45 protein-coding genes and 2 pseudogenes (2 of these 47 cut by a window edge) are annotated in these 57671 nt (G+C 72.3%); 21 read left to right on the forward strand and 26 right to left on the reverse strand.

Annotation, left to right across the window (positions count from 1 at the left end):
• A protein-coding gene (locus ACQP17_RS33240; RefSeq protein WP_433859635.1) for a cellulase family glycosylhydrolase crosses the window boundary here: on the forward strand, window positions 1–790 show its 3' portion. Its footprint begins 1100 nt before the window's first position; 790 of the gene's 1890 nt are visible here — the last part of the coding sequence; the start codon falls outside the window, past its left edge; the stop codon is at window positions 788–790.
• A 22-nt stretch (window positions 791–812) separates the two neighbouring features.
• Here ACQP17_RS33240 and ACQP17_RS33245 read toward each other — a convergent pair whose 3' ends face one another.
• Window positions 813–1154, reverse strand: a complete 342-nt coding sequence (locus tag ACQP17_RS33245; protein ID WP_433859636.1) for an aminoglycoside phosphotransferase — start codon at window positions 1152–1154, stop codon at window positions 813–815.
• Window positions 1155–1631, reverse strand: coding sequence for a hypothetical protein (locus tag ACQP17_RS33250; RefSeq protein WP_433859637.1), 477 nt, complete (start codon window positions 1629–1631; stop codon window positions 1155–1157). It lies immediately after the preceding gene.
• A gap of 62 nt (window positions 1632–1693) precedes the next feature.
• Here ACQP17_RS33250 and ACQP17_RS33255 point away from each other — a divergent pair, with 62 nt between their 5' ends.
• Both ACQP17_RS33255 and ACQP17_RS33260 read left to right on the forward strand, forming a co-directional pair.
• Window positions 1694–2626: an aminoglycoside phosphotransferase family protein gene (locus tag ACQP17_RS33255; protein ID WP_433859638.1), complete on the forward strand. Its 933-nt coding sequence runs from the start codon at window positions 1694–1696 to the stop codon at window positions 2624–2626.
• A gap of 21 nt (window positions 2627–2647) precedes the next feature.
• Window positions 2648–2983: a PASTA domain-containing protein gene (locus ACQP17_RS33260; RefSeq protein ID WP_433859639.1), complete on the forward strand. Its 336-nt coding sequence runs from the start codon at window positions 2648–2650 to the stop codon at window positions 2981–2983.
• Window positions 2984–3022: 39 nt separating this feature from the next.
• Here ACQP17_RS33260 and ACQP17_RS33265 read toward each other — a convergent pair whose 3' ends face one another.
• Complete coding sequence (locus tag ACQP17_RS33265) at window positions 3023–3832, reverse strand: NAD-glutamate dehydrogenase domain-containing protein (RefSeq protein WP_433859640.1); 810 nt, start codon at window positions 3830–3832, stop codon at window positions 3023–3025.
• On the opposite strand from ACQP17_RS33265, the gene ACQP17_RS33270 reads away from it, so the two are divergent.
• Window positions 3831–4706 (forward strand): LysR substrate-binding domain-containing protein, encoded by an 876-nt coding sequence (locus ACQP17_RS33270; protein WP_433859641.1) that lies wholly within the window; start codon window positions 3831–3833, stop codon window positions 4704–4706. The genes ACQP17_RS33265 and ACQP17_RS33270 overlap by 2 nt on opposite strands.
• A 40-nt stretch (window positions 4707–4746) precedes the next feature.
• Here the strand turns inward: ACQP17_RS33270 and ACQP17_RS33275 are convergent.
• Together ACQP17_RS33275 and ACQP17_RS33280 are read right to left on the reverse strand one after the other, a co-directional pair.
• Window positions 4747–5721, reverse strand: a pseudogene (locus ACQP17_RS33275) (APC family permease); the annotation flags it as partial.
• Window positions 5722–6150: 429 nt separating this feature from the next.
• Window positions 6151–7065: a LysR substrate-binding domain-containing protein gene (locus ACQP17_RS33280; protein WP_433859642.1), complete on the reverse strand. Its 915-nt coding sequence runs from the start codon at window positions 7063–7065 to the stop codon at window positions 6151–6153.
• A gap of 177 nt (window positions 7066–7242) precedes the next feature.
• Between ACQP17_RS33280 and ACQP17_RS33285 the strand changes: the two genes are divergently transcribed.
• Genes ACQP17_RS33285 through amaB form a run of 3 tightly spaced genes read left to right on the forward strand, consistent with a single transcriptional unit; the run spans window position 7243 to window position 11413 of the window.
• Complete coding sequence (locus ACQP17_RS33285) at window positions 7243–8421, forward strand: NAD(P)/FAD-dependent oxidoreductase (protein ID WP_433859643.1); 1179 nt, start codon at window positions 7243–7245, stop codon at window positions 8419–8421.
• Between the two features lie 25 nt (window positions 8422–8446).
• Window positions 8447–9838 (forward strand): 2-oxoadipate dioxygenase/decarboxylase, encoded by a 1392-nt coding sequence (gene hglS / locus ACQP17_RS33290; RefSeq protein WP_433859644.1) that lies wholly within the window; start codon window positions 8447–8449, stop codon window positions 9836–9838.
• Between the two features lie 45 nt (window positions 9839–9883).
• Window positions 9884–11413, forward strand: coding sequence for an L-piperidine-6-carboxylate dehydrogenase (gene amaB / locus ACQP17_RS33295; protein ID WP_433859645.1), 1530 nt, complete (start codon window positions 9884–9886; stop codon window positions 11411–11413).
• A 175-nt stretch (window positions 11414–11588) separates the two neighbouring features.
• Here the strand turns inward: amaB and ACQP17_RS33300 are convergent, their stop codons facing one another.
• Window positions 11589–14132 carry an Ig-like domain repeat protein gene (locus ACQP17_RS33300; protein WP_433859646.1) on the reverse strand — a complete coding sequence of 848 codons (2544 nt, stop codon included), beginning with the start codon at window positions 14130–14132 and terminating at the stop codon, window positions 11589–11591.
• Between the two features lie 611 nt (window positions 14133–14743).
• Here ACQP17_RS33300 and ACQP17_RS33305 point away from each other — a divergent pair.
• Complete coding sequence (locus ACQP17_RS33305) at window positions 14744–15442, forward strand: DUF4097 family beta strand repeat-containing protein (protein WP_433860071.1); 699 nt, start codon at window positions 14744–14746, stop codon at window positions 15440–15442.
• Between the two features lie 40 nt (window positions 15443–15482).
• On the opposite strand, the gene ACQP17_RS33310 is transcribed toward ACQP17_RS33305, so the two are convergent.
• On the reverse strand, window positions 15483–16175 hold the full coding sequence (locus ACQP17_RS33310) for a TetR/AcrR family transcriptional regulator C-terminal domain-containing protein (RefSeq protein WP_433859647.1): 693 nt from the start codon (window positions 16173–16175) through the stop codon (window positions 15483–15485).
• Window positions 16176–16292: 117 nt separating this feature from the next.
• On the opposite strand from ACQP17_RS33310, the gene ACQP17_RS33315 reads away from it, so the two are divergent.
• From ACQP17_RS33315 to ACQP17_RS33330, 4 genes are all read left to right on the forward strand, one after another.
• Complete coding sequence (locus ACQP17_RS33315; protein ID WP_433859648.1) at window positions 16293–17243, forward strand: alpha/beta fold hydrolase; 951 nt, start codon at window positions 16293–16295, stop codon at window positions 17241–17243.
• A gap of 10 nt (window positions 17244–17253) precedes the next feature.
• The gene (locus ACQP17_RS33320) at window positions 17254–17598 is read left to right on the forward strand and encodes a hypothetical protein (protein ID WP_433859649.1); all 345 of its coding nucleotides are present in this window, start codon (window positions 17254–17256) and stop codon (window positions 17596–17598) included.
• A 226-nt stretch (window positions 17599–17824) separates the two neighbouring features.
• Window positions 17825–18226: a PPOX class F420-dependent oxidoreductase gene (locus ACQP17_RS33325; RefSeq protein ID WP_433859650.1), complete on the forward strand. Its 402-nt coding sequence runs from the start codon at window positions 17825–17827 to the stop codon at window positions 18224–18226.
• A 384-nt stretch (window positions 18227–18610) separates the two neighbouring features.
• Window positions 18611–20425 (forward strand): M28 family peptidase, encoded by a 1815-nt coding sequence (locus ACQP17_RS33330; RefSeq protein WP_433859651.1) that lies wholly within the window; start codon window positions 18611–18613, stop codon window positions 20423–20425.
• A gap of 106 nt (window positions 20426–20531) precedes the next feature.
• Here ACQP17_RS33330 and ACQP17_RS33335 read toward each other — a convergent pair whose 3' ends face one another.
• The 3 genes from ACQP17_RS33335 to ACQP17_RS33345 form a co-directional block, all read right to left on the reverse strand.
• Window positions 20532–20858, reverse strand: a complete 327-nt coding sequence (locus tag ACQP17_RS33335; protein WP_433859652.1) for a hypothetical protein — start codon at window positions 20856–20858, stop codon at window positions 20532–20534.
• A 176-nt stretch (window positions 20859–21034) separates the two neighbouring features.
• Window positions 21035–22324 carry a PP2C family protein-serine/threonine phosphatase gene (locus ACQP17_RS33340; RefSeq protein ID WP_433860072.1) on the reverse strand — a complete coding sequence of 430 codons (1290 nt, stop codon included), beginning with the start codon at window positions 22322–22324 and terminating at the stop codon, window positions 21035–21037.
• A 240-nt stretch (window positions 22325–22564) separates the two neighbouring features.
• A complete protein-coding gene (locus ACQP17_RS33345) occupies window positions 22565–23458 on the reverse strand; it encodes a virginiamycin B lyase family protein (protein WP_433859654.1) in 894 nt (297 codons plus the stop codon).
• Window positions 23459–23795: 337 nt separating this feature from the next.
• Here ACQP17_RS33345 and ACQP17_RS33350 point away from each other — a divergent pair, with 337 nt between their 5' ends.
• A complete protein-coding gene (locus ACQP17_RS33350; protein WP_433859655.1) occupies window positions 23796–24677 on the forward strand; it encodes a SigB/SigF/SigG family RNA polymerase sigma factor in 882 nt (293 codons plus the stop codon).
• Window positions 24678–24764: 87 nt separating this feature from the next.
• Here the strand turns inward: ACQP17_RS33350 and galE are convergent, their stop codons facing one another.
• The 4 genes from galE to ACQP17_RS33370 form a co-directional block, all read right to left on the reverse strand.
• Complete coding sequence (gene galE / locus ACQP17_RS33355) at window positions 24765–25760, reverse strand: UDP-glucose 4-epimerase GalE (protein WP_433859656.1); 996 nt, start codon at window positions 25758–25760, stop codon at window positions 24765–24767.
• A gap of 265 nt (window positions 25761–26025) precedes the next feature.
• Window positions 26026–26445, reverse strand: coding sequence for a PPOX class F420-dependent oxidoreductase (locus ACQP17_RS33360; protein ID WP_433859657.1), 420 nt, complete (start codon window positions 26443–26445; stop codon window positions 26026–26028).
• A 62-nt stretch (window positions 26446–26507) separates the two neighbouring features.
• Complete coding sequence (locus ACQP17_RS33365) at window positions 26508–27758, reverse strand: PP2C family protein-serine/threonine phosphatase (protein ID WP_433859658.1); 1251 nt, start codon at window positions 27756–27758, stop codon at window positions 26508–26510.
• 103 nt (window positions 27759–27861) lie between these two features.
• Window positions 27862–28620, reverse strand: a complete 759-nt coding sequence (locus tag ACQP17_RS33370; protein ID WP_433859659.1) for an IclR family transcriptional regulator — start codon at window positions 28618–28620, stop codon at window positions 27862–27864.
• 89 nt (window positions 28621–28709) lie between these two features.
• Here ACQP17_RS33370 and ACQP17_RS33375 point away from each other — a divergent pair, with 89 nt between their 5' ends.
• A complete protein-coding gene (locus ACQP17_RS33375) occupies window positions 28710–29336 on the forward strand; it encodes an alpha-ketoglutarate-dependent dioxygenase AlkB (protein ID WP_433859660.1) in 627 nt (208 codons plus the stop codon).
• Window positions 29337–29451: 115 nt separating this feature from the next.
• Here ACQP17_RS33375 and ACQP17_RS33380 read toward each other — a convergent pair whose 3' ends face one another.
• A complete protein-coding gene (locus tag ACQP17_RS33380; protein WP_364873866.1) occupies window positions 29452–29718 on the reverse strand; it encodes a hypothetical protein in 267 nt (88 codons plus the stop codon).
• A gap of 996 nt (window positions 29719–30714) precedes the next feature.
• On the opposite strand from ACQP17_RS33380, the gene ACQP17_RS33385 reads away from it, so the two are divergent.
• A complete protein-coding gene (locus tag ACQP17_RS33385) occupies window positions 30715–31791 on the forward strand; it encodes a S1 family peptidase (RefSeq protein WP_433859661.1) in 1077 nt (358 codons plus the stop codon).
• Window positions 31792–31875: 84 nt separating this feature from the next.
• Here the strand turns inward: ACQP17_RS33385 and ACQP17_RS33390 are convergent, their stop codons facing one another.
• On the reverse strand, window positions 31876–32409 hold the full coding sequence (locus ACQP17_RS33390; RefSeq protein WP_433860073.1) for a putative immunity protein: 534 nt from the start codon (window positions 32407–32409) through the stop codon (window positions 31876–31878).
• Between the two features lie 81 nt (window positions 32410–32490).
• A pseudogene (locus ACQP17_RS33395) lies at window positions 32491–32802 on the reverse strand (protein-tyrosine phosphatase family protein); the annotation flags it as partial.
• 175 nt (window positions 32803–32977) lie between these two features.
• Here ACQP17_RS33395 and ACQP17_RS33400 point away from each other — a divergent pair.
• Window positions 32978–33709 (forward strand): class I SAM-dependent methyltransferase, encoded by a 732-nt coding sequence (locus ACQP17_RS33400; protein WP_433859662.1) that lies wholly within the window; start codon window positions 32978–32980, stop codon window positions 33707–33709.
• Window positions 33710–33771: 62 nt separating this feature from the next.
• Here ACQP17_RS33400 and ACQP17_RS33405 read toward each other — a convergent pair whose 3' ends face one another.
• The 4 genes from ACQP17_RS33405 to ACQP17_RS33420 all read right to left on the reverse strand — a co-directional run bounded on the left by ACQP17_RS33405 (window position 33772) and on the right by ACQP17_RS33420 (window position 39334).
• Window positions 33772–34794, reverse strand: a complete 1023-nt coding sequence (locus ACQP17_RS33405; protein WP_433859663.1) for a TolB-like translocation protein — start codon at window positions 34792–34794, stop codon at window positions 33772–33774.
• Between the two features lie 263 nt (window positions 34795–35057).
• The gene (locus ACQP17_RS33410; protein ID WP_433859664.1) at window positions 35058–37142 is read right to left on the reverse strand and encodes a SpoIIE family protein phosphatase; all 2085 of its coding nucleotides are present in this window, start codon (window positions 37140–37142) and stop codon (window positions 35058–35060) included.
• Between the two features lie 198 nt (window positions 37143–37340).
• On the reverse strand, window positions 37341–38621 hold the full coding sequence (locus ACQP17_RS33415) for an ATP-binding protein (RefSeq protein ID WP_433859665.1): 1281 nt from the start codon (window positions 38619–38621) through the stop codon (window positions 37341–37343).
• Window positions 38618–39334, reverse strand: a complete 717-nt coding sequence (locus ACQP17_RS33420; RefSeq protein WP_433859666.1) for a hypothetical protein — start codon at window positions 39332–39334, stop codon at window positions 38618–38620. The genes ACQP17_RS33415 and ACQP17_RS33420 overlap by 4 nt, the downstream gene beginning before the upstream one ends.
• Before the next feature lie 333 nt (window positions 39335–39667).
• On the opposite strand from ACQP17_RS33420, the gene ACQP17_RS33425 reads away from it, so the two are divergent.
• Window positions 39668–40375: a DUF6215 domain-containing protein gene (locus tag ACQP17_RS33425; RefSeq protein ID WP_433859667.1), complete on the forward strand. Its 708-nt coding sequence runs from the start codon at window positions 39668–39670 to the stop codon at window positions 40373–40375.
• A 131-nt stretch (window positions 40376–40506) separates the two neighbouring features.
• Here ACQP17_RS33425 and ACQP17_RS33430 read toward each other — a convergent pair whose 3' ends face one another.
• A complete protein-coding gene (locus ACQP17_RS33430; protein ID WP_433859668.1) occupies window positions 40507–40710 on the reverse strand; it encodes a DUF5988 family protein in 204 nt (67 codons plus the stop codon).
• 366 nt (window positions 40711–41076) lie between these two features.
• On the opposite strand from ACQP17_RS33430, the gene ACQP17_RS33435 reads away from it, so the two are divergent.
• On the forward strand, window positions 41077–41796 hold the full coding sequence (locus ACQP17_RS33435) for a 4'-phosphopantetheinyl transferase family protein (protein WP_433859669.1): 720 nt from the start codon (window positions 41077–41079) through the stop codon (window positions 41794–41796).
• A gap of 101 nt (window positions 41797–41897) precedes the next feature.
• Here ACQP17_RS33435 and ACQP17_RS33440 read toward each other — a convergent pair whose 3' ends face one another.
• From ACQP17_RS33440 to ACQP17_RS33450, 3 genes are all read right to left on the reverse strand, one after another.
• On the reverse strand, window positions 41898–44774 hold the full coding sequence (locus ACQP17_RS33440; RefSeq protein WP_433859670.1) for an ATP-binding protein: 2877 nt from the start codon (window positions 44772–44774) through the stop codon (window positions 41898–41900).
• A gap of 1030 nt (window positions 44775–45804) precedes the next feature.
• A complete protein-coding gene (locus ACQP17_RS33445; RefSeq protein WP_433860074.1) occupies window positions 45805–46650 on the reverse strand; it encodes a LuxR C-terminal-related transcriptional regulator in 846 nt (281 codons plus the stop codon).
• A 346-nt stretch (window positions 46651–46996) separates the two neighbouring features.
• Complete coding sequence (locus tag ACQP17_RS33450; RefSeq protein WP_433859671.1) at window positions 46997–49807, reverse strand: AAA family ATPase; 2811 nt, start codon at window positions 49805–49807, stop codon at window positions 46997–46999.
• A 1041-nt stretch (window positions 49808–50848) separates the two neighbouring features.
• Here ACQP17_RS33450 and ACQP17_RS33455 point away from each other — a divergent pair.
• Window positions 50849–51631: a FadR/GntR family transcriptional regulator gene (locus ACQP17_RS33455; protein ID WP_433859672.1), complete on the forward strand. Its 783-nt coding sequence runs from the start codon at window positions 50849–50851 to the stop codon at window positions 51629–51631.
• Window positions 51632–51725: 94 nt separating this feature from the next.
• Window positions 51726–52352: a TetR family transcriptional regulator gene (locus tag ACQP17_RS33460; protein WP_433859673.1), complete on the forward strand. Its 627-nt coding sequence runs from the start codon at window positions 51726–51728 to the stop codon at window positions 52350–52352.
• 132 nt (window positions 52353–52484) lie between these two features.
• On the opposite strand, the gene ACQP17_RS33465 is transcribed toward ACQP17_RS33460, so the two are convergent.
• Window positions 52485–53891 (reverse strand): NDP-hexose 2,3-dehydratase family protein, encoded by a 1407-nt coding sequence (locus tag ACQP17_RS33465; protein ID WP_433860075.1) that lies wholly within the window; start codon window positions 53889–53891, stop codon window positions 52485–52487.
• A 368-nt stretch (window positions 53892–54259) separates the two neighbouring features.
• Here ACQP17_RS33465 and ACQP17_RS33470 point away from each other — a divergent pair, with 368 nt between their 5' ends.
• On the forward strand, window positions 54260–57671 hold the 5' portion of the coding sequence (locus ACQP17_RS33470) for a type I polyketide synthase (RefSeq protein ID WP_433859674.1). 9236 nt of this gene lie beyond the right edge of the window; 3412 of the gene's 12648 nt are visible here — the first part of the coding sequence; it begins with the start codon at window positions 54260–54262; its stop codon lies beyond the right edge, outside the window.

A 57671-nucleotide genomic window follows, 5' to 3' on the forward strand; every position in this document is an offset into this window, starting at 1 on the left:
CACCTGGTTCGGGAATCTGACCGACTACCTCTCCGACACCGACACCGACTTCGCCTCCTGGCCGCTCGTCGGCTGGAGCACCGACGGCCAGGGCCGGCCGGGCGGCGACAGCTGGGCCCTGCTGCGATACGACAACACCGGGAAGCGCACCGGGATCCTGGACGGCGGCGACTGGCGCGCCGCCGCGTGGAACCGGCTGACGACGGCCCCGCAGAAGACGGGCCCGGTGCCCCGCACCCCGGCCTGGCACATGCTCACCCTCGACCACCGGGACTTCGTCCAGTCCCTGAGCGCCCGGGCCCTGGGCGACTGGGACAACGGCGCCCGCAAGGCGGCCTGCCCCGACGGCGAACGGCTGATCGGCATCAGCCACACCCAGGGCCGTGGCCTGTGCACCGACGCGCCCACGGCCCGCGACCTGCGGCGGCCCGACGGCGTTCCCCAGGTCGTCCGCGACGAGCGTTACGTCCCGGCGGGCGGCGACTGGGCTCCCGGCTACAGCAAACTCCAGTGCCCCGACGGCCACTTCCTCACCGGCTACAGCCTGCGCGGCGAGCGGGTCTCCGCCGCCCTGTGCATGCCCGCCCGGGGACCGCTCGGCACCGGCGGCAACACCGTCCGGTTCGACCGCGGCGACCACCGCCCGTCCGGCGACCCCGGCGGCGAATTCGCCTACGGCCGCTTCAAGGGCCAGTGCGCCTCCGACACCTACGCGGCCGGCATCGCCTACACCAACCGCCTCGGCCACCAGGGCACCCCCGACGCCCTGCTGTGCCGTCCGCTCTCCTGACGAGGCACCCGACGAGGACGCCTCACCCGAGGAGATCCCGCAGCCGCCGGGCCTGGCGCTCCACCGCGCCGAGGGGGTTTCGCCGGTTGCCGCTGCTCTCGTCGCACAGCAACAGGAACAGCCAGACGAGGACGAGCAGCCGGCGATACTCCCGCAACCGCCCCTGCTCCGCCCGGGTGAGCGCGAAGTGGCCGAGGAACGAGGAGACATCGAGCGGGTGCTCCGCCCAGCTCGCCACGTGCTCGGTGATCTCGGCCAGCTCGAAGGCCCGGTCGCTGCGGCCCGAGTCCTCGAAGTCGACGATCCGGACGGTGCGGCCGTCCCACAGGAAGTTCGCGAGATTGCCGTCTCCGGCACCGAACACCTACGAACCCGCCGGCGGGCCGGGCACATCGAGGTGCGCCGACGCCGGCCAGGCGAGCCCGGCGTCCATGGCCTGCGCCACCGGCCCGCCGAGCCCCGGTCGCGTGCGGGGTGTCCAACGGTGGATCCTGGCGACGAGTTCCCCGGCGAGGTCCGGCCGGGGCGGGACCCGCTCCAGCAACCCGGGCGGCACCGCGGTGTACAGCCGGTGCAGTGCTGCGGCCAGCGCGCCGACCTGTGCGTCCGACCGGGCCCGCCCCCGCATCGGTACGCCGGCCAGCCGCGACATCACCACCACGGGCTCGCCGGCGGCCGGGTCGCACTCCCACGGCTCGGCCGCCAGCCCGGGAGCGTGCACGGCCAGCAGGGTCAGCGCCCGCCACTCGCGCGCAGCACCCGCCCGATCCGTCCCCCGGAACCGCTTGATGACCCGGTCGGGCAACAACTCGACCGTATGCGTGCAGTGTTCGGGCGTCATGACGGCGATCCTGACAGACGGTGCCTGCCCCGCGTGTCCACGGCGGGCTCTAGGCTCGCGGTATGACATCCGACAGGCGCGCGACCGCACACGGAGCGGGCGCCCGCGCGCTGCACGCCGACGAGGCGCAGATCGACCTGCCCCTGGTGCGCCGGCTTCTCGGTGCGCGGTTTCCGCAGTGGGCGGACCGTCCGCTGACGGCGGTGGAGTCCGTCGGCACCTCGAACGCCATGTACCGGCTGGGCACGGACTTGGTCGTCCGGCTGCCGCGCATCGCCGGTGCGGCCCGCGATGTGGAGAAGGAACACCACTGGCTGCCGCGGCTCGCCCCCACCCTCCCGGTGGCCGTCCCGACCCCCCTGGCGAAGGGGAGCCCCGCCGAGGGCTATCCGTGGCCCTGGTCCGTCTACCGCTGGCTCGACGGCGGCACTCCGGCCCCCGGCAGCCGCGCCGCACCCGGCCGGCTCGCGGCGGACCTCGCGGAGTTCGTCGCCGCGCTGCGGCGCATCGCCCCCATGGACGGACCGCCCGCCTACCGCAGCGAGCCCCTCTCTGCGCGGGACGACGCCACGCGGGCGGCGCTGGCCGCACTCGACGCCGTGGTGGACACCCAATCCGCGACCGCCGTGTGGGAGGCGGCCCTGCGGGCGCCGTCCTGGCCGGGTCCGGCCGTCTGGATCCATGCCGATCTGCAACCGGGGAATGTGCTGCTCGCCCGTGGACGGCTCAGCGCCGTCATCGACTTCGGTTGCGTCGGGCTGGGCGATCCCGCCGTCGACGTGATCGCGGCGTGGTATCTGCTGCCCGCCCACGCACGCGGCACCTTCCGTACGGCGCTGGGGGTGGACGAGGCGACCTGGGCGCGGGGCCGCGGCTGGGCGCTGTCCATCGCGCTCATGGAACTCAGCTACTACCGGGAAACCCATCCGGCCATGGCGGACATCGCCCGGACGGTGATCCGGGAGGTCCTGCTCGGCCACCCGGGTGGCGGCTGATGTGCCGTCACACGTCGTACGGTGACCCCCGCCGGTGACGGTCGTTCCCAGGTCGTGAAGCGCATCGTCACCGCCTCGGTCCTCGCCCTGATCGCCCTCGTCCCTTCCGGCCCGGCCCGTGCCGACGACGGCCCGGCCTTGATGCCGCAGGTCGCGGGCCGGGACCTGGTCTCCGCCTACCAGGCCCTCCACTACGACCCCTCGCTCCGGCTCACGGACGGACGCGGCGCGGGGCGCCATGTCCTGTGGCCGGCGAGCTGGAAGGTCTGCGCGCAGAGCCCGCAGGCCGGGACCCCGCTGAAGGACCGGAAGGTCACGCTCGTCGTCGTCAAGAACCGCGAGTCCTGCCGGACGTGATCCACCACCGCGGCCGCACCAGGCACCCCCGCAGCCCGGTCAGCCGCGCGGGATGCGTCCCTTGCTCTCCATGGCGGCGCGCACCCGTGCCTCGGCCAGCCGGCGGCCGGCGGTGTGCGGCGTGACCTCTCGCTCCCGGGCCTCGTCCAGGACGGTCACCGTATTGGCGCGCAGCTTCGCCGAGACCGTCTCGAAGATGCCGGCGGTCTCCGGGCGGAATCCGGAGTAGCGGGCGTCCATGGCGAAGGCGGCCGCGACCACGCCGCCGGCGTTCGCCACGAAGTCGGGGACCACCGTGATCCCGCGCTCCGCCAGTACGGTCCGGGCCTGCGCGGAGGTCGGCAGATTGGCGCCCTCCACCACGAGCTTCGCCTTGATCTCATGGGCCGTGCGGTGGGTGATCACGTCCTGCAGCGCGGCCGGCACCACGAGGTCGCAGTCCACGGTGAGTTCGCCGCCCGCGGCGAGTGCGCTGCCGCTCGGCCGGTGGGTGACGAAGTGGTCCCCGTGTTCCGCCCGCGCGCTCAGCAGCGCGTCGATGTCCAGGCCGCCGGGGTCGTGCAGCGCGCCGTGGGCGGTGGACACCGCCACGACGGTGGCGCCGAGTTCGACGAAGCGGCGGGCGGCGGCGCTGCCCACCGCCCCGAAGCCCTGAAGGGCGACCCGGGCCCCGGCCAGGGGCAGCCCCTGGTGCCGTGCCGCGGCGTCGGCCGCCTCGGCGACTCCGTAGCCGGTGACCCCGAGCCGGTCATAGGCCACCCCGCCGAGATGCCCGGGGGTGCCGACGGCGGCTCCACGGTCGCCCAACTCGTCCTGGATGAGGGCGGCGTCGTCCTCCGTCAGGCCCATGTCGAGCCCCATCATCGCCCTCGCGGCCCGCGACCTCGGGTACACCGCCTCCGCCATCTCGCAGCAGATCTCCGCCCTGGAGAAGGACACCGGTCTGTCACTGTTCGAGCGGGAGGCGCACGGGATCCGCCCCACCGCCGCGGCCCACCGTCTGGTCGACCTCAGCACCCACGTGCTGGCCGCCATGGACGAACTGGACCACCAGGTCCACGAGCTGGCCACCGGCGCCACCGGCCGGCTGCGGCTGGGCAGCTTCCCCACGGCCGACGTCCGGCTCGTGCCCCCGGCCCTCTCCGCGCTCGTCGCCACCCATCCACGGGCGCAGATCCAGCTGGAGGAGGGCGAACCCGAGGAGCTGATCACCGCCCTGGGCCACGGCGATCTGGACGTGGCGCTGGTGCACGAGTACGGGCTCAGCCCCCGGCAGTGGCCGGACGGCCTGACCTGCCATCAGCTGCTGCGCGAGGACCTGGTCCTGCTCCGGGCCCGCGGCAGCGGGCTGAGCGCCCGGCTGCCGCGGCTGTCCACGGCCCGCTGGATCACCAGCCGCGAGAGCACCGCCGGGGCCAGGTCCTTCGTCCGGCTGTGCGCGGCCGCCGGTTTCGAGGCCGCCGTCGCCTTCCGCAGCAACAACTACGACGTGGTGCGGGAGCTGGTGTCCGCCGGCCTCGGGGTGGCCGTGGTCCCGGCGCTCGGGCACGTCCCGGACGACGGCATCGAGGCCACCCGGCTCACCCAGCCCGCCGCCCACCGCGCGGTGCTGGCCCTGCACCGCGCCGAGAACAGCAATCCGCTGCTCACGACCATGATCGAGGCCCTGCGGCGCGCGGTCCCCACCGGGGAGCCGTACCTCCACCCGGCACCGGCCGGCTGACCGGCCCGGCGCCCCGGCGGGCGAGGCGCGGGCACGGCCGTCAGCCGGTGGCCACGGGCGGGGAGTCGCCGGAGCCGGGCACGTCGTCGGAGCCGGGCATCTCGTTCAGGGCGTCGAGGTCCACCGATCCGCCCGGCATGACCCGGCGGGTGCGGCGATAGCCGTACGTGGCGTAGAGGACCAGCCCCACCACCAGCCAGCCGCCGAGCCGCACCCAGGTCTCCCACTGGAGGAACGACATCAGCCACACCGAGAACGCCATGCCCAGGACGGGCACCACCGGTATGCCCGGACAGCGGAAACCACGCTTCAGACCGGGCTTGCGGTAGCGCAGCACCAGCACCGAGGCGGACACCACCACGAACGCCAACAGCACGCCGATATTGGTGAGTTCGGCCACCGCGTTGATGGGCAGCAGCCCCGCCGGCGCGGCGGCGACCCCGCCGATCAGCCAGGTGGCGCGGTGCGGGACCTTGCGCTCGGGGTGGACGGCACCGAACCAGGCCGGCATCAGGCCGTCCCGGCTCAGCGCGTACCACAGGCGGGCGGCGGCCATCATGAAGGAGAACGTCACGGTGACGATGCCGATGACCGCGCCGACGGCGATCACATTGGCCAGCCCGCTCAGCCCCACGCTCCGGAAGGCACTGGAGATCCCGTTCTCCGGGTCGATCTCGGTGTAGTGCTGCATTCCGGTGAGCACGATGCAGACCAGCACATAGAGCACCATGGAGACCGCCAGCGACAGCATCATCGGCCTCGGCAGCTTGCGGCGGGCCTCCAGCGACTCCTCCGCGGCGGTGCTCAGCGCGTCGTAGCCGAACACGGCGAAGAAGACCGTGGCCGCCCCGGTGAACGCCCTGCCGAGCCCGAACGGTGCGAAGGGGTGCAGATTGCCGGTGTCGACCTTGGTGAATCCCACCACGATCACCAGCAGCACGATGGCGATCTTGACGACGGTCAGCGCCGTCTCCACCCGTGCCGAGGTGCGGGTGTCGCGGGTCAGCAGCCAGGCTGAAGATGCCGGCCCCGATGATGGCGCCGATGCCGATCATCGTGAGCTGGGTGAGGCCCAGGGTGCGCACCATGCGTTGCCCGCCGGTCCGTTCATGGGGCAGCGTGCGCCGGAAGATTCCCTGTGGGCCTCTGCCCAGCAGGGCGGGAAGCGGAGGTTTCGGGGTGTGATGGGGGGACGGCGTTCGCTCCCTGTCGGCCAACGGCAACACGACGGGCTGCCGTCGTGGCGTGGGTCACCACTGGCCTGAAACCCTCACTCACGATCCGCCCCGGCAAAAGGGACCGCAGCGCGACAACTTCCGGGGCTGAGACCAAGGCGGGCTGGCGAACCCGCCCCGCAGGGCGAGGGGACGACCCCCTTGCACGGCGAAGGCGCCGACCGGAGAGCGACGTCAACCCGCCCTGGAACAAAGGCTGTCGGGGGAGGCTACCCTTCGGCGTCGCGGCGGCTTCCGGACACCGCACGCAGCACCTCCACCAGTGCCGCCACCGTCGGCCGGTGCTCGGCGGAGGACCGGAACAGCACGACGATGTGCCGCTCGATCCGCTCCCGCAGACGCACCACATCGAGTCGGGACGCCCGCAGGCCCAGCATCAGACCGGTCACCGTGCTCACCCCGATCCCCGCCTCGACGAGCGCCAGGGTGGCCGCGGTGTCCGTCACCTCGTGCCGCACCCGGGGCTCGACGCCGGCGCGCCGGCAGGCGGTGCGCACCGCACGGCCGTAGTAGCTGTCGGGCGACGGCAGGATCCAGCCCAGCTCCTGGGTGTCCGCCAGGGCGATCACCTCGCGGCCGGCCAGCGATCCGGCCGGCGCCGCCAGCGAGAACCGCTCGCGGTAGAGCTGCCGCACCCGCACGGCCGGCTCGCGCGGAATGGGCACGTCCGGGTAGTCCAGGCCGAGCGCCAGATCCACCGCACCGGAAGCCACGGCGTCCTGCACCTCGTCCACGTTCATGTCGCGGCTGTGCACCGTCAGCCCGGGATGCACCCGCCGCACCTCCTGGAGGGCCGGCGGCAGGATCTCGGCGGCCGCCGTGGCGAACAGTCCTACCTGCAGCACCCCGGAGACCTCCCGCCGTGTGCGCTCCAGCGCCTCGACGGCCTCCGCCTCCGTCGACAGGATCCGCTCGGCGTGACACGCCAGCGTCCGCCCGGCGTCGGTCAGCTCCACCCGCCGCCCGACCCGCCGCAACAGTTCCATCCCGGCGGCCTTCTCCAGCGCGGCGATCTGCTGGGACACTCCGCCGGGCGTGTATCCAAGGGCCTGGGCCGCCGCGGTGATCGTGCCGCGCCGGGTCAGCTCCACCAGGGACCGCAGCTGGGCACTCGTCCAATCCATATAGAGACCCTAATAGATCAGACGCACTAACTGTTCGTAGACGTCAACGGTTGAATTGCTGCACGATGGCCGGCAGCTAGCTGATCAGCGCTTCTTGCCAGCACCGACAGCCGAGCCGCGCGCCGACCTCCGCCCGGCGCGGGGCCCCGGCCTCCGGAAGGGATCGGCCTCTTGTCCATGTCGTCCAGGTCCTCCATCTCCCGCACCGTGCCGGCCACCGCCGATGTCGTGATCATCGGCGGCGGCGTGATGGGCACCAGCATCGCCTTCCACCTCGCCGAGGCCGGGGTGCGGCGCATCGTCGTCATCGAACGCGACGAGCTGGGCAGCGGCAGCTCGGGCAAGCCGATCGGCGGCGTCCGGGCCCAGTTCTCCGACCCCCTCAACATCGCCCTGGGCAGCAGGAGTCTGCGCGCCTGGCGGGACTTCGGGCAGCGGCCCGGCGCCGACGTCGGACTGGCCGAGGTCGGCTACCTCTTCCTGCTCACCGGCGCCGAGCAGGCCGCGGACTTCGAGACCAGCGTCCGCATCCAGAACGAGCTGGGCGTCCCCAGCCGCCTCATCGACCCCCACGAGGCACAGCGGCTCTGCCCCTACGTCAGCACCGACGGACTGGTGGCCGCCGCCTACTCCCCGGCCGACGGCCACGCCCGGCCCCGGCCGGCCGTCCAGGGGTACGCCCGTGCCGCCGCCGGCGCCGGGGTCGTCTTCGCCACCCGCACCGCCGTCACCGGCCTCGACACCAGCGGCGACCGGGTCACCGCCGTCCACACCGACCACGGCCGGATCTCCTGCGCCACGGTCATCTGCGCCGCCGGCGCCTGGTCCGCGGCGATCGGCGACATGGCCGGCGTCCCCCTGCCGGTGCGCCCGGTCCGCCGCCAGCTCGCCTTCACCGCCCCCCTCACCCCGCCCGCCCCCCGCATCCCCTTCACCATCGACTTCGCCTCGACCGCGTATTTCCACAACAGCGACGACGGGCTGCTGTTCGGCCTCGCCGACCCCGGCCAGACCGAGGGCTTCGACACCACCTGGACTCCGGACTGGCTCACCCTGTTCCGTGCCGCCGTACGGCACCGGGCCCCCGCCCTCGCGGACCTGGAGACCACCGGCGGCTGGGCCGGGCTCTACGAGGTCACCCCCGACCGCAACGCGCTGATCGGACGCTCCGGCACGCTGCCCAACTTCCTCTACGCCACCGGGTTCTCCGGCCACGGGTTCCTCCAGGCCCCCGCGGTCGGCGAGATCATGCGCGACCTCCACCTGGAGCGTGCACCGTTCCTCGATGTGACGCCGTTCAGCGCCGACCGCTTCACGACCGGCGCCCCGATCCGCCCCGAAAACCACGTGGTGTGAACCCCGACGGAAGGACGACCTCCCGATGATCAGCCAGTGGCAACTGCGCGCCGCCTTCGCCCGGCGGCTCTCGGACATGTACGGGCGCGAAGTCCCTGCCTACACCACGCTCGTGGACGTCTCCCGCGAGGTCAACGAGGACGTGCTGCGGGCTCGGGGAGCCGACGCCGAGCGCCTGGGGTCCATCGGCCGGGTCACCGCGGAACGCCACGGCGCCATCCGCGTCGGCACCCCCGCCGAACTCCAGCAGGTCGCCCGGATCTTCGGCGCCCTGGGCATGCACCCGGTCGGCTTCTACGACCTGCGGGAAGCCGCCGCCAGCGCGGTCCCCGTCGTCTCGACCGCCTTCCGCCCCGTCGACGGCGAGGAACTCGCCCGCAACCCCTTCCGCGTGTTCACCTCCCTGCTCACGCCCGCCGACCCCCGGTTCTTCGACGGTGACCTGCGCGCCCGCCTGGAGAACTTCCTCGCCGGGCGCCGGCTCTTCCCTCCGGAGCTGCTGGCCCTCGCCGACCGCGCGGAGGCCGCCGGGGAACTGCCCGAGGCGGACGCCGAACGCTTCCTCCAACTGGCCGTGCAGGCCTTCGAGTTGTCGCCGGAGCCGGTGGACCGGGCGTGGTACGAGACCCTGGAGCGAGTCTCCGCCGTCGCCGCGGACATCGGGGGCGTGCGCAGCACCCACATCAACCACCTCACCCCCCGCGTTCTGGACATCGACGAGCTGTACCGGCGGATGACCGCACGCGGCATCGAGATGATCGACACCATCCAGGGCCCGCCGCACGGGCAGGGCCCCGACGTCCTGCTGCGCCAGACCTCCTTCCGTGCCCTCGCCGAGCCCCGCGCCCTGCGCACCCCGGACGGTTCGGTGGTCAGCGGTGCCCTGCGGGTGCGCTTCGGCGAGGTCGAGGCCCGCGGCATCGCGCTCAGCCGGCGGGGCCGGGCCCGCTATGACGCGCTGCTCGCCCGTGTCGACGAGGAGGCGGCCCGCCGCCCCGGGGACGACCGGGCCGAGATCGCCCGCACCCTGTGGGCCGGGGAACTCCCCGACACCGAACAGGAACTGGCCGCGCAGGGCCTGGCGCACTTCACCTACCACGCCGCGTCCGGCCGGCCCCACGACGGATCCCGGCCGCCGGCCGCCCTCCGAGACCTGGTGGCCCAGGGCTGGGTACGTGCCGAACCCGTCGTCTACGAGGACTTCCTGCCCCGCTCCGCGGCCGGCATCTTCCAGTCCAACCTCAGCGACGAAGGCTCCAGGAACAACGACCGGCAGGGCGCCGCCTACGACAGCGACTGGCTCTCCGGAGTCCTGGGACGCGAGGTCCTGGACCCCTTCGACCTCTACGAGGAACAGCAGAACCACTCCCTCGCCCAGGTCGCCCGCGACCTCGGACTGGAGCGGACACCCCGCTGAACCGCCCGCCCGCCACCCGCACCCGCCACACCCCGAAGGAGCACCATGTCCCGCACGCACCTCCCCACCACCGAGGACCTGCGCACCCGTGCCCGCACCGGCCTCACCCGCCTCGGCGTCACCGTCCCCGAAGGCGGCGACTTCTCCGCCCGCAGCCCCCTCACCGGCGAGGACCTCTTCGGCCTGCGGGCCGCCACCGCCACCGACACCGAACAGGCCGTCGCCGACGCCCGTGCGGCGTTCCTGACCTGGCGCACCACGCCCGCGCCGCGCCGCGGGGAACTCGTACGGCGGCTGGGCGAGCTGCTGCGTGAGCACCGGAGCGACCTGGCCGACCTCATCACCATCGAAGCGGGCAAGATCCGCTCCGAGGCGCTCGGCGAGGTCCAGGAAATGATCGACATCTGCGAGTTCGCCGTCGGCCTGTCCCGCCAGCTCTACGGCCGCACGATCGCCTCCGAACGCCCCGGCCACCGTCTCGCCGAGACCTGGCACCCGCTCGGCGTGGTCGGCGTCATCTCCGCGTTCAACTTCCCCGCCGCGGTCTGGTCGTGGAACACCGCCGTCGCCCTGGTCTGCGGTGACACCGTGGTCTGGAAGCCCTCCGAGCTGACCTCGCTGATCTCGCTCGCCTGCGACCGGCTGCTGGCCCGGGCCGCCGAGGAGGTCGGCGCCCCGGCCGGGGTCCACCGGCTGCTGCTCGGCGACCGCGCCATCGGCGAGAAGCTCGTGGACGATCCCCGCGTCGCCCTCGTCAGCGCCACCGGCTCGACCCGCATGGGACGCGAGGTCGGCCCCCGCGTCGCGGCCCGCTTCGGCCGCAGCCTGCTCGAACTCGGCGGCAACAACGCGGCCGTCGTCACCCCCTCCGCGGACCTCGATCTCGCCGTGCAGGGCATCGTCTTCGCCGCGGCCGGCACCGCGGGCCAGCGCTGCACCACCCTGCGCCGGCTCATCGTGCACCGCGACATCGCCGATACCCTCCTCGCCCGGCTCACCGCCGCCTACCAGAAGCTCCCCATCGGCGACCCGCTCGACGAGTCCACCCTCGTCGGCCCCCTGATCTCCCCGCAGGCCCTGGAGACCATGCAGGGCGCCCTGACCCGGGTGCAGGCGGAGGGCGGCAAGGTCCTGGCCGGCGGCAACCGGCGCCTCACCGACGCCGCCCCGCGGGCCGCCTACGCCGAACCGGCCCTGGTGCGCGTCGACGAACAGAGCGAGGTCGTCCGCGAGGAGACCTTCGCGCCCATCCTGTACGTGCTGACCTACGACACCCTCGACGAGGCCATCGCCCTGCACAACGACGTCCCCCAGGGCCTTTCGTCCAGCATCTTCACCCGCGACCAGCAGGAAGCCGAACTCTTCCTGTCCGCCGAGGGCTCCGACTGCGGAATCGCCAACGTCAACATCGGCACCTCCGGGGCCGAGATCGGCGGCGCCTTCGGCGGCGAGAAGGAAACCGGCGGCGGCCGCGAGTCCGGCTCCGACGCCTGGCGCGCCTACATGCGCTCCGCGACCAACACCATCAACTACTCCAACCGGCTGGCCCTCGCACAGAACGTGAGCTTCCTTTAGGCAGCAGCGGGTGGCGCCCCGGCCGGTGCCGCGAAGCCCCTACCGGCAGCAAGGGCCGCCGGTAGGGGCTTCGTCGCGGATTCCGGACAGTCTGCCTGGAGCCTCCAGGCCGGTCTGAGAGACCCGTGCCGTCCCGCAGTTGCGTTGCGGGAGCGGCTCTGCTGTCGCGCGGGTGTCAGAGGCAGAGCATGAGGATGTTGCTTGCGGTGAGGAAGCCGCCGGGGACGGGGGTGGTTGCGGTGTAGCCGAGGCCGCTCTCGACGGGGGTGATGACGCCCTTGCAGGTGGCGTTGCCGTACATGTCGGCGACGGCGGTGCACAGCACGCGTCCGCCTGCTCCGGCGGAGTGGAAGGTGATCACCGCTCCGGGGGTTGCGCCGGTGGCGGTGAGGGTTGCGGTGGCGTAGGACCAGGGCAGCGGGGGGAAGTTGAGCCGGTAGCAGGCCGGCAGCGCCTTGAGGCTGCCGGAGCCGGACGGTTGGACGGTGACGGTGGCTGGCGCGGAAACCACGTTCGTGCAGGCGCAGGTGCTGCCGGTCGCGGTGACCGTGGCGGTGAGGGTGTTGGCGCCGGGGGTGGTGAAGGTGACCGTGCCGGTGGCCACCCCGGAGACGTTGGTGGTGGCGGAGCCGATGGGGGTGCCGTTGCTGGTGAAGGTCACCGCGGCGTTCGGCACGGGTGCCCCGTTGCAGGTGACGGTGGCGAACACCGTGGTGGGCTGGCCGACGGTGACCGTCCCCGACGGCGGGACGAGCGTGACGACACAGGTGGAGGCCTGCTGGACGGTCACGGCCACGGTGCCGGAGGACCCGGTGAAGCACGCCTGGCCGCCGTAGGTGGCAGTGATGGTTCCCGACACCAGGGTGGTGGAGGTGAAGCACGCCTGGCCCGTGGCGTTGACCGGGACGGTCTGGTTGAGGCCGCCGGGACCGGTGAACACCACGTTCCCGGTCGGGATACCCGCGCCGAAGGCGGAGGCGGTGACCTGCGCGCAGACCGTCACGGACTGCCCCGTCGTGGAGGGGTTCGGGGTCGCCGTCACCGTCGTGGTGGTCGCAGAGGCGGTGGCGGTCAGTGGTGCGAGGGGGGAGCCGGAGCCCTGATAGTTTCCGTCACCGCTGTAGACCGCCACCACCTGATGCAGCCCGGCGGGGAGCGCGGAGTTGAGCACGACGGTGGCCTGGCCCGCAGCGTTGAGGGTGCCGGTCAGCGCCGGGCCGTCATCACTGACGACGAACGTCACCGTCCCCGTCGGAGCGGGAAGCGCGCCCGGCGGAACCGTGGCCACCTGCGCGGTCAGCGTCACCGGCTGGCCACACGCCACTGGATTCGGACTCACCGACACCACCGTCGTCGACGTCGACGGCAACACATAGGTGTAGCTCAGCGCGTTGCTCGGCCCACCGGGAGTGGTCACGGTCACCTGCACGGTGCCCGTGCCCGGAGGGGCTGCGACCGTCAGCGACATGCCGTCCGGGGCCACCACGATGTTCGTGCCCGGTGTCGAACCGAACAGCACCTGCGTCGCACCCGTCAGGTTGGTGCCGGTGATCGTCACCGTCGTGCCTCCTGCGGACGCCCCCTGTGCCGGGGTGAGGGAGGTCAGCCGAGGTACCGGAGGGAACACACTCACATTGTTCGAGGTGACGTTGGGGACGTAGATGTTGCCGTTGGGCGCCACCGCCACCGCAAACGGGCCGGCTCCGGCGGGGAGGGTGGCGATGACCGTGTTGGTGGCACTGTCGATCACCGTCACATTGCCCGAGCCGCCGTTGGGGATGTAGACGATGCCGTTGGGCGCCACCGCCACCCCATTCGGGCCGGTGCCGGTGGGGAGGGTGGCGATGACGGTGTTGGTGGCACTGTCGATCACTGTCACATTGCCCGAGCTTTGACTGGTGATGTAGACGCGGCCGTTGGGCGCCACCGCCACCGCATTCGGCTGGTTGCCGGTGGGGAGGGTGGCGATGACCGTGTTGGTGGCACTGTCGATCACCGTCACATTGGCCGAGCCGTTGTTGGCGACGTAGACGTTGCCGTTGGGTGCCACCGCCACGGCTTGCGGACTGGTGCCGGTGGGGACGGTGGCGATGACCACGTTGGTGGCACTGTCGATCACCGTCACATTGCCCGAGCCGCGGTTGGCGACGTAGACGTTGCCGTTGGGCGCCACCGCCACCCCCCGCGGGGTGCTGCCGACGGGGAGGGTGGCGATGACGGTGTTGGTGGAACTGTCGATCACCGTCACATCCGTTGTGGCGTTGTTGACGACGTAGACGTGTCCATTGGGCGCCACCGCAACCGTGGTCGGCTGGGTACCAGTGGTGACGGTGGCGATGACCATGTTGGTGGCACTGTCGATCACCGTCACATTGCCCGAGGCGTTGTTGGTGATGTAGACGTTGCCGTTGGGCGCCACCGCCACCGCATTCGGCTGGGTGCCGGTGGGGAGGGTGGCGATGACGGTGTTGGTGGCGCTGTCGATCACCGTCACATTCGCCGAGTTCACGTTGGGGACGTAGACGTTGCCGTTAGGCGCCACTGCCACCGCGACCGGGGTGGTGCCGGCGGGGAGCGTGACGGCGGCCAGCAGCGCCAAGTGCTGCTGCACCCCGGCCGTGAGGCCGGAGCCGAGCGCGGCGAGGCCCGCAACTGCCTGCCCGCCGGCGAGAAGAGCGGAGATCTGCGGCGGCAGCCAGGCCTGAGTGTGTGTGGTCATGCTGAGGGAGCCTCTCGATCGCTCTGAGGGGGCTCCCCATGCGGCTCTCGTGGTACGGACGACGCCAGATCACGCCGACACCACAACGCCTTGCTCCCGGAGGACCGCAACACACAGCACAAACAAACCGAATGACCGCATGGTGGGCTGCCCATCCAGGAGGGATGGGCAGCCCACCGGTTCACCACCATTAGGAGCCCGAAGCGACAGTCATCCAACCCTTCAGACGCACTTTCACCCGGTCGGCCCACCGCCCCCACCACACCCACCCTCAGCTCCGAATTCACACCCCCACGCTCCGCCGACCGCAGGCCATCGCTGCGCCGAACCCCGCCCCCAGAGCTCTGCCGAGCACCACGCGAACGATCTCAAGGGCTGGATGGCGAGAGAGCCCCCAGTTGCACCTGAGAATCGTTTTCATGTAGCTTTTCAGTGACCGCTACACCTGTGACCCTGCGGCGGAGGGGCACTCACGGCACTCATTGGGTGTGTCCGCCGCAGTTCCCTCAACGCGGTTCAGGACGGGGCTGAAATTGAAGCGACAGAAATGGAAAATATCGGAACCAGGGTCGGTGGAAATCCCTGTAGGGATCACGCAGATCCACATCCGAATGGTGGGCGGTAGCGTCGAGATAACCCGCTCCCGAGACTCAACTTGCACCCTGGAGATCGCCGGGTTCTGCGGCGCCCCGCTAAGAGCGTCCAGGAACAATGGATCACTGGTACTTGCGCACGACAAGGGTTCGCTGCTCGGAATCCTGGATAAACGGACCCGTCAGCGCCGGGCCGACATCTCGCTCAGCGTCCCCCGGCATGTAGAGCTCAAGGTGGACTCGGTAAGCGCGAAGGCTTCCCTCACTGACATGCCGGCCACCGCTCAGCTGCGCAGTATGAGCGGGAGTATTCTCGTGGCGGGAACGGAAGGAAACCTGAACGCGTGGACCAGTTCCGGAGACATGGCGATTTCCGGTATCGGGGGCGGGCGGACGGTGGCGCAATCCACCCGGGGCCGTATAGAAATCGGAGTGCACCGATCCGGGCCGGGAACCGTCATCGACCTTGCTTCGAAGCATGGAGACGTGGAGGTGGAGTTCTCCGCGGCGTGCGATATGTCCGTCAGCGCCTCCACACTGGACGGAGACCTCGCGTGTGACATCGAAGAATTCTCGGTTGACGGGGGCTGCCGCAGAGGTAAGTGGGCATCGGGCCACCTTGGTTCCGGGCAAGGAATGCTCAAAGCGTTCACCGCATCTGGCCGAATCACGTTGACCGAAGCCGGCCCGAGCGCCTCCTCATCCGAACCTGGATAACGCGCATCCTCTCGCCGATGCGTCGGGGCGCGATGCTCTGCTAGGCGAGCAGCCCCGTAAGGACGCGGCCCACCAGGCGGGCGAACACGGCGTCCCCGTCGGCGGGGTCGTCCGACGGCGCCGGCCCGGCGTCGGCCAGTGCGGCGCTCAGATGCGGATGGCGTCCCTCGGCGGCGACGGCGGCGAGGTGGGCCGCCTGCGCGGGCGGCGGGCCCGCGGCGGAGAGTTCCTGGCGGGCGAAGAGGGTGACGAGGCCGCCGAGGATGCCGATCGCCTCCAGCTTCTGCCGGCCGGAGCCGGGCGCCGGGGCCATGACGGCGAGGCAGTGGTCGAGGTAGTCGATCGCCTGCGGTCCGACCGGGCTGCCCTGCTGGGCGTAGAGGTCGAGCAGCCAAGGATGGCGCGTGCAGGCGGCCTTGGACTGGAGGGCGAGGCCGACGAGGTCGCCGATCCAGTCGCCGCTGGGCGCGGTCGTGAGGTCGATCTCTCCCACCACCGCGTCCGCCATCAGCTCCAGCAGGTCGTGCCGGCCGGCCACGTACCGGTAGAGCGAAGCGGGCCCGGTGCCCAGACTCTGTGCGAGCGCGCGCATCGACACGGCGGCCAGACCCTCGGCGTCGGCCAACGCGAGGGCGGCGGCGGTGATCTGACGTCGATCCCGCTCGGGTGCGGGCCCACGCGCGCCCCGCTCGGGGCGTGACCACACGGTGTGCCGGGACTTCGGATCACTCACAACTCCCCGCCGCCTTCCCGCCCTTGCTGCTTCGCCGCCCGGCCCCGGACCGGCCGACCTGTAGTCTAATACTGCGAACGGTGATCGCAGTATTGGGGACTCATCGAGGGGGCCGACATGACCTGGACCGCACGCCGCTTTGCCCGCAACGGGACGGTTGAACTCGCCTACGACCGGTTCCAGGAGGGCGCCCAGGGTGAGCCGCTGCTCCTGGTGATGGGCCTGGCGGTGTCCCGGCACTGGTGGCCGCGGCAGCTGTGCGCGGCCTTCGCCGCCGCCGGATTCTCCGTCGCGCGCTACGACCAGCGTGATGTGGGGGAGTCCACGCGCCTGACGGGAAGCGCCACTTCGGGCAACCCCTTCATGGCGCTGGCGGGCCGCCGCCGCGCGGCGTATACGGCCGAGGATCTGGCCGACGACACCCTGGCGGTCATGGACGAGCTCGGCTGGAAGTCCGCCCACCTCTTCGGGCACTCGCTCGGCGGCCTCGTGGCGCAGCGCGTCGCACTCCGCCACCCGGACCGGGTCCGCACCCTCACCTCGTCCGCGGCGCTGCCCAGCGACGTCGGCGGGCTGGGCGCGTTCCGGCACCTCCGCCTGGGCACCCTCGCCAAGTTCGCCCGGCTCAAGCCCCCGCGCGACCGCGACGAAAGGATCGCGACCGGGCTCGCGGTCGCCCGCCTGTGCGCGTCACCGGGTTACCCCTTCGACGAGACGGAGGCACGGGAGCGGATCACCGCCGACGTGGACACTGCCCTCGCCGACGCCAAGGCCCAGTCCCGCCAGATCGGCGCCACGTGGCACGGCCCGCCCCTGTCGGAGCTGCGCGTCCCGGCGCTGGTGCTGCACGGCACCGACGACCCCCTGCTCCGACCCTCAGCGGCCCGCGCCACCGCCGCGGCCATCCCCGACGCACGCTTGGTCCTCCAGCCGGGCGTGGGCCACGACATCCCACGGGAGCGGCACCTCGCCGTGGCCGCCGAAGTGCGGGCACTGGCGGACCGGGCAGCACGGGCGGCCGCACCCACCGGCCAGGGCGGTGACCGCGGCGGCCCTGACCGGTCATAGGCTCCCGGTCATGCACAGCACTCTGGCGGAGCACGCCCGCTGTCGCTACGGAGACGAGTACGGGCCCGCGCCGGAGTGCGGGCTCGACCACGGGGAGCACTCCTTCGTCGAGGAGTTGACGTTCGCCGACGCGGATTCGGTCCTTGCCGTGCTGTGTGAACTCTGCCCGCACGTGGTCGACGGCTACCTGCCGGTCTGGATCCGGAATCCGGCCTACCGGCTGGTGCTCCTGCAGCGGCCCGACGAGCCGGCGCTGCTGCGTGCGGCTGCCGAGAATCTGTGGATGCACGGCCCGGACCGGGATCACATCGCAGCGGACCTCAAGAGGCGGGCCGACGCGCTGGAAGTCGGCTGATCATCGCAACCGGCGCCGGGTCCGGGCGACTTGGGCGCAGGGGTACGACGCGGACGGGGCACCTGGTGGACCCCGTCCGGGTCCGGGGCCTGCGGGGATGCCGCGGACTGCGCTCGTCCGCCGGCAGCGGTAGTACGGGAATCGCGGAGCCCGGGGCCGCCGGGCGCGGCACTCCCGCCCTGGATACCGTGGCCCGGCACCACCGGAACGAACCTGGAGAATCCCCGTGCCCGTACCCCTCGGCGAGGACCTGGTGGCGCTGCTGCGCCGCCCCGTCACCTGCTACCTCGCGACCACGATGCCCGACGGCTCGCCGCAGCTCACCCAGACATGGGTCGACACCGACGGTGAGCACGTACTGATCAACAGCGTCGAGTCGCATCAGAAGACCCGCAACATCGCCCGTGACCCGCGGGTGGCCGTCGCGGTCGCCGACCCCTCGGATCCCACGTCGTACGTGCAGATCCGCGGCCGTGTGGTGCGGGTGACCACCGAGGGAGCGGTCGAGCACATCGAGGCGCTCGCGCAGAAGTATCTCGGCGGGCCCTACCCGTGGTTCGGCGGCCGTGACCAGGTGCGGGTGCTCTATGTGATCCAGCCGGAGCGGATCAGCAGCCCCCGCGGCTAGAGCCGCCACCACACGGGAGGTACCGGGAGCGCCGGCAGCCCCTGCGCCGGCCGCGCGCCGGTGCGGGGGCGGTCGGCGCTCCGGTCCGTCGTCATGCCGCCGGCCGGGGGTCGGGATCGGGAGCGGCGCGGGAGGCGAAGGGCCGATGCGTGCCCGGATATCGGGCGCCATCTGACATTTTTCGACAAAGGGCGCTCTGTTCAGGGACATCCATTGACGCCGCAGGCGTCCCGGTGTGATGGTACGGCCGCCTGGGTCATGGACATGTCGCCTTTCTGCCCGCAGTGCACCACGTCGTCGGAGCCGGCAGGACGGTACGGCGTACGCGGCCCGGCGTTCCACCAGAACCTCCGTCGGTAGAACTGCCTACCCCCTCAAGGAGTCATGGTGATACGAAGACTCGCGGTGGCCGGAATATCCCTGGCCGTCACCCTCGGGGCCGCCGTCCTCCCCGCAGCCGCCGCGCCTTCGGCGGACCCGCCCGCTGCTCCGCCGTCCCGCACGCTCTCCGCCGCCGACCGGGCCGGGCACGCTCCCGCCGCGCCGCGGCCACCCGCCGACGCCGACCGCGCCGCGCTCCTCGCGGCGCCGGACGTCGACGTGGCCAAGGTGCAGGCCCACCTCACCGAGCTGAACGCCATAGCGACCCGCAACGGCGGCACCCGCAAATCCAGCGGGCAGGGCTACCGGGACTCCGTCGCCTACGTCAAGGGCAAGCTCCAGGCGGCCGGTTACACCGTCACCGAGCAGCCCTGCACCTCCGGCTGCGCCTCGGGGGCCGGTCCCAATCTGATCGCCGAATGGCCGCAGGGCGACGCGTCCAAGGTGTACATGTTCGGCTCCCACCTCGACAGCGTCTCGGCAGGTCCGGGCATCAACGACAACGGCTCCGGCTCGGCCGCGCTGCTGGAGACGGCACTGACCCTCGCCGAGCAGCACCCCGCCATGGCCGCCCGCGTCCGGTTCGGCTGGTGGACGGACGAGGAGCAGGGCCTCAACGGCTCCGACTTCTACGTCAATTCCCTCTCCTCCGCCGAGCGGGCGAAGATCAAGGCCTACTACAACTTCGACATGATCGCCTCGCCCAACGGCGGCTATTTCATCAACCACATCAACTCCGCCGCCGCCCAGCCCATGAAGGCCTACTGGGACTCGCTGAACCTCCAGCCGGAGGAGAACACCGAGGGCGCGGGCCGCTCCGACGACTACTCCTTCGAGCAGGCCGGCATCGCGACCTCCGGCTATGCGATGGGCGCCAGCGCCAGGAAGACCACGGCGCAGGCGGCCAAGTGGGGCGGCACCGCCAGCCGCGCCTATGACTCCTGCTACCACCAGTCCTGCGACACCACAGGCAACATCAACGCCACCGGACTCGACCGCAGCGTCGACGGCATCGCCGCCACCCTGTGGCAGCTCGCCGTCACGCCGTCCACCCCGGCGAACGACTTCTCGCTGGCCGTCAGCCCCACGGCCGGCACCGTCGACCCGGGTGCGTCGGCCACCGGCACCGTCTCCACGGCGACCACCGCCGGTTCCGCCCAGACGGTGCAGCTGTCGGCGTCCGGCGCGCCGGCAGGGGTGAACGTCTCCTTCAGCCCCTCCTCGGTGACCTCCGGCGCCGGCTCCACCATGACCGTCACCACGACCGCGGCCACGGCGCCGGGCACCTACCCCCTGACCGTCACCGGCACCGGGTCCGTCACCCACACCGCGACCTACACCCTCACCGTCAAGGGAACGGGCGGCTGCACCGGCCAACAGCTCCTGGGCAACGGTGGTTTCGAGAACGGCACCACGCCCTGGACGGGCGACACCGGAGCGATCGGGGCCCACTCCGGCCAGTCCGCCCACGGCGGCAGCAGATTCGCTTGGCTCGCCGGATACGGCTACTCGGCCACCGACACCATCAGCCAGCCGGTGACCGTGCCCGCCGGCTGCCGCAAGGCCACCCTGACCTACTGGTTGCACATCGACACCGACGAGAGCGGCGGCGTCGCCTACGACACCTTCAAGGTCAAGGTGGGCAGCACCACCCTGACGACCCTCTCCAACACCGACGCGGCCGCCGGCTACACCCAGCGGACCCTGGACCTGAGCTCCTACATCGGACAGCGGATCACCCTCACCTTCACCGCCACCGAGGACTCCGGCCTCCAGACCAGCTTCGTCATCGACGACGCGGCCCTGCAGACCGGCTGACCCTGCGCACGAGCCCGGAGGGGCAGACGCGCGAGCCGGAGGGGCAGGCGCACACCGGAGCCGCCCCTCCGGCACATTCCCCGCGTCCCGTGAGGCGCGCGGTGGCTCAGGCCGTCGCCTCGTCCTTCTGGTAACAGGCGGTGGTGAAGCGGTCCCGGTCGCCGGTGGGCGTCCAGCCGCCGGTGCCGTGGCCGGGGTCGGCCAGGTCGAAGCCGTTCTCGCGCAGCTGGTCGCGGAGCGCCTCGGCCGGGAAGCCGCTGCCCTCGGGGGTCTCCCCGACCGGCCACAGGGTGACGAGCAGCGCTTCGGTGTCGCCGGCATCGGGCTCGCGGTCGAGGCTGGCGATCTCGAGATGCCAGTGGCCATGACGCGTGAAGGCCTCCGCGCGGAAGGCGGCCGGCGCTGCCGGGGCGTTCTGTTCGGTCTCGGTCATGGGGGCTCCTGTCATGGGGCGCGAAGCGCGGGTGCCTGCGGGAGGACTGTGCTGACGTCGGGTGTTGCGCTCACGGAGAGTGTGTCGTGATGCCTGGCGGCGTATGGTGCGTATGCCCCGGCTGGCCAGAGCATGCCTGCGCCCGCCGCCTCCCTGCCCTCCTGACCCCGGGCACCTCACGGCTCCTCGGCGTCGGGCCGCGTCCAGCGGGTGGGCAGGGCGGTGGCGGGGGTGGTGTATTCCGGCAGGCCGGCGAGGGCCTCGACGTGGGCCGGGCGGTAGGGGGTGGGGCCGCTCCACTCCAGCAGCAGGACGGTGGCGTCGTCGTTGAGCCGTCCGCCGTGGTAAGCGAGATGACGTCGCATCAGGCGGCGCAGGGTCTCGGGCACGGGCAGCCCGTCGGCGTGGTGCTGGATCAGGAAGTCGGTGAATCTCGGCAGGCCGAACTCCTGGCCCTCGCTGTTGCGGGCCTCGGTGATGCCGTCGCTGTAGAGGAGCAGCCGATCGCCGGGCTCCAGCTGGTCCCGGCAGAGCAACGGCGATACGCCCAGGTCGGTGCCCATGGGCGGGGCGGGCGAGCAGGGCAGCACCAGCGCGGTGCGTCCCTTGCGGATGACGACCGGTGCCGGGTGTCCCAGGCTGGTCCAGATGAGTACCCCGGTGGCGGTGTTCAGCTCGGCCAGGATGCCCGTGGCGAAGCGGTTGCCGTCGAACTCGTCGGCGAGCACCCGTCCCATGGCTTCGGCGGTCGGCAGGATCCCGGAGCCCTGCCGGCGGTGGTTGCGGCTGGCGGCCACCGCGAGGCTCGCGGTCAGCCCGGCGGCGGTGTCGTGGCCCATCGCGTCGAAGAGCGCGAGGTGCACGATCTCGTCGGCGACGGCGTAGTCGAAGACATCGCCACTGACCTCGTAGGCGGGCTCCATCACCGCGCTGATCAGCAAGCGGCCGGTGGCGAACGTCCGCGGTGGCATCACGCGCCACTCCATCTCCGCGGCGATGTTCATCCGGCGACGCCGTACGAGGCGGGCGTACGTATCGCTCGTCCCGCGCTTGCTGACCACCATCAGGGCGATCAGCCCGGCGAGATTGCGCAGGTCCTGGGCCGATTGGGCGTCCCATTCCGTCCCGGGTGCGGCCGAGGCCCGCAGGACCCCCAGACGCTCGGTCCCGTCGAGCAACGGCACCCACCACAGGCCGCCCTCGGAGGCGGTGCTCGCGACGATGCCCCCGGTCTGGAAGGCCCGCCCCGCGAGCGTGCCCTCGATCCGCATCTCCTCGGGAACGGCCTCCGCCCCGCCGCCGGCTCCGGAGCCCTGGCCGGCGAGCAGGCACAGCACGTCCTGCTGGAGGTCGGCCAGGTAGATCAGCACCTCCAGCCAGCCGACCCGGGCCGAGTGCTTGGCGACCATGTCCGGTACCTGGTCCAGTGTGACCACGTGGCTGGCGGCGATCAGATCACCCAGCATCTGCCCGCGGGCCGCTGGACTGCTCATTCGGGCACCTTTCCTCGGACGCCGGCCCGCCGAGCCGTCCGCCCCGTGGGCTGTCCCGCCGTGGCACCGCCGCTGGCCGGCGCCCCCGCTGCGGGGCATGTGCTGTCGCTGTGCTGCTGATGGTGACACTGCGACTGATGGTGACACTGCGACGCACGTTGCCCGTAGCGACACCGCGGGGAGGCACGAGAGCGACACCTCGGGACGGCGTTCTCACGGCATCATCCGGACCACCTCTCCGCTCTCCAGCGCCACATAGAGGGCGCCGTCCGGCCCGAAGGCCAGACCGTGCGGTTCCGACGAGGAGTCCGGCAGGTCGAATTCCTCGATACGTCCGTCCGGGGTAATGGAGCCGATGCGGTGGGCTCCCCACTCGGTGAACCAGCAGTCTCCGTCCGGGCCCGCGACGATCGCATGCGGCCGGCACGCGGGGTCCGGGAGGGGGAACTCCTCGATCCGGCCGTCCGTGGCGATCCGGCCTATCCGTCCGGCGCCGATCTCGACGAACCACAGGGCGCCGTCCGCGCCGCAGGTGATGCCGACCGGCGCGGCGTCCGCGGTGGGCAGCGGGTAGACCGTCACCTCTCCCTGGAGGCTGATCCGGCCGATCGCATGCGCCTGATTGAGGGTGTACCACAGGGCGCCATCGGGACCGGTGGTGAGGGCCGAGGCGAAAGCTCCGCTGACCGGCAGCGGAAACTCCGTCACCGCGCCGTCCGTGGTCATCCGTCCGATGCGGTCGGCGTGCATCTGCGTGAACCACAGGGCTCCGTCGGGGCCGGACGCGAGGCCGAACGGACCGCCGCCCGGACTCGGCAGGGGGAACGAGGTCGCCTCCCCGGTCACGGTGATCCGTCCGATCCGGTGGTCCTGGGTCCGGGCGAACCACAGCGCGCCGTCGGGCCCCGGGGTGATGGTGGTCGGCCCGCAGGACGCGGAGTCGAGCCGATGGCACACGAGTTGACCGTCCGGCGTCAGACAGGCGATCTGCCCGGCGTGGACCAGGGTGCACCACAGTGCCTGGTCGGGTCCGGTGGTGAGGGCGTACGGGCCCGCGCCGGGGTCGGGGACGGGAAATCGCTGAAACGAGGCGACACGGCGCGACATGGCTGGGCTGCTTCCTTACCTGGGGCATGCGGGTACGTGCTGATGCGTGGTCATGTGTGGTCATGCGTGCTGAGGGGGCGGCGGTAATCGCTATCACTACTCCAGTTGCATTAAGAGATGGTGTCACGGTGTCGGCGCGCAGGCAAGCGGATTTGGCGACGACCTGAGCCGGAGCCCCAGCCGTACCCGGAGCGGACCCGGAGCGGACCGGTGCGGAGCCCGTGCGGAGCCGCTGCGTCCGCGCCCGGAGCGACGTGCAGATGTCGGGACATACCGTCGGCAGCGGCGGGTAGGGGAGCGACCGACGGGGGCTCAGCAACAGGCGGGAGCCAAGCGCATGACGAGCAACAGCACGTTGGCGGCGGGAAGGGACCCGAAGACCACATCCGAGGAGCGCGCCGTTCCGGCTCCGACGGTGCTGCCGCAGGTCCCGGCCCCGCAACGTGTCGCCCCCGCCGACGCAAGGGAGTTGTCCAAGCGGTTCCTGCTGCGGCTGGAAGAGCTCGACGAGGGGACGAGCGAGTACCAGTACGTGCGGAACACCCTGATCGAGATGAACCTCTCCCTGGTGCGCTACGTCGCGCGCCGGTTCTCCAGCCGCAGAGAATCCATGGAGGACGTCCTACAGGTCGGCACGATCGGCCTGATCAAGGCGATCGACCGCTACGACGCCTCCCGCGACGTGGAGTTCACCACCCTGGCCGTCCCCTACATCCAGGGCGAGATCAAGCGGTTCTTCCGCGACACGACCTGGTCGGTACGGGTGCCCCGGCGGCTCCAGGAACTCCGTATCGACCTGGCCCGCGCCCGCGAGGAGCTGGCGTGCGAGGGCGTCCACGAACCGTCCGCCGCCGACCTCGCCACCCACCTCGATCTGACGGAGGAGGAGGTCGCCGAGGGACTCGTGGCCTCCAACGGCTATGACAGCGACTCCATCGACCGCCCCATCCAGGCCGCCGGCGGAAAGCAGCAGGCCGGACTGGTCGCCGACCTCATCGGCACCGACGACCCCGCCCTCGCCCTGGCCGAAGACGTCCAGGCCCTCAAGCCACACCTGGCCGATCTGGACGAACGTGACCGCACCCTCCTCCAGCTCCGCTTCGGCGCGGAAATGACACAAGCGGAAATCGGCGAGGAACTGGGCCTCTCCCAGATGCACGTCTCCCGCCTCCTCAGCCGCGCCTGCGCCACCTTGCGCAAGGGACTCCTGGAGAGCTGAGACGCTTCATGAGCCCTGCGTGCAACGTAGGGAAGGCGGAACCCGCCCGATCGATGGACGTGGGACGTGGTTCGCACACCGGCCGGGTCAGCCCTTCAGCATCTCGTCGCGTACCGGGATCCAGTCCAGGGCGGAACGGATGCCCTCCTCCAGGGGCAGCTTCGGCGTCCACCCCAGCAGTTTCGCGGCCCGGTCGCTCAGGGTGTATCCGCCGGCGACGTCACCCGGCCTGGGGGCGGTGTCGACCGTGGTCAGGGGCGTGCTCACGACATTGTTGAACGCTGTGCACAGCTCCCGGACGGTGGTGCCCGAGCCGGTGCCCAGGTTGATCGCGATCGACGATTCCGACTCCGTCAGGATCGAGTCGAAGCGGTCCACCGCCGCGATGTGGGCCTCGGCGAGGTCCCAGACGTGCACGTAGTCGCGGATACCCGTCCCGTCGCGGGTCGGGTAGTTCACGCCGGTGACCGGGAACGGCGTGCCCTCCTGGTGGGCCTGGATCAGCTTGCCCAGGGCGTGGCTGGGCCTCTTGAGCTGAAGACCGGTGCGCAACAGGGGGTCTGAGCCGACCGGGTTGAAGTAGCGCAGCGACAGCACCCGCATCTGTCCGGCCGCGGCGATGTCGGCGAACATCTCCTCGCAGACCGCCTTGGTCCGCGCGTAGGGGCTCTGCGGCGCCAGCGGCGAGTCCTCGGTGACGGGGGAGCCGTCCTCGGCCAGGTAGATGGAGGCCGAGCTGCTGAAGATCAGGCGGTCGCAGTCGTTGCGGTGAAGGTGGCTGACGAACGCCAGACTCTTGGTGACGTTCGCCTCGTAGTAGCCGACCGGGTCGGCGACGGACTCCGGCACCACGATCAGTGCCGCACAGTGGACCACGGCAGAGATGCCAGGGTGCTCCGAGAAGATCCGGTCGATGAGCGCCCCATCGGAGATATCGCCCTCGTAGAAGATGCGCCCAGCGGTGAACTCGGCCCGTCCTCGGACGAGGTTGTCGAGGATCACCGGGGTGAGGCCCGCGTCCAAGCAGGCCGAGGCGACGGTGCTTCCGATGTACCCGGCTCCGCCGGCGATGAGGACAGACACGACGATTCTCTTCCCGGCCTCGTTGCAGCCTCGGTAGACGACCGGCAGGAGGCTAGCCGAGTTGGGCACGCGGCGTGGCGATGATGACCGGTCGGGGACAGGCCACCCCGGCTTCGGTGAAGAGTCGTTCGTCGAGTGCATCATCGTCGAGGTGAGCGACCCATCGACTCCAGCTCGGGTACGCCTTCATACCGCTGCGCACGTCGTGGCCGGCGCAGCCTCCCGATGCGAGCCGCCGGGTGCCGCGCGCCACCGCCCCGCGACGTCAGCCCGCCTGGTCGCTGTCCTTCAGGGTGCCCCAGCCGTGCCAGCGGTCGATGGCGATCCAGGCGGTGATGCGGCGGCGGTCGCGTTGGGGGTAGGGCCTGCCCAGGTAGTGCTGGGCGAGGCGGTCGATGTCGGTGAGGTTGTCGTCCGTGGTGGTCTCGGTGACGTGGCCGATGAGGCTGAGGTGGGTGTACCAGTTGCCCTCGTCGAGCACGGTGAGGCTGACGCGCGGGTCGTGGCGGAGGTGTGCCAGCCGTTTGCGGCCCTCGTCCATGTTGACCAGGACTCGGCCGTTGTCCCAGAGGTACCAGGTGGCGGTGGAGACCGGCTGGCCGTCGGGGCGCAGCGTCGTGATGACCGCCGGGTTCGCCTTGGCCAGTACGGCGATCGCCGCATCGGGAAGCGGTGGTTTCGACATCGGAGGCGCTCCTTCCGGGTTTCTTGGTCCGGTCCGGGCCATCTTGCACGGCTCCCCGCGGGTTATTCGGCAGCACCGACCGCGGGAGTGGCGCAGCGGTCGGCGGGGCGTGCCGGCCGTGCCGGTGCCACCGGGGCGGTGTCGGTCTGCTCGCGGGGGGCGTCGGCCGGCTTTCGCAGCAGCAGCATGGCGGCGTCGTCGTGCAGTTCACCGCCCACGTGGGCGAGCAGGTCCTCGTGCAGCGCGGCCAGGGTGCGGGAGGGGTCCTCCGAGAGGTGCTGGGCCAGTCGTTCCCCGAGCGGGTAGAACGCCCGCTCGTGGTCGCGGGCCTCGGTGACCCCGTCGGTGTAGAAGAGGACCTGATGGCCGTCGACCAGCGTGAGGTGCTGGAGACTTGGCGACTCGTCGGCCAGGGACCGCAGTCCGAGCGGCGGGGCCGGACGGGCGGGTTCGACCGGCAGGATTCCGGATTCGTGGACCAGCAGGGGAGCGGCGTGCCCGCAGTTGACCAGCTCCATGCGGCCGTCCTCCGGGTAGCCCGCGAGCACCGCGGTGACGAAGTCGTCGGGGCCGAGGTTGCGCGCCAGGCTCCGTTCGATGCGGTGCACCACATCGAGGAGATCCGGCTCGTCGTAGGCCGCTTCCCGGAACACGCCCAGCACGAGGGCGGCGACCCCCACGGCCGGCAGTCCCTTGCCGCGCACGTCGCCCACGATGAGCCGTACCCCGTACGGCGTGGGCACCAGCGCGTAAAGGTCGCCGCCGATCCGTGCCTCGGCAGCGGCGGCGCTGTAGTGGACCGCGGCCTGGAAGGGGCCGACGGTCGACGGCACCGGCTTGAGGAAGGCGTGCTGGGCGGCTTCGGCCACCGAACGGACGGCGGCCAGTACGTGTTCGCGGCGCCGGCGCAGCGCGCCGGCCAGGCCGCCGGCCAAGGTCACGGCGGTCAGCGCGGACAGGATGATCGCCTGCTCGGTGCCCGGCGCGCCGCCGCGTACGCCGAGCGCCGCGGCCAGCGCCACCGCGAGGGCGCCGATGCGGAGCACCCCCCACGGCCCGCTGGTGGCGGCGGCCAGTGCGGGGCCGACGGCGAGCAGCGGCAGCCAGTTCATGCCGGTGCCGTCGGCGAGGGCGAGGCATGCGACGACGGCGATGATCAGTACCGGCGCGTTGTGGGTGTAGTGGCGGAAGACGCCCGTGGTGGCGGAGGGTTCCTCCATCGCGCGGCGCGCCGCTGCCCACAGAGCGGAGAGCGGTGCGGTGAGCTGCCGTCGCGGCCGGTGGTCGTGGGGGTGGATTCGGGCCTGGTGCATGTCCTCGTCCGCAGCTCACTTCCCTGCTCATGGCGCATACGCGCCGAAATGTCTGTTTCATCCAGGAAACGGGACTCGCGCGGCTGCCGCAAGGACCCGGATTTCAGATAGTGAGCGACAAACCCCTGGTCACGCGGCTCGCTGCCGGGAGGAGTCGGTCCTGCACCTGGTCGAAGCGGGAGATCCGGTCCGCCCGGAGCGAGACGCCGAGGGAGCCCAGGATCTGCCCGCTGTATACCGGCACCGCGACGCAGAACGTGCCGAGGGCGTACTCCTCCATGTCCGTGACCACCGGCGATTCCGGTGTCGTGTCGAGCCTGCGGAGGAGTTCGGCGCGGGCGGTGATGGTGCGCGGGGTGAGGTCGGCCAGGGGGTGGCGGGAGAGGTAGTCCTCGCGGGCGCCGGCGTCCAGCTCGCGCAGGACGCACTTGCCCAGTGCCGTGGCGTGGCCGGCGTCCTCGAATCCCACCCACAGGTCGACCCGCGGCGCCCTGGGGCCGTCGACGATCTCGGCGACCCGGATCTCGCCGTCCTCGAAGAAGGTGAGGTAGGCGGCGGCCGACAGGTCGTCGCGCAGCGCCGCGAGCGTGGGTCGGATGCGGTTGAGCAGGGCCTGGGCGCGCCCGCCGGTCTGGAGGGTGTCGAGCTTGTCGCCGAGGACGTAGCCGCCGTCCTCCAGCTTCCGGATGTACCCGTCGTGAGTGAGGGTGCGCAGCAGGTGATAGGCGGTGGCCAGGGGAAGTTCCGTCTCCCGTGCCAGCTGCTTGGCGGGGGCGCCGCCCTCGTGCGCACCCACGGCCTCCATCAGGCGGAAGGCGCGCTGGACGGAAGTGATGAGTGTCGGGCCTTCTGCGGTGCCCATACGTTCAGCGTGCGCCCGGCGTCCCGCTCAGGCAAGGGTGGTTCTCCACAGCCCAGAACATACATTCGAATATTGGGTACGCTGAAGGCATGGCCACGCACCTTCAGGGCTCACTGTTCGACCAGACCGACGAGGTCCGGCTCGGGTCGCTGTGCGGGATACGCCGGACCGTGCTCGGCGACGGGGCCTGGCTCGATCTGCTGCCCGGCTGGCTGAGCGGCGCCGACTCCCTGTTCGCGCGGCTCGCCGCCGAGGTGCCCTGGCAGGCCGAGCGCCGGCGGATGTACGAGCAGGTGGTGGACGTGCCGCGGCTGCTCGCCTTCTACGGGGCCGGCGACCCGCTGCCCCACCCCGTGCTGGACGAGGCACGCGAGGTGCTCACCGCCCACTACTCCGGCGAGCTCGGCGAACCGTTCACCACGGTCGGGCTCTGCTACTACCGCGACGGCCGCGACAGCGTGGCCTGGCACGGCGACCGAATAGGCCGCGGGCGGCGTGAGGACACCATGGTCGCCATCCTGTCCGTGGGGGAACCGCGCGATCTGCTGCTGCGCCCGCGGCGCGGCGGCGACAGCGTCCGGCACCCGCTCGGACACGGCGACCTGATCGTGATGGGCGGCTCCTGCCAGCGGACCTGGGAACACGCGATCCCCAAGACGGCGCGGGCGGCGGGCCCGCGGGTCAGCATCCAGTTCCGGCCGCACGGCGTGCGCTGACGGCCGGGGTCCGCCGGTGATCGCGCGCCCGGGTGCGCGCCTCGCGGGCGCGGCGCACGGAAGACCCCCGAGCCGAAACGGCTCGGGGGTCCGGGTTACTGCCTAGGCGTGAAGGTCATCGGCGGTGCCGGCACACCAGCTGCTCCCGGTGCCAGACCCTGACCCAGTGGCCGTGACGCGGGCCGCGCCCCTCGCGCCAGACGCGGGTCCAGTGGCCGCGGACCATGTGGCAGCGGCCGCGGTCGAGGTGCCTGGTCGCGGTGTGGTCGCCGTGGTGGGTGGGTGCGGCCGAGGCGGTTCCCACCGTCGTGAGGACGGCGCCTCCGGCGAGGGCAACGGTGGCGGCGCCCAGAGCGAGGGCGCGCTTGAATCCGTCAATCATGAGGATCGTGCCTTTCTGCATTGCCATGGTGCGAGATGCCCTGCCGACGGCCGGGCATGAATGACCATGCACCGGCGGCGCCCGCCAAATCAGGTCAACACCAATGGCTTTACACAATGCATACAGAACGCGGAAGAAAGCGACATCTCACGTATCTGGTGTCACATCTGTCCCAACTTGAGGCGAAATTCTTCAGGAGTGCCACGACGCGGCGTGGCGTGTTTCCTTCGTCGGCGGCGGAGTGGGGCGAGGGTCAACGACCGGGTCGTGTGCGGTCCTTTCGCGTCGCTACGGAGGGACGCGCCTCGGGGGGAGGGGCGTTGGCCTGGGGGAGGGGCGGAGCGGCGGAGGGGCGGAGGGCGGCACGGGAACCACCGCTTCCGCGGTGCCGGTGTGGGGCCCTGGTGGCTGCCGGTCAAGTCCGGCTGGGGTGCGCCCGGTTCGCGAGAGCCGTCCCGAGGCGCAGATGGCAGATGGCAGATCACGGGGCACGGGAAGCCGCGCCGCCCGGGCCCGCATCGCCCGCACGCACCCGCGGTCCTTGGCCGGCCCAAGCCCGGGGCACCCCCGCGGGCCCCGCGAACTCCGTAGGCCCCGTGGACCCCGCAGCCCCCAGAGGCCGGGCAGGCCCCGCAGGTCCCACCCGACACCCAGGCCCGCGCCTCATCACACCCCCCCCGCGAAGTCTCACGGCAGCCACGGCATCTGATCCGCCGTCCGGGTTCCCGTCCCAAGGGAGGCGCCGCCCCGTGGACCGTCCCACCGGCCACAGCAGGCGCGCGGGAGGCAGCGGTCGCCGACCGGGGCGTGGACGGTGCGGGCCCGGGGCCGTACAGGTGATTCCTGCGGACCCGTGGCCGGGCGGGCGCAGTGCGGCGCGACGGCGGTCCAGAATGGCTCCGCGCCGCCGTGCCACGCCCTCACCGGCCGCTTGTGGCGCCGACACCTTCCGAGGGCGGGGCGCCCCGATGGCCCACCCCCACCAGAGGTGTTGAGTTGAAGCACACAAGCGCACCTGCGCCCCGCACGTTCCTCGCCGGAGCCGGTGCGGTGGCCCTGATCGCCGCCGCACTCACCCTGCCGAGCGCCGAGGCCGCCCCCGTCCAGGGGCCCGATCCCCAATCGTCGTCCGCCGCCGTACAGCGCGCCAAGGCCCTCAGTGCCGCCCTCGGCCCGCGTGCGGCCGGCGCCTATTACGACGCCAGGAACCACCGTCTCGTCGTCAACGTCACCGACCGGGCCGCCGCGGGCACCGTCCGGGTGGCCGGTGCCGAGCCCAGGGTCGTGCGGCATTCCCTCGCCTCCCTGGACGCCGCCCGCGCCACCCTCCGGGAGAAGGCCACGATCCCCGGCACGGCCTGGGCCATGGATCCCAAGGCCAACCGGGTGATCGTCATCGCGGACCGCACCGTCCAGGGCGCGAAGCTGCAACAGCTGACCACGGTCGTCACCTCGCTCGGTGACCGCGCCGCCCTCCAGCGGTCGGCGGGTGCACTCCGGCCGATGATCGCCGGGGGCGACGCCATCTGGGGGCCCGGCGCCCGCTGCTCGCTCGGCTTCAACGTCACCAAGGGCGGCAAGCCCTACTTCCTGACCGCCGGGCACTGCACCGCCGCCATGCGGACCTGGTCCGACACCCAGGGCGGACCCGAGATCGCGAAGACGGCTTCCAGCAACTTCCCGGGTAACGACTTCGGCCTCGCGCGGTACACCGACGACGACATCGAGCATCCCAGCGCCGTCGACCTCTACGACGGTGACACCCAGGAGATCACCGAGGCCGACGACCCGATCGTGGGCCAGCGCGTGGCGCGCAGCGGCAGCACCACCCACCTGCGTGAGGGGGATGTCCTCGCGGTCGACGCGACGGCCAACTACCAGGAGGGGACGGTCAACGGGCTGATCCAGACCAGCATCTGCGCGGAGGCCGGCGACAGCGGTGGCGCGCTCTTCGAGGACGAGGCCGCGCTCGGCCTGACCTCGGGCGGCCGGGGCGACTGCGCCACGGCCGGCCAGAGCTACTACCAGCCGGTGCGCGAGGCCTTGGAGGAGACCGGAACGCACCTCGGCTGACCTCGGCGAACGTGCCGGAGAAGCGCAACGCCCTGCGGTGCCACGGGAGGTGGTGCGGCAGGGCGGCGTTGTGCTCGGGCGTTCTCAGCCGCGGAGGGCGGCGTCCAGATCGCGAAGGAGCTCTCCCACCCGCCCGCCGCCGGGAGGCGCGGCCGGCAGTCGGCCGAGCACCGCGGTGACCGCGCCGGGCGCATGCAGACGCGCCCACTCAAGGGTCCCCGCAGTGACGCGCTGGTCCTGCCCGCAGGCCAACTCCTCCGCTCGTGCCGCGTGCGCGGCCGCGCCGAGAATGTGCTTCACCTGGTGGGCGCTCGCCTTGGGGTGGAGGTACGCGGCGGCGGCCGCGGCGCTCGCCGCCCGGGCCGCGTCGACCGCGGCGGGTGAAGCGGCTTCCTGAGCGGATCGGTACGCCGCCCACGCGCGTTGCCGCAGGGCATTCGTGCGGCGGCCGCCGGCGGCGAAGGCCTCGGCCGCCTCAAGGGCGTCGCGGGGGCGCGGGTCGGCGGGATGCGCCTCCTCGAAGAGCGGCAGCACCCTGCGCGCACCCTCGGCCGCGTAGCCCGCGATGTCGCGGAGCTCGTGTTCCGTCAGTTCGATCTCGTCCGATGCAGTGGGCACGGACCCATCGTGCCGCAGGCCCTCGCCGGTCCGGGACGGCGGACCCGGTCCGTCGGCCTGTCGGGCCCGGCCCGCGAGTCGGAAACGGCGGACGTAGCGCCTCTGCCAAGGGGTTTCTACGGCGTGGGCATCGTGGTTCCGCCGTACGAACTGCACGGCCAGGGCTGCCGGTACGCCGTCCAGGACGGCGAGGCAGGCCAGGGCGGTGCCGGTGCGGCCGCGCCCGCCCTCGCAGGCGACCTCCACGCGTTCGGCCTCGGCGCGTTCCCCCACCTCGCGGAGCGTCCGCCGTGCCTCTCCCGGCAGCGGTCGGCGCAGGGCGCGCCACCGAATCAGGCGTCCGGAGGGAAGCGTCCGTACCCCCGGGGCGGTGGCTGTCCGGGTCGCGGTCACCGGATCAGGGTAGTGCCGAGGCAGGCGCGCGAGGCTGCCCCGTCCGGATCCGGTGTGGCGACCGCCGGTCCCTGTCGTGGCCGGTGACGAGGTGTCGGGACAGGGGGAAGGAACCTCAAGTCGCCTGTGGTGCCGTGCGGTTGGTGGCTGACGACAGCCCGTGGATACTGTCGTGATGTTCTCGGACGCCGATGCCGCCGCGCTGTATGACCTGCTGAATCCGTGGGAACCCGGCAGCCGGTCCAGTGACCGTTTCTACGACGAGCTGGTGGGGGCCGCCGACTCGGTGCTGGACGTCGGCTGCGGGACCGGAGCGATGCTGCACGGGGCGCGCGGGCACGGTCACACCGGACGCCTCGTCGGCCTCGATCCGGACCGGGCCGCACTGGCCCGGGCCCGGCGGCGCAGCGACATCGAGTGGGTGGAGGGCACCGCGGCGGACTCCGCGCCGGAGGGCGCGTTCGCACTCGCGACGATGACCGGCCACGCCTTCCAGTGTCTGGTCACCGACGACGAACTGCGGGCCTCGCTCGCCGCGATCCGTGCGGCGCTGCGCCCGGGCGGCCGCTTCACCTTCGAGACCCGGCATCCGCAGGCGCGTGCCTGGCAGGACTGGACGCCCTCGCTCGCCCGCGACCTGACCGGACCGGCCGGACGCGCCCTGCGGGTCTGGCACCACGTCGAGTCCGTCACCGGTGACCTGGTCACCTTCACCGGCACGACGGCGGAGCCCGACGGCCGGGTGCTCCGGGTCGACCGCACGACCCTGCGCTTCCTCGATGTGGCGGCGCTCGACGCGTTCCTCGCCGCGGCGGGCTTCGCCCTGGAGGGCCGCTACGGTGACTGGGGCCGCGGCCCGGTCACGGGAGTGAGCCGGGAGATCATCACCATCGCGCGCCGGAAGTGACCGGAACGGCCCCCGGCGGCAAGGTGGTTGACGGTCGGGGGCCCCGCGGCGCGGCCGCCTCCTCACCCGAGGTAGGCCGGGGCCAGCGCGGAGGTCATCAGGTGGCGCGGGGAGCCCTTGCCGTCGGCGGGGACGGTCCACAGGTCGGAGCCGTAGTCGCCGGGGAGGGCGTAGACCAGGGTGGAGTCGTCGGACCACAGCGCCTGGTCGTCGACGGTGCGGTGCTCGGCGGTGGCGGTTTCGGTCATGCTGCGCAGGTCGAGGACGTACAGCCGCCAGGGGGCGTCGGGGGAGGCGTGGGCCACCCGCTTCTTGTAGGCGAGGCGGGTGCCGTCGGGGGAGAGGGACGGGCATTCGACGTTGCGGTGCAGGGTGGTCAGGGTGCGGGCGGTGACATCGCCGCGGACGAGATAGGTGCGGCCGCCGGTCGCCAGGGTGGCGTAGAAGCGGTGGTCGTCGGCGAAGGTCACGCCCCAGACGTTGATGTCGGCGGCGTGGTACGGCCGGCCGTCCTTGGTGACGGCGAAGGACTCCAGGTTGCTGTCGATCGCCCAGGTGCGGGTGTCGACGAGGGCGGTGCGGGTGGAGAAGTTCGTGCCCGCGTAGGAGTCGCCGCTGACGAAGACGGTCCAGGCGACCAGACGGCCGGAGGGCGAGACCCGGGCGCGGGTGGGGATGCCGGCGGCCGGGAAGTGGCGGCGCTCGTGCAGCCGGGAGTCGAGGACGACGGCCCGGTAGGTGTCCCGCAGCGCGCCGTGCTCGGCCTGGAGGCAGATCGCGGTGCCCGCGGCCGCGTGGAAGCGCAGGCACGTGACGCCGGATGCGGTCCGCGGTGCCGAGGGCCGGCCGGCGGGCACGGCGGCGATCTCGTCACGGTGCGGACCCCAGGCCATGTTGCGCACCAGCAGTTGGCGGCCGGCGGACGACCGGAGCGCGACGGCACCCGTCCGTACCTGCGGGCCACCCGCCCGGTCCCGCTCGCGCGCACCGGACCGGTCGGCCGCGCGCAGCACCGCCACCGTGCCCACGGTTGCGAGCAGCACGACGGCGGTCAGCAGGATGACCAGGCGGGTGGTGCGGTTCATGCGGGCACCTCGTCGTCGGTTCGGGCGGTCAGGATGCTGGTGTCCGCCACAGTGGTCAACAGCGTTGACGGCAAAAGGAGTTCACCGGGTCGAGCCGTATCGCCACCACAGTGGGTGCCCTGGCGGGGCGGCGGCCGCACCGGTACCGGGGCGGCAGGGCGCCGTCACCCTAGAGGCCGCGGCGGTCCCCGGCCGACGCCGGCGGGTGAAGACCGGACGAACGCTTGCCGCGCGAGCGGGCGCCGTCGGAGGCGGGAGGTCCGCTATCCGACGGCCCGGGCGATGAGCAGGGCGACGTCGTCGTAGTCGTCGGGGTGCCGCAGGGTGCTCAGGAGGTGGTCGCAGGTTTCCTCCAGGCCCGGCCGGGGGGTCTCCAGCAGGTCGAGGAGGACCTGGAGGCGGGTGTCGATGTCCTGGTCGCGGGTTTCGACCAGGCCGTCGGTGTAGAGGACGAGTTGGTCGCCGGGTGCCAGGCGGATGGTGGTCGCGTGGAAGGTGACGTCACCGACGCCGAGCGGGGCACCGGTGGGCAGCTCCAGCAGGGCGGGCGGGCGGTCGGGCCGTAGGAGAACGGGCGGCAGATGGCCGGCGGTCGCGATGCGGCACTCGCCGTGGTGCGGATCGTGGACGGCGTACACACAGGTGGCGATGGCCTGTTCCAGGCCGGTGCTGCTGCGGTCGACGTGCTGGAGGACCTGCGCGGGATCGAGGCCCAGGTCGGCCAGTGCGCGGGTGGTGTTGCGCAGCTGACCCATGGTGGCCGCCGCGTTGATGCCGCTGCCCATCACGTCCCCGACGACCAGCGCGGTCCGGTCGCCGGCCAGCGGGATGACGTCGAACCAGTCGCCGCCGACCTCGCTGGCCGCCCCCGCGGGCTGGTAGCGGGAGGCGATCTCCAGCCCCGGCCGGGGCGCCGGATGTCGGGGCAGCAGGGTGCGCTGCAGGGTGAGGGCGGTGGCACGCTCGCGCTGGTACCAGCGGGCGTTGTCGATGGACACCGCGGCCCGGTTGGCCAACTCGCCGGCCAGGACGAGGTCGTCCTCGTCGAACGGCAGCGGATTGCGCAGCCGCTTGAGGTCGAGGGCGCCCAGCACGGTGCCGCGGGCGATCAGCGGCACCGCCAGGTAGGAGTGCAGTCCGGCCCGGGACAGCCGGGCCGCGGACTCCCCGTCCCGGGCGATCCGCGGCAGATCCTCCGCACCGACGTGCGGCACCAGGACCGGGGTGCCGGTGGTGACGGACCGGGTGACCAGCCGGTCCGCCGCGTAGCGCGCGGGTTCGCCGACGGGATCGGCGGCGGCGACCGCTTCCGTCTCGTAGGCCGCCGCCACCGCCAGGGCGCGGAAGACCGACTGCCCCGCCGCGGAGCCCCCGGGGCCGGGGGCGTGGTGCAGGGTGGTGTCGAGGATGTCGACGGCGGCCACGTCCGCGAGGTCGGGCACGACGGTGTCGGCCAGCTCCCGGGCGGTCTGCTCCAGATCGAGGGTGGTGCCGATGCGCACCGAGGCGTCCGCGATGAGTGCCAGCCGCTGACGGGCGTGGTACGCCTCGGTGGCCGCCCGGTGCCGGTCGGTGACGTCGATCACCGAGGCGGCCACGCCCAGCACGGTGCCGCCCGGGGCCTCCAGACGGTAGTAGGACACCGACCAGGCGTGATCATGGTCGGGGTCGGCGGGGGTCCGGCCCACGATCGACCGGTCGACCTGCGGAACGCCGGTGGCCAGCACCTCGCGCATCACCGCCTCGACCGCCTCCGCGCCGAGGAAGGGCAACGCCTGGCGGACCCGCCGGCCGAGGTGCGCATGCGCGGGCATGCCGTTGATGCGCTCCAGCGCCGGATTGACGGCCACGTAGCGCAGTGCGGTGTCCAGTACGGCCAGACCGATCGGGGACTGCGCGACCAGTCGGGTGGAGAGCGCCACATCCCGCTCCACCTGGCGCAGGACCGCCTGGTCGGTGGCGAGCCCCAGGGCGTAGACGCCCCCGCTGTCGTCGGTGAGCCGCATGTTGCGGAACTCCAGCAGCCGGGTGCTGCCGCCCTTGTGCCGGACGGGGAAGACCCCGGCCCAGGGCTCCCCGCTCTCCATCACCCGGGCGAACAGCTCCAGCACGCGGTCGAAGTCCTCCTCGGCCACCAGCAGCCGGGCCGCGTACTGTCCCAGCGCCTCCTGGGCGGGGTAGCCGAGCAGCTGCTCGGCCTGCGGGCTCCACAGCACGATCCGTCCGGACGCGTCGAGCACGACCGCCGCGACGGCCAGGACGTCCAGCAGGCCGCGGGACGGCGACGGCCCGTCCGAGGCGCGGGCCTCGGACGGGCCGAGATCGGCCTGGAACCCCTCGGTGTCCATACCAGCCGCTCCTGATACCGCCTGCCGCAAGGGCGGACGGTCCCTCTGGTGCACTCACCCGACCCCCCTGAAGACCAGGGGTGTCTTCATCCTCTCTCGACACCGGTGACTCCCGCAGCTTCACGGGGCGGTGCCCGGTCGGGGCCGGGGCGGAGGCCGTCCCGCTGGTGACGCGTCCCCGGCCGGGAGCGGCCCCGGTCAGTGCCCGGACGGCTCGTCCGGGGCGACGGTGAGTTCGGCGACGGCCCCGCCGTCGGGCGCGTTCGAGAACCGCAGGGTGGTGCCCAGCACCCGGGCCTGCCCCAGGGCGATGGTCAGCCCCAGACCGTGCCCGGCCTTCGTCCCGCTGCCCGGCCGGCTCCGGAACCGCTGGGGGCCGTGGGCCAGCAGCTCCTCGGGGTAGCCGTCGCCGTGGTCCCGCACGGTGATCACCGGACCGTCCACGGTCACCGTCACCGGCGGCCGACCGTGCTTGTGGGCATTGCCGACGAGGTTCCCCAGCACCCGCTCCAGCCTGCGCCGATCGGTCTCCACCCGGGCGTCCCGCACCACCCGCACCCCGGCCGCAAGCCCCGTCGCCCGCACCGCGCGCTCGGCCAGCGGCCCCAGCGGATGCACATCCAGCTCGGCGCGCTCCACCTCGGCGTCGAGCCGGGAGATCTCCAGCAGGTCCTCGGTCAGCCGGCGCATGGCCCGCACCCGCTCCTGCACCATTTCGGTGGGCCGGCCGGGCGGCAGCAGCTCCGCGGCCGCGTGCAGACCGGTGAGCGGAGTGCGCAGCTCATGGGCCACGTCGGCGGTGAAGCGCTGCTCGCTGTGCAGCTTGGCCTGCAGACTCGCGGCCATCGCGTCGAGCGCCGCGGCCACGGCGGCCGGCTCGTCCCTCGCGTACCCGGGGCGCAGGCCGCGGGGGTCGTCCACCCGGGCGTCCAGATCTCCGTCGCTGATCCGGCGCGCCACTTGCGCGGTGCGGTGCAGACGCCGGGTGACACCCGAGGCGGCGTACAGACCGACGAGCAGCGTCAGGAAGATCGCGACGGCCGCGGAGCCGATGATGGCCCGGTCCAGGCCCTGCAGGACCGCGGCCCGCTGGGTGAAGTCCTGCCGGACGGCCAGCGCCGTGCCGTCGGCCGGGGCGACCGCCCACATGACCTGATGGCCGGCGTGCCGGCCGAGCTGGGTGCCGCGCTCGCCCCGCCGCGCCAGGTCGCGCAGCGCCGGCGGCAGGTCCGAGGGGTCCACCCCCGCGTCACGGCCGAGGGGCTCACCGTCGACGTACGCCTCGACCGCCGAGTCCAGCTCGACCAGGGCCGCTTCGCGCGCCTGGTCCTCGGTCTGCCGGCCGACCAGGACATGGACCAGCACTCCGAGCACCGTGGCGAGGAAACAGCACATCACGACGGTGAAGAAGGCTGCCTTCCACCGCAGCGTCGCCGTCCATCCGAAGAGGCGGCGGGGCGCGGGCCGGCCGGCGCTCATGAGGTGCTCTTACGGGGTGTGGTCCGGTAGACCTCGTCGAACTCCATGACCCGCAGGAGCATGGACTGGGTGCGCTTGTCCCAGGAGTAGACCGTGCGCATGTCGAAGCCGGGCGTGCCCGTCGGCTCCCGGATGATCACGTCCCCGCCGGTCACCTCCACCGCCAGCGGTGTCCCGGCGGCGTCCATGATCCGGGTCAGCGCTCCGTTCTTGAGCATGAAGACCCACAGGGCCAGGTTGTGATCCGTGCCCTCGATGCCGACGAGCAGTTCGTCCTTGCCGTCGTTGTTCAGATCCCGGTACTGCGGTGTCCGTACGGGGCAGTGCTTCCGGTCGGTGGCACAGTGGTGGATCTTCCTGGTGGTGGCCCGGTCGAACTCCGGTGTGCCCTTGAGTTCGGAGCCCGCCCGGACCTGTGCCTCGACGATGGTGAGCAGCGGCACCTTGCGGATGTCGCCGGACGGGACGGGGGGAACCCCGCTCAGCCGCGCCGGCCGCTCGTGGGAGCCCACCTCGTCGGAGGAGGGCTGCGGTGCCGGCGAGCGCTCGGGCCACAGCCGTGCCGGCGCGGACGCGCCCGCGGTGTGCCCCGCGCTCTTGGGCTCCCCGGTCGCCGTGCAGCCGGCCAGCAGCAGCACCCCGACCGCCACGCCGAGCACCGGCGGCAGGGCCCGTATGCGACCGGGAGCCGGCCGGGGGCGGGGAAGGGACACGGCGATTTCCAGTCGGGGAAGCGGGAATGTCGGAGGACATGAGGGCGGCTGCTCGCTGGTGCGGCAATCCCGCGGAAGTGTAACGAAAGGATATGCAGCGGCAAAAGGCACGCTTCCCCGGCAAATTCCGCGACCGGACGAATGCGTTCCGAAAGTCTCCCAGGTGGGGGAGGGGTGCGGCACACCGCAGGCTCGGTCCGGCGTACGGGCGGGATGCCGCGGAGCGAAATACCCGCGCAGCGGCCGGTGTTACGGAAATTTCCCCTTGTCGGCCCGGTGATCACGGGTTACAGTCCCCCAGCACATATCGGGGGATCACTGCAAGCGGGGGACATGGCAGACGAAATCGGCGTGCCCGTGAAGGGCGCGTGGGGGCAGGCCGTCGCGGCCGTGGCACTGGTGGCGGGGCTCGGCGTGGGCCTGTGGGCGTTCGGGGAGCAATCGTCCGCGGACAGCGCTCGCCCGTCGCCCGCCGCCTGCTCGGGCGGGGAGCCCGGTAAGACGCACACCACGTCCCGGAAGGCGTCGGGGCACGTTTCAGGGGCGCAGCTGTGCACCGCGCTGAACCGCCGCGAACTGGCCGAACTGCTGGGTACGCCGGGAGAGATCGCAAAGGAGGCCGGCGGCAGCGGCGGCTCCGTGAAGTACGCCGGCGGCAAGGAGTTCGACACCCCCTCGGCCCGGGTCGAGTTCACGACCTACACGGTGTCGCTGACGGTCACCTACGACCATCGTCCGGTGACCCGGTTCTCCGCACTTCTGGGGGACGATCAGCCGCACCGGAAGGTACTGGGCCGCCCGGCGATCCTGTACTCGGACCGCACCATCGGCGTCAGCTTCCGCCTCGACGGGAGCGACACGAAGAGCGGACCGGGGGTTCCGGCCCGCACCGTCATCGTGGCCCGCGACGCGCGGGACAGCGGCGACTCCTACGAGCTGACCCTGTGGCGCGCGGACGGCGGGGTACCGGACGACGCGACGCTGCTCGGCGTCGCAGAGAAGGTGCTGCCGGCCATCCCGGGGTGGACTGCCGGCGGGTGACGCCGCTGAGACGGACGGCGCCGGGTGCCCGTACGTCCTTCGGGCACCCGGCACGACTGCGGCCGACCGTACGACCGGACCGAGGCCGGGGTAACGCCCCGGGCCGACGGCACGGCTGCGGACGTCCGGCGCTACTCGGCCACGTAGGTGCAGCCCGTCCAGACGAACACCTGGAGCGTATGACCGTCCTGCCGGACCCGCTCCGCGGTCGGCTCGAAATGCTCATAGCGGTTGCCGCAGAGCAGCTTGAGCGGCGACGCCATGTCCGGCACATAGCGGACCCGCTCCTCCTCTGCCACGTACGTGGTGGGGCCCCCACGCAGCACTGCGTTCATTTCGTTCATCAGCATGGTCAACTGCCCTTCTCCGAGCCCGTTCGACTGCGTAACTGATCGGCTTTCGTGGTGAGGAAGCGGTCCCCGCCATTGGAGCAGGGCCGGTGTTCGGGAAACCCCTAAAGCGGCCGCCTCCGGGAACACCGCCGACGTGATCCGCCCGGGGCCGGTCCCGTCCGATCCGGAAAGACTGGGCGTTTCCCCGGGACTTGGTGCGCGGCCGCCCCGTGCGGTGGTCCCGTACGGGCCGCCGCTCTAGTCTCGGCCGAACGGCGACGTGAGGTACCGCTCCGCGCCGACACCCCACGAGGCGCGCCCGCAACGTCGTAAGGGTGCCCGCACCGCCGCAAGGATTCAGGAGACGCGATGATCGATGAGCTGCTGCCGGAGACCGTCTCCGCGGCCGAGCTCGTCGGCGGCGAACCGCCGGCCGCGGCGCTCCTGCCCGAGGAGGAGCCGCACGTCGCCCGCGCGGTCGACAAGCGCGTCCGCGAGTTCTCCGCGGGCCGCTGGTGCGCCCGCCGGGCGATGGCCGGGCTCGGCCTGCCGCCCGTACCGGTCCTGCCGGGCCCGCGCGGGGAGCCGGGCTGGCCCGACGGGATCGTCGGCGCCCTCACCCACTGCGAGGGCTACGCCGCCGCGGTCGTCGCGCGGTCCTCTGAGGTGCTCGCCCTGGGCATCGACGCCGAGCCGGCCCAGCCGCTGCCGGACGGCGTCCTCGCGGCCGTGGCGCTGCCCGGGGAGCGCGCCGCCCTTCCCCACCACCACGACGGGGCACCGCCGTTGCCCTGGGACCGGATGCTGTTCAGCGCCAAGGAGTCCTTGTACAAGGCCTGGTTCCCGATGACCGGGCGCCCGCTGGAATTCGAGGACGCCTTTCTCGCCTTCGACCCGGACAACGGGACCTTCACCGCACGGCTGCTGGTGCCCGGATGGCCACTCGGCGACGAGCTGCTGACCGGCTTCCAGGGGCGCTGGGCCGTGCGCGAGGGCCTGGTCCTGACCGCGGTCACCGTGCCCGCCGTCCGCAACGGCCACACGCCTGCCGCGCACGGCTCCGGAGCCGCGGCGGGAGCCGCGCGATGACCGGCCACCGCGCCACGTACGGCGCCGAACGCGGCCGGCCGGGCACGCCGGTGGACGCCGTGCCCCGCGCGACGGAGTGCGGACGCGCTACGGCCGGGAGGTCATTTCGCGGCCCGTTCGGGGTCGAAGAACGAGCCGAGGCCACGCCGCCCGGACACCGCGAGCTTGCGGTACACCGAGGTCAGATGCTGTTCGACGGTGCGCTGGGTGACGAACAGTTCCTCGGCGATCTCCCGGTTGGTCTCACCCACCGCGGCCATCCGCGCCACCTGCGCCTCGCTCGGCGTCAGCGACTCCACGCCGCTCGACGTGACCCGGCGCGGACGGGCACCGGTGGCCAGCAGCGCGTCGTTGGCCCGGGCGCGCAGCCGGGCGGCGCCGAGCGTGTACGCCAGATCCAGCCCCTGGCGCAGCGTCTCCCGGGCCGCTTCGGTGTGACCGCACGCATGCAGTGCGGCACCGTAGTCGACCAGCGCATGGGCCAGTTCGAGGCGGGCCGGGGACCCGTCGAGGGCGGACAGCGCCTCCTCCAGCATGCCTAGCTTCCGCGGTCCGCTCTCCGTCGTCGCGAGGAGCCGCAGACCGGCACCCAGCGCATCGGTCAGCTTCCCCTGCCGGGCGCGTTCCACCGCGTCCTCGGCCAGCTCCCGGGCCGGTGCCAGCGCGCCCAGGGCGAGGTGGGCGCGGCCGGCCCAGGCCCACCAGGACGACACGGCCGGACTCGTCCGCGTCCACTCGTGCTGCCGCCTGCCGGCCTCCAGCAGGTCCGTCAGCGCCGCCTTCGGTTCCTGGTGAGCGAGCCGCAGCCGCCCGCGTGCGCACAGGAACTCGTTCCACTGCCAGGTGTCCAGGCTCGTCGACGGGAAGGCCTGCGCGGCCGCGGCGTCGGCGCCCGCGAGGTCACCGGTGTCGATCAGCGCGTGGATCTGGGTCGCGACCGGCAGCGCCAGGGTGCGGCCCCAGTGGCTGGGCGGCACCACGTTCAGCGCCGAGCGGGTGGCCGCCAGCGACTCCGACAGCGCCCCCAGCCGGTAGCGCGCCTCGGCCCGCAGCGCCTGGCACAGGCCGTACAGCAGCAGCCGCTGGCTCGCCCGGGTGTCGTCGATGACCCGCTGATAGGCGGCGTCCGCCTCGTCCGGCAGGCCCGCGTACAGCAGCGCGGTCGCCGCCGTGGTCAGGAAGAACGGCGAGTCGACGCCGGGCACGCTGCTCTCCAGCACCCGGCGGGCCGCGGCGGCCGACTCCTGTGCCCGGTCCGCGCGCACCGAGCACAGCCCGGCCCCCGCGGCGATCAGGGCCCGCTCACCGGGGGTGGTGCCGGGCCGGCTGATGTCGAACGGGTACTCCCGCAGGGTCACCGCGAAGCTGCTCAGGTCCTCGGCCGACGCCATCAGCCGCTGGCCCTCCAGCAGGCGCTGCAGATCGGTGTCGCGGACCGTCGGCGCCTGCTCGGCGAGCAGCCGCACCGCCTGCAGCGACCGCCCGCTGCGGATCAGGCCGCTGGCCAGCGAGCTGAGCAGCCGGAAGCGCAGCGACGGCTCCCGGACGTGCTCCAGCGCCGCCTGGAGATGCCGCACGCTCGCCTGCGGGTCCACGCCCGCCTCTGCCAGCCCCAGCTCCACCAGGACCGCGGTGTCCTCGGGCGGCGTCCCGTCGGCGGGCAGGCAGTGCCGCAGCAGTTCCACCGTCAGCGCCGGGGCGCCGCGGAACGATGCCTCCCGGGCGGCCTCCCGCAGCACGGTCACCGCCCAGTCCTCGGTGGCCGGCAGGTCCGCCAGCAGCAGATGGCCGGCCACCTGCTCGGCGCGCGCCCCCGCGTCCAGCAGCAGCCGCGCGGCGCGGTGGTGTGCCTCGGTGAGCTGCTCGGGCGACAGGTCCGCCACGATGACTTCCCTGATCAGCCCGTGATTGAAGGACCAGCTCCGGCCGTCGTCGATCTCCGCGACCAGGCCGTTGGACCGCAGGGCCCGCATCGCGGCCGAGTGGGTCGCGTCGTCCAGTCCGGCCAGCCGTGCGCAGACCTCCGGCAGGGCGTCGTCGCCCATCACGGCCAGGGCGCGGGCGGCCGCCGAGGCGGATTCGGGCTGGCTCCGCAGCACCGCCCGCACCGCCTCGTGGAAGAACGTGCCGTCCCGGGAGATGTACTGCAGCGCGTCGACCGCGGGCGGCCGGCCGTCGAGCCGGAGCACGCTCAGCAGCGAGTGCACGAGCAGCGGGTTGCCGCCGGTGAGCGCGAGGCAGGCTTCGTGGAACTCCTCGTCGGCCTCGTGACCGAAGACGGTCTCCACCATCCGGCCGATCCCGCGGCCGGTCAGCGGCCCGGGCCGCAGCACCCGGCACAGCGGCTGCCCGGCGATGTCACCGAGGAGCGCGGCGTCCGTCGCCTCGTCGCCGGTGCGCCGGGACAGCACCAGCAGGATGGGCAGGCCCTCGATCCGGCGGGCGAGGTGGGTCAGGAAGCGCAGCGAGGCCATGTCGGCGCTGTGCGCGTCGTCGACCACGATGACGAGCGGCGCCTCCGCGGCCAGATTGCAGGTGAACCAGTACAGCCCGTGCAGCACTGCGTACGACATGTCCTCGCTGGGGAGCATGGCGTCGCCCGGCAGCCGCTCCCCGCTCAGCGCCTGCGCGGCGGTGCGGGCACTGCCGGCCAGCAGCCGGGTCAGCCGGGGAGCGTCGAGGGCGCCCAGCAGCGGCTCGAAGAGCTGGCGCACGACGCCGAAGGGGAAGTCGCGCTCCAGCACGCCACCGCGGGCCTCCAGCACCTGCAGTCCCTCGGTGGGGAGACCGGCGACGAACCGCTGCAGCAGCAGGCTCTTCCCGATGCCGACGACGCCCTCCAGGAGCGCGATACCGCCTGACCCGGCGCGGGCGTCCTGCACGAGGGCGGCCAGGGAGGACATCTCCTCCTCGCGATTGACGAGGGCCAGCGTGTCGCGCCGGCACTCGAACGCGTCGGTGGGTATCCCGTCGGTCATCGGGAGTCTCCTCTGTCCGCACCTGCACCCGGCACGGCCGTGCCGGGCAATCCTCCGCGGGCAGGAACGCGGCATCCGGGCGGGCTGCCGGCCCTCGGCCGGTGGGCCCCCGCCGGGGTGCCGCGCCGTACGCGGCGGTGCCCGTGCGCACAGGAATGCTGCCTGTCCCTCACTGTTTCCTTGCCCTCTTCCCGCAGGGAAGCTTTCCCCAGTTTCTCCTATATGTGATGAACGGGAGGCCCCCGGGGGTTCCCGGGAGGCGACGTCTGGGTGAAGAGGCCTCCCCGTGGCCGTGCGCGAGTCCTGCCGGAGCGTGCCATCCACCGTCCCTGAGCTGGGACGACTCCACTCAGGGGCATATGCCCCGGCGGCAGGTGAGGCATACCGGTGACGGCGTGTTCCCGCTGCGTTGACTTTAGCCCGAGCACCGGGCCGGGAGTGAGACCCGTGCACCGTGTGACTGGACGGACGGGGGAATCGTCCGTGGCGCGCTGTGCCGGGGGCGTCGGTTCGGTACGGGCCGCGACGGTGCCGCGGGCGGCGCAGGGCCGCTGCGTACGGTCCGGTTTCCGGGGGCGCGCGGACGCCGGAGGGCGGTGGCCGGCGGGCGCGAGTACGGCGGCGACCGGGGGCGCCCGAAGGAATTGACGCTGCGTCAACTAAGGTCGTGAGAAAGGAAGATGGGGCACATCCCGTGCGCATCCATCACGCAACGCAACACCGGCTCCGTGAGGAGGGGGATTGTCCTCACGGAGCCGGTGCGCACCAGGCCGGAGGCGTTTGCCGGCCCTTGTCGCCGTCCCAGCAAGACTCTCGGAGCGCGGGGGCCCGGGCCCGAGAGCGGCTTCGGCGACATATCCATCCTCACCCGGGGCAGTTGAGGAATTCCCTATATCCCTGGTCCCGGAGCCGGCGGCAGCGATCCGGGGCCCCGAGAGGGCAGGTGCGGTGCCCGGGGAGGGGGCCGGTGGAACCGAGAAGGGGCGCCCCGTCGGGGACGCCCCACTGTGCTGCCGGTCGCGCTGAACCCCTATGAGGCCCGGGAGTTCGTCATGCCGGGTGCGGTCCGGGCGCCCGGTACGGTGGCCGTTGTGCGCGGCGCCGCGGCCTCGGCGCGGGCGGCCGCGGTGCGCTGCCGGGACGCGTCGGCGCGGCGGTTGCGGCTGCGCCGGTTGTCGGCGTCCTTCACGAACTCGGGAAGCACCCGGGGCGGCCAACTGCCGATCGTGAGCATCCCCATGGAGTGCGCCCGGGCGACCAGCGCGGCCCGGTTGGGCGCCTTGAGCCGACGCAGCATCAGACCGACGTGGTACTCCACACCCTGCCTGCTGAGGTAGAGCCGGGCGGCCAGCTGGACGGTGGAGGCGCCGCTCGCGACGCCCTCGAGGATCTGCGCGTCGAGCTCCGTGAGCAGCTGCCGGCGGCTGGCCGGCGCCTCATCCTGGCCGGTGAGGGCCGCCGAATCGTCGTCGGGCCGGACGACCACGACGAAGGACGGTGCCTGTTCCGATTCGCTGCGGACCGCTATCCCGGTCAGTTCGCCCGAGAACGGCACCTCCTCGCCGCGGATTCCCACCATGCGCTCCACGAACCGTGCGCGGTGCCCTTCGGCCAGCCGGGCGAAGTGCCGGTTCAGCAGACCGGGCGCGCTGGGGTGCAGCAGGGAGTAGAGGCTGCGACCGCACGCCTCGGCGGAGTCCTGGCCGAAGAGCCGGAAGAACTCCGCGTCGGCCGCCATGATCGACAGCGTGGCGTCGAGGCTTGCCATGCAGGCCTGTTGGGGCTCCAGCGAGCGCCGTCCCGCCACGGCGGCGGGTTGGTCGGGCGCACGCGGCGTGTGGGCGTTCGGGGCATGAGGGGCCGCCGCCAGAGGCATCGGGTCGGCGTAGTGCTGGGATGTCAAGGGAGCTACCGTCTTTCTGCGGTCGACGCACCGGGAAATCCGCCCGTCGAATGAGGCATTGGTCGTCCTCGCTCCTTCGGTCCACGGAGCGAAGTGCCTTTCTTTGCATTGGTATTCCGCTGTTCCGAGCCTAGGAACGCAGCAACCCGGGAGTCAACGCGACATGTGGCAAATAGCAAAACACTGTGGTGTCTCGGTGCGGTGGTTCGGTGTCAATACGGTGCGGTAGCAATAACTCTTGGTCATGACCCGATTGTTGAGAGAGGCCGGCGCCGCCAAGCGACGCCGGCCGGTACCACAAATCCGGAGGAGGGACGGGTCAGTAAGGCGCCGCCGCTCCGGAGGGGTCGGACTGCCGGTCGAGTTCTCCCAATGCCGTGGAGAGATGCCCGCGCCCCGGAATTGACATCTTGCGGTAGCAATTCGTCAGATGCTTTTCCACGGCACGGCACGTGATGTTCAACTCGTCGGCGATCACCTGGTTCGTCAGGCCCGACGCGGCCAGCTGGGCGACCTTCCGCTCCGAGGGGGTGAGCTGACCGCGGGTGGCCTGCGGGTCGGGCGGCGCCTCGGCGAGCAGCTCCTCCGCCCGCCGGGCCAGCCACGGGGTGCCGCACACCACGGCCTCCGCGTAGGCCTGGCGCAGCGCCGTGCGGCCACGGGCGTCGGCCGGGCCCAGGCGCTCGCCCAGATCCAGCAGGGCCTGGCACAGCTCGAAGCGGTTGGCGGACAGGTGCAGGACGTCCACCGCCTCCCGCAGCACCTCGATGCCGCCCGGCCCGTCCACCATGTGGCTGTACACCCGCAGCGCCCGGCCGAGCGGGCCCGGCGCACCCCAGGCACGGGCGCGCTCCACCTCCAGCGCGCTCAATTCCCTGGCCTCCCTGTGCTCGCCGAGGTAGAGGTGCAGGAACGCGGCGGCCGAGGCCCAGGGCAGCAGCGCCGGATTGAGCCATCCACACTGCTCAAGGCGGCGCCCGGCATCGAGGAACCAGCCCAGCGCCCCGTCCAGATCGCCCTTCCGCGCCGCGCTCTGCCCCTTCAGCATGGCCAGCCCGGACCACACGTACGGATCGTCCTCCGCCCGGTATTTGACCGCGAGCAGCCGGTCGGCGAGCTGGTGGTCACCGGTGAGGATCGCGCAGGTCGCGAGGGTCATCGACGACACGGTGAAGACTTCCTCGTGCTTCTCCCCGCCCAGCTCGAAGGCCGTGAGCGCCTGCTCCTTGGCCCGCTCCAGGCGGCCGCGGGCCAGCGAGACGAGCGCCTGCTCGGTGCCGATCAGCGCCTGCTCCACGCGGGTCTGGCGTCCCACCGCGTTCTCCTGGACCGCGTCGAGCCAGGCACCCAGCCCCTCGACGGAGTCCGCGGCCACGAGGCTGGCCACCACCATCGGCAGGGTGGTGTGCACATGGGCGGGCAGCGCCGGCTCGCGCTCCAGGACGCGGTTGGCCAGCGGCGCCACCTCATGGGCGGGCAGGGCGTTGGAGAACGTCGCGGCGCTGATCAGCGGGGCGAGCAGCTCCCGCTCGGCCACCGTGTCGGTCCGCGGCTCGGCGCCCAGGCCGACGAGACGGGCCACGGAGTCGGCCAGTTGCGTGGGGTCCGACAGTGCCGACTGCCGGATGCGGGCCTCCAGCCGCAGCGCCAGCTCCCGGTCGGCGCCCTGCAGCCGGTCCCCGGGCCCCAGCGCGTCCGCGGTCTCCTGGAGCAGCTCGTGGACGGGCAGCAGCGTCGAGGAGAACGCGCTGGGCGCCAGCCGCACCACGGCCTGCGCGCGCTGGACGGGGCCGTCGCACAGCAGCACGGCCTGGGCGATGTGCCGCACGGCCGCGTACGGGGCGAAGCTGCGTTCCGCCGTGGCGAGGTCGATCAGCAGCTCCGCCCGGTCGTTGTCCGGGGAGCTGCCCATCAGTGCCTGCCGCAGATAGCGCGCGGCGACCTCGGGCGCCGCCCGGCGCTGCGCGGCGCCGGCCGCCGCGCGCAGCACCCCGGCGGCCCAGGGGTAGGCCGGCGTCGTGAGGGCCATCAGATGTTTCGCCACGTGCTCCGGCGGGCGGCCGGCCCGGTGCAGCGACTCGGCCGCCAGCGCGTGCAGGGCGGTCCGGCCCTCCGGGGGGATGCTCTCCACGACCGCCGTCTGCACCAGGGCGCGCACGAAGCGGGGGCGCTGCATGCCGGTCGTCAGGCCGAGATCCGTCAGCCGGCGCAGGGCCTGGTCCCGCTCGGCGGAGTCCACCTCGGCCAGCCTGCTCAGCAGCTCGGGGTTGGTGTCGTCACCGAGCACGGCCACCGCCCGGGCCACCCGCCTGACCTGCTCCGCTTGCATGTCCAGGCGCAGCAGCAGCCGGTGCTGCAGCGAGGCCGGCCGCAGCGCCGCGACCTCTTCGGCGTGGTCCGCGATGGGCTGCAGGCTGCGCGGCGCCGCGTCCGCCAGCAGACAGCTCAGGAACAGCGGATTGCCGCCGGTGACCCGGTGGCAGGCGGCGGTGAACGCCTCGTCGGGCGCTTCCCCGTAATACCGCCGGATCAGCTCGCCGGTCTCCTGCATGCCGAGGTTCCCGGGGCGCAGGGTGTGCGCGGCCTGCGCGATCACCTCCTGGACCGCCGGTTCCCCGGTGAGGGTGTCGCCCTCGCGGACGGCGCACACCAGCAGCACCGGCAGGCCGGACGTCCGTCCGCTCAGCTGCCGCAGCCATCGCAGGGTCGCCGGGTCCGCCCACTGGAGTTCGTCGACCAGCATCAGAACGGGCTGGTCACGGGCCATGTTCTCGACGAGCGCGGTGAGGCCGTCCAGCACCGCCGGGGACGGTCCTGCGCCGCCGGGCCCGCCGGCGTCGAGCACCTCGCGGGCCTCACCCGCGGTCCATCGTGCCAGGGTCTGCGGCGACGCGTCCCGCAGCGCCGGCTCCAGCAGCTGGCGGGCCGCTCCGAGACAGAAGTCCCGTTCCATCGGGGCGGCGCTCACCCGCAGGTGCAGGGCCCCCTGCGCCGCGGCGAGTGCGCCGATGCCGTCGAGGAGCGCTGATTTGCCTACCCCCAACGGACCGCTGACCAGGACCAGGGCGCCGCGCCCGCTCCGCAGGGCGGTGACGGCCAGGTCCAGTTCCACATCGCGGTCCAGCAACATCAGTTTCAGATCCCTTCAGACCGCGAACTGTCGTCGCGGCGGCGTGTGCCGAAGGACTCGCACGCTGTGCGGGCCGGTGGGCGCGGTGCCGGGCTTCTCCCGGCCGCGCGGCCGTCGGGGCGCGGTGCACAGGGCACGTACTGCTTCGGACATGCCGCAGCGGGTGGCGCTGGAGGAGGGGCAGGAGGCGCAAAAATCCGGCTGGGCAGTGCGGTCGAGGCAGCCACCGGAGATTTGCCGCTCACGCCGAGCGCCCGGCGTGTATTGCGGTGAGTGGGTTTCTGTTGTGGCCTCTTGTCAGCGCTCACCCTCCAACAACAGTGCGGTTCACGGGTATTTCGTCATTCGCTGTGTTCAAGGTTGCCACATCGTTCGGTGAACCCTTCCCAGGGGCGCGGAACGGTGCGCCGGGGCGGCATTCGAGGGGACTCTCCTTGGCGGATCCCGGAAGGAACCTGAAGAAATACTCGGCGGTAGCCTTTCTCAGGGAAAGAAATGTTCCTGCGAACGGCGCCCCTCATGGAATTTTTTTCAGGGAATTCTCAGGCTCGGCGCGGCTTCGGTCTCCGCGCGGTGCCGGGGCCGTGGATCGCACGGGGAGGGCGGAGCGGAATTCCGTCCGAGCTGACGGGGCGTAACGGTGTGAGCAATGTTACGCACGCATCTCAGGTCCACCGGGAGGCTCTTGAGGAGAATCTGAGCCTTCTCCTCTCCTTCGCCGATCGCCCTCGGCTTGTGGCCGGGCCGGATGTCCGTCCGGTCGCCGCGCCTGGGGTGGTGCACGGGCAGCCGGACCGAACCTCTCAGTCGTGCCTGTCCGGCTGTCTGACAAGTTCACGACGCATCGTCGAACTCCAGGTGAGAGGTGTCAACCGGACCAACGTCCCTATTTGCGCTGCCGAACGTCCCCCGTGGGATGGCGCAGGTCGTGGCCGGTTCCCTGACCTGCGGGTGGGCGGGTCGGCCACTCTTCTAGGGAAAAACACAGAACTCTCCCGTGCGCGTTGACGCCTCTCGCGAGACGGCCACAGGATGCGGGACATGGCCGACCTGGACAGCAGGACTGCAGCGGTACCGTCTCGGCGCGTCAACGCGATGGAGGTTGTGCTGAGAGACCTGCGCGGCGCCATCGAGCGGGGCGACTACGAAGTCGGTGACAAGCTCCCCTCGGAGGCGGAGCTGGGCCAGCGCTTCGAGGTGAGCCGCTCCGTCGTCCGCGAAGCCCTCCGCGCCATGCAGGCCCTGGGCCTGACGGCCTCCCGCGCCGGCAAGGGGACCTACGTCGCCTCGCCCGGGGCGACCGAGGACCCCACCTTCGGCGCGTACTCCTCCCGCGACCTGGTCGAGGTCCGCCGGCACATCGAGATCCCGGTCGCGGCCTACGCCGCCACCCGGCGCACCCAGGACGACCTGGACCTGCTCGACCGGCTGCTCGTGCGGATGGAGCGGCAGACCGACACCACGGCGTGGGTCGCCCTGGACACCCTGTTCCACATCACCATCGCGCAGTCGGCCGGAAACCCCGTGTTCCGCAAGGTGATTGAGGAGATCCGGGACGCCCTGGCCCGCCAGTCGACCTTCCTCGACATGCTGGCCAGGGACCGCCGGGAGCAGTCCAACCGGGAGCACCGCGCCATCGTCGAGGCGATCGTCGACCGCTCCGAGGACGACGCCGTGCGGGCGATGACCGCCCACCTCGAACATGTCGAGTGGGCGCTGACCACCATCGTCCGACCGGACCGCACCGGCGACGGGGGCCGCGAGGCCACCCCGGTCTGCCGCTGTGCGCAGGCCCCGGTGCTCCCGGCACCGGCCGACCGCTGACGCGGGTCGACACCGCCACCACCATCCCCGCCGGCGCGTTCCTGTCCGCGCCGAACCGCTGCCGGGTCTTGCTCGCTTATGCTACTTTTTGCTCGTGAGTGCGAAAAGGGCGAGTGAGCAAGGCGGCCGGACCTTCACCGAGGAGGCCAGGCGCGCCCAGATCGTGCGGGCGGCCATCGACACGGTGGCGGAGCACGGATACCCCAACACGTCGTTCAGCAAGATCGCCCAGCGGGCGGGCCTGAGCAGCACGGGCATGATCTCGTACTACTTCGCCGGCAAGGCCGAGCTCTTCGACGAGGTGGTGTCCACGGTCCTGCGGGCCGCTGAGGAATTCGTCGGACCCCGCATGCGGCACGAGCCCACCTACCGGGGAAGGCTCCGCGCCTATATCGAGTCCAACCTCGATTTCATGGCCAAGTACCCCGGGCACACCCTCGCCCTGGCCGAGATCATCATCGGCACCCGCGACCGGGACACCGTGCCGGTCGGCGCCATCAACCAGGCCACCGCCTCCATCGACGCCCTCGTCGACTGCCTGGACAAGGGGCTGGCCGCCGGGGAGTTCGCGGACGTCGAACCGCGGGTGATGGCCGTCGCCATCCGCGGCGCCATCGACAACACCCTGCGCCACCACATGCTCACCCCCGGCGTCGACCTCGAAAGTTACGGCAGCAAGCTCGCCGACCTCTTCGACCGCGCCACCCGGGCCGGCTCCTGAACGACGCGGTCCGGCACCGCCTCGCCTGACGCACGGGGACCGCGCGGGCCCGTCTCCCGGCGCTCGTGAGGCGTGGCGGACAGCGGCTCTCCGGGGTCACCCGCAGTGCCGCCGTCCCCCGTACGGCCCCGGCTAAGCCAGCGTCCGCATCCCCGCAATCAGTGTCCTGGCCTGCACATTCAGATGGTGGCTGTACTTCAGCAGCTCATTGATCTGACACAGCGTCACCCAGCGGAAGTCCTCGGGCACCTCGGTCGGGAAGTCCTCGTCCACCTCGACGATCAGATACTGACTGCGGGCGTACAGGAAGCGACCGCCCTCCTCCGACAGCACGGCATCGAACAGCGTCCGCTCCGCACTGCGCTCCCGCACGGCGTCGAGATACCGGGGACGGTCACCGGCGGGCAGATGCGCGTAGCTCTCCGGCGTGCACTGCACGGTGGGCCCCAGCTCCACCACGTCCAGGAACCCCGGCTCGACCCGGGCACTCAGCAGCGCGTGCGGGACGCCCCCGATCCGCTTCACCAGCAGCGCGGCCAGCCCCAGCCCGTGCGGTTCCAGCAGCGGCTGCGACCAGGCCGGCACCTCCCGCCGGTGCGAGCTGACATCGACGGCGACGATGCTGAAGAAGCGCCCGCTCTCGTGCGAGATCGCGACCGGCGAGCGGTGCCAGCCCGCCGCCTCTCGCAGCGGCAGCGGCTCGGTGGTGATCTCGTGCCGGGCCCGTCGCGTCGTGACCCAGCTGCGGATCTCCGTGTCGGAGTGCAGGCCGGCGTTGGCCGTCGCGGAGCCCGCCCGCCAGTCGGGGATGCAGGACAGCACCGTACGGGCGTCCATGTTCACCAGGTCGGGATGGCGCAGCAGCGCGCCGAGCTGGCCCAGGGTGACCCAGCAGAAGTCCTCGCCCGCCTCGACCTCGGGGCCCACCTCGACCACCATGTTGCGGTTGCGCTTCCGGTAGAACCACGACCCCTGCTCGGACTGGAGCACATCGGCCAGCACCCGGCGTGGATCGGGGTCGACGAAGCACTCCATGTACGGCACGGCGGAACCGCCGTGCACCCGCGTGTAGTTGCTCTTGGTGGCCTGCACCGTGGGGGAGAGCTGCACCCCGTTGGCGTTGCCCGGCTCCGGCTTGGCCTGCATCAGACAGTGCAGCACCCCGTCGATCTCCCGCACCGCGATGCCCAGCACACCGATCTCCGGCTGGTGGATGATCGGCTGACACCACTCGCGGACCGGCCCGTAGTCGGAGCGGACCCGCAGGCCCTCGATGGAGAAGAAGCGTCCGCTGTCGTGCCGCAAATTCCCGCTCCCGGGAGCGAAGCCCCAGCCCCGCAGCTCCCCGAACGCTATCCGGTCCACCTGGAGCGCATGGGTGCGCTGCCGCTCCGCGAACCACGCGTGGAAGGCCTCGTTGCTCATCACCCCGCCCTCGGTGGCCAGCGCCGAAGCGGCCAGCCGGGACGACAGTGCCACCGCCCGCCGGGAAGACACCACGGAGCCGGATGAGTACGAAGGCTCCACCGTGCTGTCCATGTGCATTGCTGCGCCCCTCCACGCTGATGGGTGTACGGCACCACCGACGGCACCGGACGGCCGACCTCTCCACCCGAAGCCTGCACCGGGGAGTCCTGGCATTCGCCTAGTCTCTGCGGCCCACCCGCGGGCGGATCGGCGGCCACCGCACCCGAGTCCCGGGAACCGGCGCCGGGCCGCCTCGTCCCACCCTTCGGACGGACCGCGCAGACCGCTGCGGAACCCCTGTTCAGAGCGGTGCGGAAGGGCCCTCCACGGCGCTTAGGAGTTCCCCTAGAGGTGGCCTGCGGCCCGCCTTTCGCGGCCCGCCGCTGTGGAACGGTGAACACCAGCTGTGACGGTGCTGCTTCGCGTAGGGAGTGCGATTGATGAACGGGTCGGAACCCGCGGGCTCCAGGATTTCCTCGCCGGACGGTGAGCCGATCGCGGTCATCGGCCTTTCCTGCCGTCTGCCCGGGGCAGCCGACCCCGACGCCCTGTGGCATCTCCTGCGCGAGGGCCGCAGTGCCCTCACCCAAGCCCCGGCCGACCGGTGGACCACCGAGCTCCTGGAGCGGTCCGGGCTGTCCGAGCCGCCGCGGGGCGGCTTCCTCGACGACGTCGCCGGCTTCGACGCCGCCTTCTTCGGGATCTCCCCGCGCGAGGCCCGGTCGATGGCCCCCCAGCAAAGGCTCGCCCTCGAACTCGGCTGGGAGGCGCTGGAGAGCGCCCGCATCCGCCCCGAACGGCTCCACGGCCACCGGACCGGCGTGTACATCGGCGCCACCGTCGAGGACTACGCCGTACTCGTCCACCAGCAGGGCCCCGAGGCACTCGACCATCACACTCCGACCGGCCTCAACCGCGGACTGATCGCCAACCGCCTCTCTTACCACCTCGGCCTGCGCGGCCCCAGTATGACCCTGGACACCGCCCAGTCCTCCTCGCTCGTCGCGGTCCAGTCCGCGTGCGACAGCCTGCGCCGCGGCGACTGCGACACCGCGCTGGCCGGCGGGGTGCATCTCAACCTCGCCCCCGAGAGCACCCTCGCCATGGCCCGCTTCGGCGCGCTCAGCCCGAGCGGCCGCTGTCACACCTTCGACGCCCGCGCGGACGGTTTCGTACGCGGCGAGGGCGGCGGCCTCGTCGTCCTCAAGCCCCTCTCCAGGGCCCTGGCGGACGGCGACCACGTCCACTGCGTGATCCGCGGCGGCGCGGTCAACAACGACGGCGGCGGTCCCGGCCTCACCACCCCGGACGCCGCCGCGCAGGAAGAGGTGCTGCGCCTGGCCTGCGCCCGCGCCGGCGTCCGGCCCGGCGACCTCGGCTATGTGGAGCTGCACGGCACCGGCACCAAGGTCGGTGACCCCGTCGAGGCGGCGTCGCTCGGCGCGGCGTTCGGCACCGACCCGCGCCGGAGCACCCCGCTGCCCGTGGGTTCGGTCAAGACCAACATCGGCCACCTCGAAGGTGCCGCCGGAATCGCGGGACTGCTGAAGGTGGTGCTGTGCGTGGAGCGCGGCCACCTCGTCCCGAGCCTGAACTTCGCCACACCCCACCCCGACATCCCGCTCGATGCCCTGAACCTGCACGTACAGACCGAGTTCGGACCCTGGACGGCACACGAGGGACGCCAACTCGTCGCCGGGGTCTCCTCGTTCGGGATGGGCGGCACGAATGCGCATCTGATCGTGGCGGGGGCGGCGGACTCCGGAGCGGCCGTGTCCGCCGGTGGCCGGGAAGGGACTCCGTCGGCTGCGGATGCGGCTGCGGGCGTGGATATGACGGTGCCCTGGATCGTGTCCGGGCGGTCCGCCGAGGCCCTGGCGGCGCAGGCGGAGCGACTGGTGTCGCGGGTGGCGGACAGCGGCCTGTCGCCGGCGGAGGTGGGTTGGTCGCTGCTGGCGTCCCGGTCGTCGTTCGAGCACCGCGCGGTCGTGGTGGGCTCCCGGACCGATGAACTCGCCGCCGGGGTAGGGGCGGTGGCGGAGGGCCGGCCGGACGCCGCGGTGACGATCGGTGAGACGACCGACCGCTCCGGTGGCACGGTGACCGACGGCTCCGGCAAGACGGTCTTCGTCTTCCCGGGGCAGGGGTCGCAGTGGGCGGGCATGGCCGTGGAGCTGCTGGACTCCTCGCCGGTGTTCGCGGGTCGGTTGGCGGAGTGTGAGGCGGCGTTGGCGCCGTTCACCGACTGGTCGCTGAGTGAGGTGCTGCGAGGGGCTGAGGACGCGCCCGGGCTGGACCGCGTCGATGTCGTCCAGCCGGTGTTGTGGGCCGTGATGGTCTCGTTGGCCGAGGTCTGGCGCTCCCATGGCGTCGAGCCTGCGGCGGTTGTCGGTCACAGTCAGGGGGAGATCGCCGCGGCGTGCGTCGCCGGGGCGTTGACCCTGGAGGACGGCGCCCGGGTCGTGGCGCTGCGCAGCCAGGCCATCCGTGCCCTCGCGGGCCGTGGCGGAATGGTGTCGGTGGCGCTGCCCCGGCCCGAGGCGGAGGAGCTGATCGCACCGTGGGGTGGTCGGATCTCGGTTGCGGCGGTCAACGGTCCGTCGTCGGTGGTGGTGTCCGGTGATGGCGATGTTCTGGGCCGGCTGGTGGCGGAGTGCCGGGAGCGCGAGGTCCGGGCACGGCGGATCGAGGTGGACTACGCCTCGCATTCGGCGCATGTGGAGTCGATCGAGGAGACCCTGAAGGAAGTCCTGGCGCCGGTCACGCCCCGGACCTCCGCCGTGCCCCTGTTCTCGACGGTGACGGGGGGCTGGCTGGACACGACGGAGATGGGCGCCGGGTACTGGTTCACCAACCTGCGGCGGACCGTCGAGTTCGCGCCCGCCATCGAGGCCCTCACCGCGGCCGGACACCACACCTTCGTGGAAGTCAGCCCGCACCCGGTGCTGACCGCGCCGGTGCGGGAGACGGTGGAGGCCGCGGGCACCGACGGAGTGGTCGTCGGCACCCTGCGCCGCGGCGAGGGCGGCCTCGCCCGGCTCTACACCTCACTCGGCGAGCTGTATGTCCAGGGCGTCGACGTCGACTGGTCGCCGGCCTTCGCCGCGCCCCGCCCCCCGCTCGTGGACCTGCCCACCTACGCCTTCCAGCGCGAGCGGCACTGGGTCGAGACAGCCGCCGCACACCCCGGCCCGGCCGCCGCCCCAGCAGCCGTGCCCGACCGGCCCGCCGCCACCCCGGCCGAGCGCCCCGTGACGAGCCGGCCCACCCTCGACGTCGTACGGGACCACGCCGCCGCGGTGCTCGGCCACCGGGACCCCTCCGCGCTCCGGGCCACCCACACCTTCAAGGACCTGGGCTTCGACTCGGTCACCGCCGAGGAGCTGCGCAACCGGCTGAACCGGGCCCTGGCCGTACGACTGCCGTCCACCGCGCTGTACAACCACCCCTCACCCACCCGGCTCGCCCGCTTCCTCGACGGCGAACTCCTCGGTTCTGTGCGCGAGTTGGCTGAGCAGCTAGGCCCGGCCGCCGACCCGGACGAGCCCATCGCCATCGTCGCGATGGCCTGCCGCTACCCCGGAGGCGTCCGGTCGCCCGAAGACCTCTGGCAGATCCTTCGGGACCGGGTGGACGCGGTATCGCCGTTCCCCACCGACCGGGGCTGGCACACCGACGGGCTGTACGACCCCGACCCCGAACGCTCGGGCACCAGCTATGTGCGCGAGGGCGGCTTCCTCGATGCCGCCTCCTTCGACGCCGGTTTCTTCGGCATCTCGCCGCGCGAGGCCCTGGCGATGGACCCGCAGCAGCGGCTGCTGCTGGAGACCTCGTGGGAGGCGCTGGAGCGGG

Origin of the sequence: Streptomyces kronopolitis (assembly GCF_050953795.1) — a bacterium.
GTDB lineage: Bacteria > Actinomycetota > Actinomycetes > Streptomycetales > Streptomycetaceae > Streptomyces > Streptomyces kronopolitis_A.

Bases quoted from the DNA above. Each gene is read 5' to 3' on its own strand.
- ACQP17_RS33250 (WP_433859637.1), bottom strand. From the start codon at position 1,631: ATGACGCCCGAACACTGCACGCATACGGTCGAGTTGTTGCCCGACCGG.
- ACQP17_RS33255 (WP_433859638.1), top strand. From the start codon at position 1,694: ATGACATCCGACAGGCGCGCGACCGCACACGGAGCGGGCGCCCGCGCG.
- ACQP17_RS33270 (WP_433859641.1), top strand. From the start codon at position 3,831: ATGTCGAGCCCCATCATCGCCCTCGCGGCCCGCGACCTCGGGTACACC.
- ACQP17_RS33265 (WP_433859640.1), bottom strand. From the start codon at position 3,832: ATGGGCCTGACGGAGGACGACGCCGCCCTCATCCAGGACGAGTTGGGC.
- ACQP17_RS33280 (WP_433859642.1), bottom strand. From the start codon at position 7,065: ATGGATTGGACGAGTGCCCAGCTGCGGTCCCTGGTGGAGCTGACCCGG.
- ACQP17_RS33285 (WP_433859643.1), top strand. From the start codon at position 7,243: ATGTCGTCCAGGTCCTCCATCTCCCGCACCGTGCCGGCCACCGCCGAT.
- hglS (WP_433859644.1), top strand. From the start codon at position 8,447: ATGATCAGCCAGTGGCAACTGCGCGCCGCCTTCGCCCGGCGGCTCTCG.
- amaB (WP_433859645.1), top strand. From the start codon at position 9,884: ATGTCCCGCACGCACCTCCCCACCACCGAGGACCTGCGCACCCGTGCC.
- ACQP17_RS33300 (WP_433859646.1), bottom strand. From the start codon at position 14,132: ATGACCACACACACTCAGGCCTGGCTGCCGCCGCAGATCTCCGCTCTT.
- ACQP17_RS33305 (WP_433860071.1), top strand. From the start codon at position 14,744: ATGGTGGGCGGTAGCGTCGAGATAACCCGCTCCCGAGACTCAACTTGC.
- ACQP17_RS33315 (WP_433859648.1), top strand. From the start codon at position 16,293: ATGACCTGGACCGCACGCCGCTTTGCCCGCAACGGGACGGTTGAACTC.
- ACQP17_RS33320 (WP_433859649.1), top strand. From the start codon at position 17,254: ATGCACAGCACTCTGGCGGAGCACGCCCGCTGTCGCTACGGAGACGAG.
- ACQP17_RS33330 (WP_433859651.1), top strand. From the start codon at position 18,611: ATGGTGATACGAAGACTCGCGGTGGCCGGAATATCCCTGGCCGTCACC.
- ACQP17_RS33335 (WP_433859652.1), bottom strand. From the start codon at position 20,858: ATGACCGAGACCGAACAGAACGCCCCGGCAGCGCCGGCCGCCTTCCGC.
- ACQP17_RS33340 (WP_433860072.1), bottom strand. From the start codon at position 22,324: ATGCTGGGTGATCTGATCGCCGCCAGCCACGTGGTCACACTGGACCAG.
- ACQP17_RS33345 (WP_433859654.1), bottom strand. From the start codon at position 23,458: ATGTCGCGCCGTGTCGCCTCGTTTCAGCGATTTCCCGTCCCCGACCCC.
- ACQP17_RS33350 (WP_433859655.1), top strand. From the start codon at position 23,796: ATGACGAGCAACAGCACGTTGGCGGCGGGAAGGGACCCGAAGACCACA.
- ACQP17_RS33360 (WP_433859657.1), bottom strand. From the start codon at position 26,445: ATGTCGAAACCACCGCTTCCCGATGCGGCGATCGCCGTACTGGCCAAG.
- ACQP17_RS33365 (WP_433859658.1), bottom strand. From the start codon at position 27,758: ATGCACCAGGCCCGAATCCACCCCCACGACCACCGGCCGCGACGGCAG.
- ACQP17_RS33370 (WP_433859659.1), bottom strand. From the start codon at position 28,620: ATGGGCACCGCAGAAGGCCCGACACTCATCACTTCCGTCCAGCGCGCC.
- ACQP17_RS33375 (WP_433859660.1), top strand. From the start codon at position 28,710: ATGGCCACGCACCTTCAGGGCTCACTGTTCGACCAGACCGACGAGGTC.
- ACQP17_RS33380 (WP_364873866.1), bottom strand. From the start codon at position 29,718: ATGATTGACGGATTCAAGCGCGCCCTCGCTCTGGGCGCCGCCACCGTT.
- ACQP17_RS33400 (WP_433859662.1), top strand. From the start codon at position 32,978: ATGTTCTCGGACGCCGATGCCGCCGCGCTGTATGACCTGCTGAATCCG.
- ACQP17_RS33405 (WP_433859663.1), bottom strand. From the start codon at position 34,794: ATGAACCGCACCACCCGCCTGGTCATCCTGCTGACCGCCGTCGTGCTG.
- ACQP17_RS33410 (WP_433859664.1), bottom strand. From the start codon at position 37,142: ATGGACACCGAGGGGTTCCAGGCCGATCTCGGCCCGTCCGAGGCCCGC.
- ACQP17_RS33415 (WP_433859665.1), bottom strand. From the start codon at position 38,621: ATGAGCGCCGGCCGGCCCGCGCCCCGCCGCCTCTTCGGATGGACGGCG.
- ACQP17_RS33425 (WP_433859667.1), top strand. From the start codon at position 39,668: ATGGCAGACGAAATCGGCGTGCCCGTGAAGGGCGCGTGGGGGCAGGCC.
- ACQP17_RS33430 (WP_433859668.1), bottom strand. From the start codon at position 40,710: ATGAACGCAGTGCTGCGTGGGGGCCCCACCACGTACGTGGCAGAGGAG.
- ACQP17_RS33435 (WP_433859669.1), top strand. From the start codon at position 41,077: ATGATCGATGAGCTGCTGCCGGAGACCGTCTCCGCGGCCGAGCTCGTC.
- ACQP17_RS33440 (WP_433859670.1), bottom strand. From the start codon at position 44,774: ATGACCGACGGGATACCCACCGACGCGTTCGAGTGCCGGCGCGACACG.
- ACQP17_RS33445 (WP_433860074.1), bottom strand. From the start codon at position 46,650: ATGCCTCTGGCGGCGGCCCCTCATGCCCCGAACGCCCACACGCCGCGT.
- ACQP17_RS33450 (WP_433859671.1), bottom strand. From the start codon at position 49,807: ATGTTGCTGGACCGCGATGTGGAACTGGACCTGGCCGTCACCGCCCTG.
- ACQP17_RS33455 (WP_433859672.1), top strand. From the start codon at position 50,849: ATGGCCGACCTGGACAGCAGGACTGCAGCGGTACCGTCTCGGCGCGTC.
- ACQP17_RS33465 (WP_433860075.1), bottom strand. From the start codon at position 53,891: ATGGACAGCACGGTGGAGCCTTCGTACTCATCCGGCTCCGTGGTGTCT.